General features: G+C 32.8%; 62 protein-coding genes (2 of these 62 only partly in view). 30 read left to right on the top strand and 32 right to left on the bottom strand.

The annotated features are described in order from the left end of the window. The 18 genes from ACXAFS_RS02955 to ACXAFS_RS02870 form a co-directional block, all read left to right on the top strand. Window positions 1-195: the 3' end of a ribose-phosphate pyrophosphokinase gene (locus ACXAFS_RS02955; protein WP_475305197.1), read on the top strand. It extends 747 nt beyond the left edge of the window; 195 of the gene's 942 nt are visible here — the last part of the coding sequence; the start codon falls outside the window, past its left edge; it ends in the stop codon at window positions 193-195. A gap of 177 nt (window positions 196-372) precedes the next feature. Then, window positions 373-1,002 (top strand): 50S ribosomal protein L25/general stress protein Ctc, encoded by a 630-nt coding sequence (locus tag ACXAFS_RS02950; protein ID WP_475305196.1) that lies wholly within the window; start codon window positions 373-375, stop codon window positions 1,000-1,002. A 75-nt stretch (window positions 1,003-1,077) separates the two neighbouring features. Continuing rightward, a complete protein-coding gene (gene pth, locus ACXAFS_RS02945) occupies window positions 1,078-1,710 on the top strand; it encodes an aminoacyl-tRNA hydrolase (protein WP_475305194.1) in 633 nt (210 codons plus the stop codon). A gap of 61 nt (window positions 1,711-1,771) precedes the next feature. Further along, window positions 1,772-2,674, top strand: a complete 903-nt coding sequence (locus ACXAFS_RS02940; protein ID WP_475305193.1) for a bifunctional riboflavin kinase/FAD synthetase — start codon at window positions 1,772-1,774, stop codon at window positions 2,672-2,674. Then, window positions 2,667-3,983, top strand: coding sequence for an HTTM domain-containing protein (locus ACXAFS_RS02935; protein ID WP_475305192.1), 1,317 nt, complete (start codon window positions 2,667-2,669; stop codon window positions 3,981-3,983). The genes ACXAFS_RS02940 and ACXAFS_RS02935 overlap by 8 nt, the downstream gene beginning before the upstream one ends. An 89-nt stretch (window positions 3,984-4,072) precedes the next feature. Then, window positions 4,073-5,344, top strand: coding sequence for a serine--tRNA ligase (gene serS / locus ACXAFS_RS02930; protein ID WP_475305190.1), 1,272 nt, complete (start codon window positions 4,073-4,075; stop codon window positions 5,342-5,344). Between the two features lie 379 nt (window positions 5,345-5,723). Beyond that, window positions 5,724-7,511, top strand: a complete 1,788-nt coding sequence (locus tag ACXAFS_RS02925; protein ID WP_475305188.1) for a tetratricopeptide repeat protein — start codon at window positions 5,724-5,726, stop codon at window positions 7,509-7,511. 8 nt (window positions 7,512-7,519) lie between these two features. Further along, window positions 7,520-8,335, top strand: a complete 816-nt coding sequence (locus ACXAFS_RS02920) for a hypothetical protein (RefSeq protein ID WP_475305187.1) — start codon at window positions 7,520-7,522, stop codon at window positions 8,333-8,335. A gap of 45 nt (window positions 8,336-8,380) precedes the next feature. Beyond that, window positions 8,381-8,704 (top strand): DUF4286 family protein, encoded by a 324-nt coding sequence (locus ACXAFS_RS02915; protein ID WP_475305186.1) that lies wholly within the window; start codon window positions 8,381-8,383, stop codon window positions 8,702-8,704. A 7-nt stretch (window positions 8,705-8,711) separates the two neighbouring features. Then, complete coding sequence (locus ACXAFS_RS02910) at window positions 8,712-8,912, top strand: hypothetical protein (RefSeq protein WP_475305185.1); 201 nt, start codon at window positions 8,712-8,714, stop codon at window positions 8,910-8,912. Window positions 8,913-8,915: 3 nt separating this feature from the next. Next, entirely contained in the window at window positions 8,916-9,704 is a 789-nt protein-coding gene (rsmA, locus tag ACXAFS_RS02905) for a 16S rRNA (adenine(1518)-N(6)/adenine(1519)-N(6))-dimethyltransferase RsmA (RefSeq protein WP_475305183.1), read from the top strand. Between the two features lie 69 nt (window positions 9,705-9,773). Then, on the top strand, window positions 9,774-11,144 hold the full coding sequence (mgtE, locus tag ACXAFS_RS02900) for a magnesium transporter (RefSeq protein ID WP_475305182.1): 1,371 nt from the start codon (window positions 9,774-9,776) through the stop codon (window positions 11,142-11,144). 27 nt (window positions 11,145-11,171) lie between these two features. Beyond that, window positions 11,172-11,537 carry a cupin domain-containing protein gene (locus ACXAFS_RS02895; protein ID WP_475305181.1) on the top strand — a complete coding sequence of 122 codons (366 nt, stop codon included), beginning with the start codon at window positions 11,172-11,174 and terminating at the stop codon, window positions 11,535-11,537. Between the two features lie 59 nt (window positions 11,538-11,596). Further along, window positions 11,597-12,535, top strand: a complete 939-nt coding sequence (locus ACXAFS_RS02890) for a 2-hydroxyacid dehydrogenase (RefSeq protein ID WP_475305179.1) — start codon at window positions 11,597-11,599, stop codon at window positions 12,533-12,535. Window positions 12,536-12,563: 28 nt separating this feature from the next. Further along, complete coding sequence (locus ACXAFS_RS02885) at window positions 12,564-13,022, top strand: DUF1801 domain-containing protein (protein WP_475305178.1); 459 nt, start codon at window positions 12,564-12,566, stop codon at window positions 13,020-13,022. A gap of 1 nt (window position 13,023) precedes the next feature. Beyond that, complete coding sequence (locus tag ACXAFS_RS02880) at window positions 13,024-13,410, top strand: VOC family protein (RefSeq protein ID WP_475305177.1); 387 nt, start codon at window positions 13,024-13,026, stop codon at window positions 13,408-13,410. 55 nt (window positions 13,411-13,465) lie between these two features. Then, on the top strand, window positions 13,466-14,008 hold the full coding sequence (locus ACXAFS_RS02875) for a hypothetical protein (protein ID WP_475305176.1): 543 nt from the start codon (window positions 13,466-13,468) through the stop codon (window positions 14,006-14,008). A gap of 46 nt (window positions 14,009-14,054) precedes the next feature. Further along, window positions 14,055-14,534 carry a YtxH domain-containing protein gene (locus tag ACXAFS_RS02870; RefSeq protein WP_475305174.1) on the top strand — a complete coding sequence of 160 codons (480 nt, stop codon included), beginning with the start codon at window positions 14,055-14,057 and terminating at the stop codon, window positions 14,532-14,534. 16 nt (window positions 14,535-14,550) lie between these two features. Here the strand turns inward: ACXAFS_RS02870 and ACXAFS_RS02865 are convergent, their stop codons facing one another. The 4 genes from ACXAFS_RS02865 to ACXAFS_RS02850 are packed head-to-tail and all read right to left on the bottom strand — an operon-like array spanning window position 14,551 to window position 19,140. Next, the gene (locus tag ACXAFS_RS02865) at window positions 14,551-15,576 is read right to left on the bottom strand and encodes a carboxypeptidase-like regulatory domain-containing protein (RefSeq protein ID WP_475305172.1); all 1,026 of its coding nucleotides are present in this window, start codon (window positions 15,574-15,576) and stop codon (window positions 14,551-14,553) included. Then, window positions 15,566-17,395 (bottom strand): GNAT family N-acyltransferase, encoded by a 1,830-nt coding sequence (locus ACXAFS_RS02860; protein ID WP_475305171.1) that lies wholly within the window; start codon window positions 17,393-17,395, stop codon window positions 15,566-15,568. Before ACXAFS_RS02860 ends, ACXAFS_RS02865 begins: the two co-directional genes overlap by 11 nt. 19 nt (window positions 17,396-17,414) lie before the next feature. After that, a complete protein-coding gene (locus tag ACXAFS_RS02855) occupies window positions 17,415-18,665 on the bottom strand; it encodes an aspartate kinase (protein WP_475305170.1) in 1,251 nt (416 codons plus the stop codon). After that, entirely contained in the window at window positions 18,652-19,140 is a 489-nt protein-coding gene (locus ACXAFS_RS02850) for an N-acetyltransferase family protein (protein ID WP_475305168.1), read from the bottom strand. Before ACXAFS_RS02850 ends, ACXAFS_RS02855 begins: the two co-directional genes overlap by 14 nt. Window positions 19,141-19,306: 166 nt before the next feature. On the opposite strand from ACXAFS_RS02850, the gene fbp reads away from it, so the two are divergent. Next, complete coding sequence (gene fbp / locus ACXAFS_RS02845) at window positions 19,307-20,314, top strand: class 1 fructose-bisphosphatase (RefSeq protein ID WP_475305167.1); 1,008 nt, start codon at window positions 19,307-19,309, stop codon at window positions 20,312-20,314. 47 nt (window positions 20,315-20,361) lie between these two features. On the opposite strand, the gene ACXAFS_RS02840 is transcribed toward fbp, so the two are convergent. Further along, window positions 20,362-20,793 (bottom strand): tellurite resistance TerB family protein, encoded by a 432-nt coding sequence (locus tag ACXAFS_RS02840; RefSeq protein ID WP_475305165.1) that lies wholly within the window; start codon window positions 20,791-20,793, stop codon window positions 20,362-20,364. A gap of 183 nt (window positions 20,794-20,976) precedes the next feature. Here ACXAFS_RS02840 and ACXAFS_RS02835 point away from each other — a divergent pair, with 183 nt between their 5' ends. The 3 genes from ACXAFS_RS02835 to ACXAFS_RS02825 are packed head-to-tail and all read left to right on the top strand — an operon-like array spanning window position 20,977 to window position 26,354. Further along, window positions 20,977-21,615 carry a transglutaminase-like domain-containing protein gene (locus ACXAFS_RS02835; RefSeq protein ID WP_475305163.1) on the top strand — a complete coding sequence of 213 codons (639 nt, stop codon included), beginning with the start codon at window positions 20,977-20,979 and terminating at the stop codon, window positions 21,613-21,615. A 57-nt stretch (window positions 21,616-21,672) separates the two neighbouring features. Further along, window positions 21,673-25,011: a transcription-repair coupling factor gene (gene mfd / locus ACXAFS_RS02830; RefSeq protein WP_475305161.1), complete on the top strand. Its 3,339-nt coding sequence runs from the start codon at window positions 21,673-21,675 to the stop codon at window positions 25,009-25,011. Window positions 25,012-25,052: 41 nt separating this feature from the next. Further along, window positions 25,053-26,354: a TlpA family protein disulfide reductase gene (locus ACXAFS_RS02825; RefSeq protein ID WP_475305160.1), complete on the top strand. Its 1,302-nt coding sequence runs from the start codon at window positions 25,053-25,055 to the stop codon at window positions 26,352-26,354. Window positions 26,355-26,366: 12 nt separating this feature from the next. On the opposite strand, the gene ACXAFS_RS02820 is transcribed toward ACXAFS_RS02825, so the two are convergent. After that, the gene (locus tag ACXAFS_RS02820) at window positions 26,367-26,990 is read right to left on the bottom strand and encodes a hypothetical protein (RefSeq protein ID WP_475305158.1); all 624 of its coding nucleotides are present in this window, start codon (window positions 26,988-26,990) and stop codon (window positions 26,367-26,369) included. 172 nt (window positions 26,991-27,162) lie between these two features. Beyond that, entirely contained in the window at window positions 27,163-28,107 is a 945-nt protein-coding gene (locus ACXAFS_RS02815; RefSeq protein WP_475305156.1) for a nicotinic acid mononucleotide adenyltransferase, read from the bottom strand. A 133-nt stretch (window positions 28,108-28,240) separates the two neighbouring features. Between ACXAFS_RS02815 and ACXAFS_RS02810 the strand changes: the two genes are divergently transcribed. Both ACXAFS_RS02810 and ACXAFS_RS02805 read left to right on the top strand, forming a co-directional pair. Then, the gene (locus ACXAFS_RS02810; protein WP_475305155.1) at window positions 28,241-29,242 is read left to right on the top strand and encodes an NAD(P)H-dependent glycerol-3-phosphate dehydrogenase; all 1,002 of its coding nucleotides are present in this window, start codon (window positions 28,241-28,243) and stop codon (window positions 29,240-29,242) included. Window positions 29,243-29,406: 164 nt separating this feature from the next. Continuing rightward, window positions 29,407-30,072 (top strand): hypothetical protein, encoded by a 666-nt coding sequence (locus ACXAFS_RS02805; RefSeq protein WP_475305153.1) that lies wholly within the window; start codon window positions 29,407-29,409, stop codon window positions 30,070-30,072. Between the two features lie 27 nt (window positions 30,073-30,099). Here the strand turns inward: ACXAFS_RS02805 and ACXAFS_RS02800 are convergent, their stop codons facing one another. The 5 genes from ACXAFS_RS02800 to ACXAFS_RS02780 all read right to left on the bottom strand — a co-directional run bounded on the left by ACXAFS_RS02800 (window position 30,100) and on the right by ACXAFS_RS02780 (window position 32,855). After that, window positions 30,100-30,495 (bottom strand): hypothetical protein, encoded by a 396-nt coding sequence (locus tag ACXAFS_RS02800; RefSeq protein ID WP_475305152.1) that lies wholly within the window; start codon window positions 30,493-30,495, stop codon window positions 30,100-30,102. A gap of 34 nt (window positions 30,496-30,529) precedes the next feature. After that, window positions 30,530-30,838: a GIY-YIG nuclease family protein gene (locus tag ACXAFS_RS02795; RefSeq protein ID WP_475305151.1), complete on the bottom strand. Its 309-nt coding sequence runs from the start codon at window positions 30,836-30,838 to the stop codon at window positions 30,530-30,532. A 50-nt stretch (window positions 30,839-30,888) separates the two neighbouring features. Then, window positions 30,889-31,908, bottom strand: a complete 1,020-nt coding sequence (gene pheS, locus ACXAFS_RS02790; protein WP_076618776.1) for a phenylalanine--tRNA ligase subunit alpha — start codon at window positions 31,906-31,908, stop codon at window positions 30,889-30,891. Between the two features lie 128 nt (window positions 31,909-32,036). Further along, window positions 32,037-32,438: a lipocalin-like domain-containing protein gene (locus ACXAFS_RS02785; RefSeq protein WP_475305149.1), complete on the bottom strand. Its 402-nt coding sequence runs from the start codon at window positions 32,436-32,438 to the stop codon at window positions 32,037-32,039. Window positions 32,439-32,498: 60 nt separating this feature from the next. Then, window positions 32,499-32,855, bottom strand: a complete 357-nt coding sequence (locus ACXAFS_RS02780; protein WP_475305148.1) for a hypothetical protein — start codon at window positions 32,853-32,855, stop codon at window positions 32,499-32,501. Window positions 32,856-32,965: 110 nt separating this feature from the next. On the opposite strand from ACXAFS_RS02780, the gene ACXAFS_RS02775 reads away from it, so the two are divergent. Further along, window positions 32,966-33,484, top strand: a complete 519-nt coding sequence (locus ACXAFS_RS02775; protein ID WP_475305146.1) for a CvpA family protein — start codon at window positions 32,966-32,968, stop codon at window positions 33,482-33,484. Window positions 33,485-33,535: 51 nt separating this feature from the next. On the opposite strand, the gene ACXAFS_RS02770 is transcribed toward ACXAFS_RS02775, so the two are convergent. From ACXAFS_RS02770 to ACXAFS_RS02710, 13 genes are all read right to left on the bottom strand, one after another. Next, complete coding sequence (locus ACXAFS_RS02770; RefSeq protein WP_475305145.1) at window positions 33,536-34,165, bottom strand: carbonic anhydrase family protein; 630 nt, start codon at window positions 34,163-34,165, stop codon at window positions 33,536-33,538. Window positions 34,166-34,191: 26 nt separating this feature from the next. After that, window positions 34,192-35,760 (bottom strand): SulP family inorganic anion transporter, encoded by a 1,569-nt coding sequence (locus ACXAFS_RS02765; RefSeq protein WP_475305144.1) that lies wholly within the window; start codon window positions 35,758-35,760, stop codon window positions 34,192-34,194. An 88-nt stretch (window positions 35,761-35,848) separates the two neighbouring features. Next, a complete protein-coding gene (locus tag ACXAFS_RS02760) occupies window positions 35,849-36,142 on the bottom strand; it encodes a hypothetical protein (protein ID WP_475305142.1) in 294 nt (97 codons plus the stop codon). Between the two features lie 55 nt (window positions 36,143-36,197). After that, entirely contained in the window at window positions 36,198-36,959 is a 762-nt protein-coding gene (locus tag ACXAFS_RS02755; protein WP_475305141.1) for a tetratricopeptide repeat protein, read from the bottom strand. 1 nt (window position 36,960) lies between these two features. Next, on the bottom strand, window positions 36,961-38,733 hold the full coding sequence (locus ACXAFS_RS02750; protein WP_475305140.1) for a BatD family protein: 1,773 nt from the start codon (window positions 38,731-38,733) through the stop codon (window positions 36,961-36,963). Window positions 38,734-38,768: 35 nt separating this feature from the next. After that, window positions 38,769-39,602, bottom strand: coding sequence for a tetratricopeptide repeat protein (locus ACXAFS_RS02745; RefSeq protein ID WP_475305138.1), 834 nt, complete (start codon window positions 39,600-39,602; stop codon window positions 38,769-38,771). A 66-nt stretch (window positions 39,603-39,668) separates the two neighbouring features. Then, window positions 39,669-40,706, bottom strand: a complete 1,038-nt coding sequence (locus ACXAFS_RS02740; RefSeq protein WP_475305136.1) for a VWA domain-containing protein — start codon at window positions 40,704-40,706, stop codon at window positions 39,669-39,671. After that, a complete protein-coding gene (locus tag ACXAFS_RS02735) occupies window positions 40,699-41,703 on the bottom strand; it encodes a vWA domain-containing protein (protein WP_475305135.1) in 1,005 nt (334 codons plus the stop codon). The genes ACXAFS_RS02740 and ACXAFS_RS02735 overlap by 8 nt, the downstream gene beginning before the upstream one ends. Then, window positions 41,703-43,352: a hypothetical protein gene (locus ACXAFS_RS02730; protein ID WP_475305133.1), complete on the bottom strand. Its 1,650-nt coding sequence runs from the start codon at window positions 43,350-43,352 to the stop codon at window positions 41,703-41,705. The genes ACXAFS_RS02735 and ACXAFS_RS02730 overlap by 1 nt, the downstream gene beginning before the upstream one ends. Before the next feature lie 64 nt (window positions 43,353-43,416). Beyond that, window positions 43,417-44,286, bottom strand: a complete 870-nt coding sequence (locus ACXAFS_RS02725) for a DUF58 domain-containing protein (RefSeq protein ID WP_475305132.1) — start codon at window positions 44,284-44,286, stop codon at window positions 43,417-43,419. Then, the gene (locus tag ACXAFS_RS02720; protein ID WP_475305131.1) at window positions 44,283-45,140 is read right to left on the bottom strand and encodes a hypothetical protein; all 858 of its coding nucleotides are present in this window, start codon (window positions 45,138-45,140) and stop codon (window positions 44,283-44,285) included. Before ACXAFS_RS02720 ends, ACXAFS_RS02725 begins: the two co-directional genes overlap by 4 nt. Window positions 45,141-45,249: 109 nt before the next feature. Further along, window positions 45,250-46,251, bottom strand: coding sequence for an AAA family ATPase (locus ACXAFS_RS02715; protein ID WP_475305129.1), 1,002 nt, complete (start codon window positions 46,249-46,251; stop codon window positions 45,250-45,252). 158 nt (window positions 46,252-46,409) lie between these two features. After that, on the bottom strand, window positions 46,410-46,967 hold the full coding sequence (locus ACXAFS_RS02710; protein WP_475305128.1) for a DUF4382 domain-containing protein: 558 nt from the start codon (window positions 46,965-46,967) through the stop codon (window positions 46,410-46,412). Between the two features lie 105 nt (window positions 46,968-47,072). On the opposite strand from ACXAFS_RS02710, the gene ACXAFS_RS02705 reads away from it, so the two are divergent. From ACXAFS_RS02705 to ACXAFS_RS02690, 4 genes are read left to right on the top strand one after another with little or no spacing between them, the layout of a single operon-like run. Next, window positions 47,073-47,936: an aldo/keto reductase gene (locus ACXAFS_RS02705; protein WP_475305127.1), complete on the top strand. Its 864-nt coding sequence runs from the start codon at window positions 47,073-47,075 to the stop codon at window positions 47,934-47,936. A gap of 2 nt (window positions 47,937-47,938) precedes the next feature. Then, on the top strand, window positions 47,939-48,688 hold the full coding sequence (locus ACXAFS_RS02700; RefSeq protein ID WP_475305126.1) for an SDR family NAD(P)-dependent oxidoreductase: 750 nt from the start codon (window positions 47,939-47,941) through the stop codon (window positions 48,686-48,688). Beyond that, window positions 48,688-49,317, top strand: a complete 630-nt coding sequence (locus tag ACXAFS_RS02695; RefSeq protein ID WP_475305125.1) for an HD domain-containing protein — start codon at window positions 48,688-48,690, stop codon at window positions 49,315-49,317. Before ACXAFS_RS02700 ends, ACXAFS_RS02695 begins: the two co-directional genes overlap by 1 nt. A gap of 32 nt (window positions 49,318-49,349) precedes the next feature. Further along, the gene (locus ACXAFS_RS02690; RefSeq protein WP_475305124.1) at window positions 49,350-50,483 is read left to right on the top strand and encodes a DUF5929 domain-containing protein; all 1,134 of its coding nucleotides are present in this window, start codon (window positions 49,350-49,352) and stop codon (window positions 50,481-50,483) included. Window positions 50,484-50,695: 212 nt separating this feature from the next. Here the strand turns inward: ACXAFS_RS02690 and ACXAFS_RS02685 are convergent, their stop codons facing one another. The 7 genes from ACXAFS_RS02685 to amaB form a co-directional block, all read right to left on the bottom strand. Beyond that, window positions 50,696-51,070, bottom strand: a complete 375-nt coding sequence (locus ACXAFS_RS02685) for a hypothetical protein (RefSeq protein WP_475305122.1) — start codon at window positions 51,068-51,070, stop codon at window positions 50,696-50,698. A 47-nt stretch (window positions 51,071-51,117) separates the two neighbouring features. Next, window positions 51,118-52,311, bottom strand: a complete 1,194-nt coding sequence (locus tag ACXAFS_RS02680) for a DUF1501 domain-containing protein (protein WP_475305121.1) — start codon at window positions 52,309-52,311, stop codon at window positions 51,118-51,120. Between the two features lie 20 nt (window positions 52,312-52,331). Continuing rightward, window positions 52,332-53,702, bottom strand: coding sequence for a DUF1800 domain-containing protein (locus ACXAFS_RS02675; RefSeq protein WP_475305120.1), 1,371 nt, complete (start codon window positions 53,700-53,702; stop codon window positions 52,332-52,334). A gap of 91 nt (window positions 53,703-53,793) precedes the next feature. Beyond that, complete coding sequence (locus tag ACXAFS_RS02670) at window positions 53,794-54,315, bottom strand: hypothetical protein (protein WP_475305119.1); 522 nt, start codon at window positions 54,313-54,315, stop codon at window positions 53,794-53,796. Between the two features lie 21 nt (window positions 54,316-54,336). Continuing rightward, a complete protein-coding gene (locus ACXAFS_RS02665) occupies window positions 54,337-55,263 on the bottom strand; it encodes an OmpA family protein (protein WP_475305117.1) in 927 nt (308 codons plus the stop codon). 115 nt (window positions 55,264-55,378) lie between these two features. Then, window positions 55,379-55,915, bottom strand: a complete 537-nt coding sequence (locus ACXAFS_RS02660) for a hypothetical protein (RefSeq protein ID WP_475305116.1) — start codon at window positions 55,913-55,915, stop codon at window positions 55,379-55,381. A 9-nt stretch (window positions 55,916-55,924) separates the two neighbouring features. After that, window positions 55,925-57,478, bottom strand: coding sequence for an L-piperidine-6-carboxylate dehydrogenase (gene amaB, locus ACXAFS_RS02655; protein WP_475305115.1), 1,554 nt, complete (start codon window positions 57,476-57,478; stop codon window positions 55,925-55,927). A 120-nt stretch (window positions 57,479-57,598) separates the two neighbouring features. On the opposite strand from amaB, the gene ACXAFS_RS02650 reads away from it, so the two are divergent. Continuing rightward, window positions 57,599-57,671 carry the start of an isoaspartyl peptidase/L-asparaginase family protein gene (locus ACXAFS_RS02650; RefSeq protein ID WP_475305114.1) on the top strand. The gene runs 1,016 nt beyond the window's last position, so the window shows 73 of its 1,089 coding nt (coding positions 1-73); the start codon lies at window positions 57,599-57,601; the stop codon falls past the right edge of the window.

The following is a 57,671-nucleotide window of genomic DNA, read 5'->3' as shown; positions in this document are numbered from 1 at the left end:
ACGCATCCTATTTTATCTGGTAGCGCTTACGATCGATTAGAAAACTCAAAACTCGAAGAATTAATCGTTACCAATTCTATACCTCTAAAACAAGAGAGTAAAAAATTAAGAGTATTAAGTTGTGCTAATTTGTTTGCAGAAGTGATGTACAATGTACACCACAACCAATCAATTAGTAGTAAATTTGTAATGTAGAACTTTTAATAATTCTCGGTTTTTGGCTATTTAAACCCGAATAAATAAAGAAATTACCGAAATTAGTGTTCTTCTACCTCAAAAAATAGCACAAAAGGCTAGTATTTCTCTATTATATGTTTAAATTTGCAGCCCTCAAAATGAGGAATTTAAATATTTAATAATTAAACTTTTAAAATGAAATCAATTACAATTAATGGATCTCAAAGAGAAAGCGTAGGCAAATCGTCAACAAAAGCCTTACGTAATGCTGGTCAGATTCCTTGCGTATTATACGGAGGAGACAAGCCTATTCATTTCTCTGCACCAGAGTTGGCATTCTCTAAACTTGTATACACACCAAATGCGCATACAGTTGTGATTGCCTTAGATAACGGTGAAGAATTAAATGCTATTATGCAAGACATTCAATTTCACCCAGTAACAGATAGAATTCTTCACATAGATTTCTATCAAATCTTCGAAAACAAAGAAATTACTATGGAAATTCCTGTACAAGTTGTAGGAACTTCTAAAGGTGTATTAAATGGTGGTGTTCTTAGAAGACCATACCGTAAACTTAGAGTTAAAGCTATACCTTCTAAATTACCAGATTTTATTGAGGTAGATATTACTCCTTTAAAAATTGGAAGTAAGCTTTACATTACTGAGTTAGAAAACGAAGATTATAAATTCTTACACCCAGACAATACTGTAGTATGTCAAGTAAGACGTTCTAGAGCGTCTATGTCAGTTGAAGACGAGGAAGAAGAAGATGATGATGCTGAAACTACAGCAGAAGCACCAGCAGCAGAAGCTCAAGAATAGTTTAAAAACTTTTCAGATATTTAAAAAAGCATTCTTTTACAGAATGCTTTTTTATTTTTACAGAAATTTAATAGAATGTGGAAACGCCTAAAAAAGTGGCTTGGTTTTGGCAGTGCCATTATAGAAAATGAAGAAGATCTTATGAAAAAATTCTTAATTGTTGGTTTAGGGAATATTGGAGAAAAATATCATAATACCAGGCACAACATTGGTTTTAAAGTTTTAGATTATTTAGCTGATAAAGAAGAAGCTACTTTTGAAACCGTAAAACTTGGAGATGTAACAACTATAAAAGTTAAAGGGAGAACACTAATACTCCTAAAGCCAAGCACTTATATGAATCTTAGTGGTAAAGCAGTAAAATATTGGTTAGAAAAAGAAAAAATTCCTTTTGAAAACCTCCTTATTATTACTGACGACCTTAACTTACCTTTTGGAACACTTAGACTTAAAACAAAAGGAAGTGATGGTGGACACAATGGGCTAAAAGACATTCAAGACAAACTGCAAACCACAAAGTATAACCGTTTTAGATTTGGCATTAGTGATACCTTCAGTAAAGGGAGACAAGTTGATTATGTACTTGGCGAATGGAATGATGAAGAAAACTCAAAGCTCGAAGAACGTCTTAAAATTTCAGCTGAGTTAATTAAATCCTTTGCTTTAGCTGGTGTTAGCAATACCATGAATCAATTTAACGGAAAATAGCCTACTTCATTATTAATTTTCTGTTTAAAGACCTAACTTTGATAAAATATTAGCAATCGCTTTGAAGTCTGAAAAAATCTTAACTATAGGTACCTTTGATGGAGTCCATATTGGTCACCAAAAAATATTAAAGCGCGTAGTTGCTCTAGCTCAAAAAGAGAATTTGGTACCTACTGTATTAACATTGTTTCCGCATCCACGAATGGTGCTTCAAAAAGATGATAATATAAGGCTTCTTAACACTATTGATGAGCGTATTCAGCTTCTTAAGAATTTAGGAATTGAAGAGGTTATTGTAAAAGAATTCACAAAAGAATTCGCTAATCTTTCTGCCAGAGACTATGTAGAACAAATTCTTGTAGATGAACTTAATACCAAGCAGATTGTGATTGGCTATGATCATCATTTTGGCAAAAATCGAAGTGCCAATATTGATGATTTAAAGTTTTTTGCTGAAGAATTCAATTTTAAGGTTGAAGAAATCTCAGCTCAAGAGATTAAAGATGTTACCGTAAGCTCAACAAAGATTAGAAATGCATTAAACAATGGTGACATTGAAATTGCTAATTCTTATTTAGACTATAACTATTTCATTTCTGGAAAGGTTGTAAAAGGAAAAGGCATTGGGAGAACTCTAGATTACCCTACAGCTAATATCCATATTAAAGAATCCTACAAGTTAATACCTAAAGATGGTGTCTATGTTGTTAAATCTGAAATAGAAGACACTGTTGTTTATGGCATGATGAATATAGGCACAAATCCAACTGTCAGTGGGAAAACAAGATCAATAGAGATTCATTTTTTTGATTTTGACAAAGATATTTATGGTAAAAATTTGAGAATTGAGTTTTTACATTGGTTACGAAGCGAACAGAAATTTGAAAGTCTCGAAGCTTTAAAAAAGCAATTAAGTAAAGACATGACTGACGCTATAGAGCATATAAAAACAATAAATGCATAAGTTTTTGTTTAAACATATCGATAATTCTGGTCTTATAGTCTTTAGGATTATCTTTGGTTTGCTATGCTTTTTAGAATCTGTTGGAGCCGTTTTTACAGGTTGGGTAAAACGTACCTTAATCGATCCTGAATTTACCTTCTCATTCATTGGTTTTGAATGGCTACAACCACTACCTGGAGACTGGATGTATGCCTACTATATCATAATGGGAATTTTTGGGTTATTCATCATGGTAGGCTATAAATACAGGTTCAGTATGTTAATGTTTGCTATAATGTGGACAGCAACCTACCTAATGCAAAAATCTTCCTATAACAATCACTATTATTTACTTGCCATTTTAAGTTTTTTAATGGTATTAATGCCTGCAAACAGATATGCGTCTTTAGATGCAAGATTAAATCCTTCTATAAAACGTATTTCAATGCCAGCTTGGTGTAAATGGGTTTTTGTTATACAATTGTTTATACTTTACACTTATGCCACGATTGCTAAGCTATATCCAGATTGGTTAGACACAACATTTATTAGCTTATTAATGAAAGGTAAGGCAGATTACCCTATAATTGGTGGTATATTACAACAAGAATGGCTTCATTATTTTCTCGCTTATGGAGGCATTATGTTTGATGGTTTAATTATTCCTGCCTTGCTATTTAAACCAACCCGAAAATTTGCCTTTTTTGTTTCAATATTCTTTCACCTATTCAATTCTATTGTTTTACAAATTGGTATTTTCCCTTATTTAGCTTTGGCTTTTAGCCTCTTCTTTTTTGAACCAAAGCTTATTAGAAATATATTTCTTAAGAAGAAAGACTTCTATGACGCACAAGAAGTTATAATACCAAAATACAGTTCTATATTCATTAGTGTTTTTGTTATCTATTTTATCATTCACATAGCACTTCCTCTACGTCATCATTATTTTGAAGATGATGTTCTATGGACAGAAGAAGGCCATCGTTTATCTTGGAGAATGATGCTACGTGCCAAAAGTGGTAGAGTATCGTACAGTGTTATTGATGAAGCAACAAACAATGCAATTCCCATAAAACTTAACGATTATCTTACAAAAAAACAGCAACGAGGCGCAAGCACAAAACCTGATATCATTTGGCAATTTGCACAGTATTTAAAGCAAGATTTTGCTAAAAAAGGAAAAACAGTAAAAGTATACGTTAGGGCTTACGTTAGTGTTAATGGCAAACGTTCTAAACCATTAATAGACCCAAAAGTAGACCTTGCAAATGAAGAATGGCATCATTTTAAACATCACGATTGGATATTGCCTTCCTCTTCGGCAGATTAACCTTCAAAATAGTTTTTATCTGCTCAAATTCTTATTACTTTTGTTGCCTTATTTAGTACACTTATTAGTGTAGTTTCAAATTTTTAGATATGTTACAAGTTGCTTTTATTAGAGAAAATAAAGAGGCTGTTATTAACGGTTTAGCAAAACGAAATATCGATGCTACCGAAATGATTAATGATGTCATTGCTTTTGATGAAGATCGAAGAAACCTTCAGACAAAATTAGATAATACTAAAGCAGAATCTAATGCCTTATCAAAAGAAATTGGTAACTTATTTAAATCTGGCGAAGCTCAAAAAGCCAATGTTCTAAAAGAAAAAACAACACAGTTAAAAGAGACCGTTAAAACTTTAGAGCAAGAGCTTAATGAAAAAGTAGATGCACTTAATGAGTTGTTGTATAAAATTCCTAATGTACCTAACGCAATAGTTCCAGCTGGTAATACAGATGAAGACAATGAAGAAGTGTATCGCGAAGGTAATATCCCAACATTGTATGAAGGTGCTTTACCACATTGGGAATTAGCCAAAAAGTACGATATCATTGATTTTGAACTTGGTAACAAAATCACTGGTGCTGGTTTTCCTGTTTACAAAGGAAAAGGTGCAAAATTACAACGTGCACTTATAACGTATTTTTTAGATAAAAATACTGAAGCAGGTTATACCGAAATGCAAGTCCCTCACCTAGTAAATGAAGCTTCTGGTTTTGGCACTGGTCAGTTACCAGACAAAGAAGGGCAGATGTATCATGTTACAGGTGACAATCTGTATTTAATACCAACAGCAGAAGTTCCTGCAACAAATATCTTTAGAGACACCATTCAAAACGAAGATGATTTACCTAAAGCAATAACAGGTTATACACCTTGCTTTAGACGCGAAGCAGGTAGTTATGGCGCACACGTAAGAGGATTAAATCGTCTGCATCAATTTGATAAAGTTGAAATCCTTAGAGTAGAGCATCCATCTAAATCTTACGATGCTTTAGATGGCATGGTAGATCATGTAAAAGGTATTTTGAAAGAATTAAAATTACCATACAGAATATTACGTTTATGTGGTGGAGATTTGGGCTTTACTTCTGCTCTTACTTATGATTTTGAAGTTTTCTCTACAGCACAAGATCGTTGGTTAGAAATTTCTTCAGTTTCAAATTTTGAAACCTTCCAAGCCAATCGTTTAAAATTACGTTTTAAAAACAGTGAAGGTAAGAATGAATTATGCCATACGCTTAACGGAAGTTCATTAGCATTGCCTAGAGTTTTAGCCGGAATTTTAGAAAACTACCAAACAGAAGAAGGCATTAAAATCCCTGACGTATTAGTGCCATACACTGGCTTTGACATGATTTCATAGCCACTTTCTATCGAAGATTTTGGATAGATTTGTTAAAAAAACGTGTTTTTAATCGATTTTTTATGTATTTCTTCGCTTTTTTTGTTTATTTTTATCAAGTTAGCAGTCCAAATCAAGGATTAGCCTAATTATGAAAAATGTAAAACGCATTGTACTACTCATTGCACTGGTTGTTATGGTAAGCAAAGTTTTTTTCTAATTACATAAAGTATTAAAAAAACCACGACAAAGTAATTGAATCATATTTATTACGAATAATGGTTAATAGCACATTTATTTTGCTGGTCAAAATGCCTAAACCCTACGTTTAGGCATTTTTTTATCATAACATTTACAATAACTAGAAACTGCATTTGTTATATTTACAAAAACGCTTTTTGTGAAGAACTATCTATTCTTAATATTGCTTTTTCTTACACTCTCTTTTGCGAGTTCGCAAAACAGCGAAGTGCTAGCTGATAGCTATTATAAAAAAGGGGAGTTTAAAAAAGCACTCGTCATTTATGAAAATCTAAACAAAGAAAAGCCGTATAGTTATAAGTATCTATTCAAACTTATAGACACACATCAGCAATTAGAGCAATTTGATACTGCCGAAAACATCATTATTCAGCGCCTCGAAAAACGAAGAAACCCAACTATGGTAGTAGAGCTAGGCTATAACTATCAGCTTAAAGATAGTTTAGATAGAGCAAAGCTGCTGTACAAAGAAGCTATAGATTACATAGACGAAAACCCAAACTACATTTACAGTGTCGCAAAAAAATTTGAAGATCATTCGCTTTTAGATGAAGCCATACAAGTGTATGACAAAGGTAAAATCTTAACGCCAGACAAAAACTACAGCATTCAATTAGCTAGAATTTATGGTGATCAAGGTAATATTGAAAAAATGTTTGAGAACTATATTGAATATATAGCCTACAGACCAAACTATATCAATAATATAAAACGTGCAGTAAGTGATTTCATATCTGAAAACAAGGATAACGAAAACAATGTTTTTTTAAGACGATTATTACTGAAGAAAATTCAGCAAGAACCCAATCCTTATTGGTATGAATTTTTGAGTTGGTTATATGTACAAGAGAAAGCCTATAACAAATCTTTTATTCAAGAAAAGGCATTGTATAATCGTAATCCTGAAAGTCTAGATCGTATTATTGAGTTGGCAGTAACAGCATTAGGCGATAATGATAGTGAAACCTCAAAAGACATTTTTAATTACGTTTTAGAAACCACTCAAGATGCTACTACAGCATTAACAGCGCATCAATATATTCTTGAAATTGACACCCAAAATGCAACATCAAAAAAAGAGCTGGATGTTATCGATGAAGCCTACAATAAACTGTTTGACCAATTCGGAAAATCTGAATTAACATTACCATTACAATTAGCTTATGGTGAGTTTTTAGCCTTTCATCAAAAAGACACCAAAAGTGCAACATCTTTTTTACGAAAAAGCATGAAACTGAATATTTCAGAATTTCAAGAAGCTGAAGTAAAACTGCTGTTAGCTGATATTTTGGTATTACAAGAACGTTTTAATGAGGCTTTAATCTTTTATTCTCAGATTCAGCTAAGTCTTAAGAACAGTACCATTTCGCAGGAAGCACGATTTAAAGTTGCAAAAACCAGCTATTACAAAGGTGATTTTGATTGGGCCGAATCACAACTCAAAATTTTAAAATCATCAACCTCTCAACTTATTGCCAACGACGCTCTGGATTTAAAACTACTAATCTCAGACAACAAGTGGGAAGACAGTACACAAACCGCATTAAAGTACTATGCCAAAGCAGATTTATTCGCTTTTCAGAATAAAACGGATGAAGCTATTTCACTTTTAGATAAAATTTTAGAAGAACATAAAGGAGAAAGTATCATCGACCAAGCTTTATTTCAACAAGCCAAATTGTTTGAAAAGAAAAAACAATACAACAAGGCTGAAGCCAACTATCTAAAAATTATTGCAGACTACAGAGAAGACATCTTAGCAGATGATGCACATTACTATTTGGCAGAATTATATAATACACATTTAGCCAAACCTGAAGAAGCCAAACAGCTTTACGAAAAAATCATTTTTGATTTTGAAGACAGTATTTACTTTATCGAATCTCGAAAAAAGTTTAGGATGCTAAGAGGTGATAGTATTAATTAAGTGTGAAGTTGTTAATCCAAAAACATTATTTTATTAATCTAGTGAGGAGTTTAGTTTTAATTTTTTCTGTTAGTATTTTTACTTTTTTCTCTTGTAATAACAATCAAGAAGAGTTGAAGGAAATACACTTATTTTTACAAGCTAACTTTGAATTTAACAACAGAACTTTAAATAAAAACAAAGGAGATTATTACAGAATAATTGAAGAAATGCCTTCACGAAAAATTGAAAAGCTAAATATACTTGACTCAAAGTTTGAGTTATTAATTTCAAAAATAGATAAAGCCATTTCAAACAAAGAAAGTAATCTAAAAATTATAAATTCTGAATTAAACCAAATTCTGAATCAAATCCCAAAAATTGTAAATAATAGAAAAGATTATTTATTACCTGAATTTAAACAACCAAAAACTGAATCTAATGAGTTAAGTCTAAAATATATGAAAAATAGACTTGTAATTGCGATGGCTTATGCTTTCGAATATGCAAGTCGACAAACTTATTCAGTTGATGGATTAAACAAAGTAAAAATTGATAGTATTATTTCAAGAAAAACTAAAAATGGAATTAAGCTAACTTTAACTTCTAGATTTGGACAACCCATTAGAGAAAATAGACATATCTTAATTGATAAAATCGAACTCAATGGTAAAGAAGAGAAAGTTGATTTTAAACTTAAAGATAATTACTCTATTGCTGATATTGAATTCGATTCATTGCAAACTGGAACTTATAAAATAGACGGAATCCTAAGATTTTATCATAGAGAACGTAAATTTGAAATTCCGTTTGACAAAACATTTAAAGTGAAGCAAGGCTATTAGCAAATTCATATAATTTTTAAGAAAATCTCTTACTAACAGTAAACAATGATTATATACAACGTCACAGTAAATATAGACGATTCCGTTCACGATGAATGGTTAGCCTGGATAAAAGAACATATCCCACAAGTTTTAGCTACAGGCAAGTTTGTAGACGCCAAACTCACCAAAGTATTGGTAAAAGAAGACATGGGAGGCATAACCTATTCTGTGCAATATAAGGCACATTCTAGAGAAGCTTTAGATGCGTATTATGCAGAGGATGCAGAGCGTTTAAGAGGTGATGGTTTAAAGCGGTTTGCAGACAAAATGTTGGCATTTAGAACCGAATTAGAGGTCATAGATGAGTATTCGGTAAATTTCAATTAAGTTTAAAATGGCACTCAATCAGAAAATATACAACAATAGAAAAACCTTAAGAATTATAAGTGTCTTAATGATGTTTCTAGGTGTAATTATTGCTTATTTTTGTTATAATTCTGAACCTTGGGAAACTATTGGTGGCTTTTTATGTGGTGCAGGATTCGCTTTATTTATAATTTTTGTTTCCCTTAAAGAACCCAAAAACCAATCTTAATCAGTGTCAAATCAAAATCAAGTTAGAGCCAAAAAGCACTTAGGACAACATTTTCTAAAAGATGAAAATATTGCCAAAAAAATTGCAGATACCTTAACACTGCAAGGCTATAAGGACGTATTAGAAATTGGTCCTGGAATGGGTGTGTTGACTAAATATCTTCTCAAAAAAGATATTAAAACTCACGTTATAGAGATTGACACAGAATCTGTTGAATACCTTAAAAACAACTACCTCAACCTTTCAGATAGAATCTACGAAAAGGATTTTTTAAAGTACGATTTAGCTGAAATTTTTAAAGATCAACCTTTTGCTATCATTGGTAATTTCCCATACAACATATCATCTCAAATAGTTTTTAAAACCTTGAAAATGCGTCATCAAATACCAGAATTTTCTGGTATGTTTCAAAAGGAAGTTGCCCAGCGCATTTGTTCAAAAGAAGGTTCTAAAATCTATGGCATTCTTTCTGTTTTAACACAAGCATTTTATGATGCTGAATATTTATTTACAGTACCGCCTTCAGTATTTAATCCGCCACCAAAAGTAGATTCAGGTGTACTATTGCTAAAACGAAAAGAAAATTTCACATTGCCTTGTGATGAAGCTTTGTTCTTTAAAGTGGTGAAAACAGGTTTTCAGCAACGTAGAAAAACATTGCGCAATAGTTTAAAAACTTTCAATCTTTCCGATAATTTAAAAGCAAATACTATCTTTGGGCAGCGACCAGAGCAATTAAGTGTTTCACAATTTATTGAGCTGACTTCGCTTATTGAAAACGACCAAAATTAAGTTTTACGTCATTTCGAGTGATTTCAAAATATAAATTTTGAAATTGTATCGAGAAACATAAAAAAACAAGTGGAAGAAACTCAAGACAACATACAATTTCAACTCACAGATGAGCTTATTGAAAAAGTAGAGGTCCTTGTTGAAGACAAAAACGACAAGGAACTCAAATCGCTTTTAAATGAGTTTCACTACGCTGATATTGCAGAAATTCTTGATGAATTAGATCTTGATGATGCACTTTATGTAATAAAACTACTAGATTCCGAGACCACCTCTGATGTTTTAATGGAACTCGATGAGGACAATCGTGAGAAAGTTTTAAAAAATCTTTCTGCAAAAGAAATTGCCGAAGAAATTGAGGAGTTAGATACCGATGATGCCGCAGATATTATTGCAGAACTTCCTGAAGAACGACAAGAAGCTGTAATCTCTCAGATTGAAGACGAAGAGCATAAGGCAGAGATTAAAGAACTTCTAACCTACGATGACGATACAGCTGGTGGATTAATGGCTAAAGAACTTGTAAAAGTTTATGAAACCTGGACAGTTGCTGGTTGCTTACGTCGCATAAGAGGACAAGCCAAGGAAGTTACTCGTGTGCACTCTATTTATGTGGTCAATAAAGAAGAAAAGTTAATTGGTCGCTTATCCCTTAAAGATTTAATTGTTGCAAAGAGTGACCAAAAGATTGCAGATATAGCAAAAGACAATGTAGATTATGTTAACGTAAAAGATGATGCTGAAGACGTCGCTAAGGTAATGGCAAAATACGATTTGGAAGCCATTCCTGTAGTTGATGACAACCAAACACTTTTAGGTAGAATTACCATTGACGATATCGTTGATGTCTTAAAAGAAGAAGCAGATAAGGATTACCAATTAGCAGCAGGTATTACCCAAGATGTAGATTCTGATGACAGCATTTTTGAGCTCACCAGAGCACGTTTGCCTTGGCTATTTTTAGGTTTAGTTGGTGGTGTTGGGGCTTTTTTAATAATGGAAGGATTTCAAGAAGCCTTCAGTAAGTATGCTGTTTTGTTCTTTTTTACACCACTTATTGCGGCAATGGCTGGTAATGTAGGTGTACAATCTAGTGCAATTATTGTTCAAGGTCTTGCTAATGATGATGTAAAAGGAAGCGTAAACAAACGTTTAATAAAAGAAATGCTCCTTGCTGCACTAAACGGAACTATTTTAGCTTTGTTCCTTTTCATTTTCGTTTGGATTTCTAAAGGTGAATTCAACACAGCTTTAGCCATCTCAGCATCTTTAATTGCTGTAATTATTGTGGCTGGATTGATTGGAACATTTGTCCCTTTATTTCTTGACAAAAGAGGCATAGATCCTGCTATTGCAACAGGACCATTTATTACCACTAGCAACGATATTTTTGGAATCCTGATTTATTTCTGGATTGCTAAATTGATTTTGGGTATCTAATTGTAACTGCTTTCGTAACTTTACTACATGAAAGCAATAAACATCAAAGAAAAATTTTCAAAATTCAATAAAAACTGGCATCCTCATCAGATAGCTGTAGTGGATGATATGCAAGTGATTCTGGCTAAATTAAAAGGTGAGTTTGTTTGGCATAGTCATGAAGATGAAGACGAATTATTTCAAGTCACTAAAGGAACACTTTATATGCAATTTAGAGATCGCACTGAAGTCGTTAAAGAAGGTGAATTAATTGTTGTTCCAAAAGGAGTAGAGCATAATCCTTGCACAAAAAATGATGAAGAGGTGCATGTATTGCTTTTTGAAAAACTAAGTACAGCACATACGGGAAACATAAAACACGAAAAGACACAAACGCATTATCCGAAAATATAAGTTTTGCATCTCTACACTAAAAAAAGATTCTGAAGCAAGTTCAGAATGACAAAACACCTATGAAGATTCTCCATTTAGACAAAAACCATCCTTTACTCATAAATCAGCTGAACGATTTAGGTTTTACCAATCACGAAGATTACACTTCATCAAAATCAGAAATTGAAGCTAAAATCGAAGCCTATGATGGTATTATTATAAGAAGCCGGTTTACCATTGACCAACAATTTTTAAATGCAGCTACAAATCTTAAATTCATAGGTCGTGTTGGTGCTGGTTTAGAAAATATTGACTGTGATTACGCTGAAAAAAAAGGTGTGCATTTAATTTCCGCACCAGAAGGTAATAGAAATGCTGTTGGTGAGCATGCCTTAGGAATGTTATTATCGCTTTTTAATAAATTGAACAAAGCAGATCGTGAAGTAAGGCAAGGCAAATGGCTCAGAGAAGACAACAGAGGCATAGAACTCGATGGTAAAACTGTTGGCTTAATCGGTTATGGTAATATGGGCAAAGCCTTTGCAAAAAAGCTTAGAGGTTTTGATGTGGAAGTGATTTGCTACGACATAAAAGATAATGTAGGAGACGAGAATGCTCTCCAAATATCGCTTAGCGATCTTCAGGAAAAAGCAGATGTCTTAAGTCTACATACACCACAAACTGAATTAACGATAAATATGGTAAATTCAGAATTCATCAATAAATTTAAGAAGTCGTTTTGGCTTATCAATACCGCTCGTGGTAAAAGTGTTGTAACAGCAGATTTGGTAAATGCTTTAGAAACAGGTAAAATCCTAGGTGCTGGATTAGATGTTTTAGAATACGAAAAATCGTCTTTTGAAAACCTCTTTACGTCTAGCAAAATGCCAACAGCTTTTGAATATCTCATTAATTCTGAAATTGTACTCCTAACACCTCATGTAGCAGGCTGGACGGTTGAGAGCAATATTAAACTTGCGCAAACAATCGTAGATAAAATTAAAGCAAAATTTTGCTAATTTAGAGGATTACTAAATCCATCAAATTATGCAATACGACGCATCATCACCTGAAGATTATATAAGTCAGGTACCTGAAGAACGACAAGACACACTTAAAAAACTTCGTAAGGTTATAAAAGATAACTTACCTAAAGGGTTTGAAGAAGGCATGCAATATAAAATGATTGGGTACTACGTACCGCACTCAGTCTATCCAGATGGTTACCATTGTGATCCTAAAACACCACTGCCTTTCATGAGTTTTGCGTCTCAAAAAAACTCTGTAAACTTATACCATATGGGCATTTATGCTAAGAAAGAATTACTAGATTGGTTTGTTGGCGAATATCCTAAGCACTGTAAACGCAAATTAGACATGGGTAAAAGTTGTATTAGATTTAAAAAAATGGATGAGATACCATTTGAGCTCATTGGTGAACTTACTAAAAAGATGAGCAGTGAAGAATGGATAGATATTTATGAATCAGCCTTAAAGAAAAAATAAAATGAAAAAACGAGTAACAGGAATTGGTGGGTTATTTTTTAAAACAAAAGATCCGCAAGCCTCAAAAGATTGGTATAAAAAACACTTAGGTTTTAACACTGATGCCTATGGTTGTACTTTTTGGTGGAAAGACCAAGATGGTAACGATTGTTCTACACAATGGAGTCCGTTTACAGAGGACACAAAGTACTATGAGCCTTCTAAAAAAGACTTTATGTTTAACTATAGAGTAGAAAATTTAAAAGAATTATTAGTGACTTTAAAAGAAGAAGGTGTCACAATAGTAGGAGAAATGGAAGAATACGATTACGGAAAATTTGGCTGGATTCTAGATAATGATGGAAACAAAATAGAACTTTGGGAGCCTGTAGACCAAGCATTTAAATAATCTGTAACAATTTTACACATTCTTCAACATATAATTACTACTAAAACCATTGACAATGACAGAAGAAAACAAAAATTTAGAAGACAAAGCAAATGATGCTGTAGAACAAGCTAAAGAAACCATTAATGAAACTACAGAAGCTACTTCTGAAAAAGCAAAAGACTTAAAGGAAAGTGCTTCTGAAGCTTTAGATTCTGCAAAGGAAAAAGCGGGAGAACTTGCCGACGATGCCAAAGAAATGTTTGGAAAAGCTAAAGACAAAGCTACAGAGTTTATTAATGAAGATGCTAAAGAAATCTATAGCAATGCAAAAGAAAAAGTTTCTGAGTTTACAGAGGAAGCAGGAGAGAAAATAGGTGAGTTTGCAGATACTGCTAAAGAAAAAGCAGCAGACTTAGCTGAAGATGCCAAGGAAACCTACCAAGAAGCTAAAGTTAAAGCCAAAGAATTTGCAAATGAAGCTGGTGAAAAAATCAGTGAATTTGCTGATGAAGCAGAAGAAAAATTAGAAGACTTAGCAGAAGATGCTAAAGAAACTTTTAATGAGGCTAAAGAAAAAACCAAAGGATTTTTTAGTAAACTATTCGGAAAAAAGTAAGCACATTTTTCACTAACTTTATAGTCTAACCAAAACATAAAATACTATGTCAGAAGACAATAAAGATTTAGGCGATGAACTTAACGACATGATTGGTGACGCTAAAGACAGTGCAAAAAAAGCTGGTGAAAAGATAAGCCAAAAGACAAGTGAAATGGCTGATGACGCCAAAGAATTTGCAAATGAAGCTAAAGAAAAAGCTTCTGAGTTTGCAAACGAAGCAAAAGAGGTTTTAAGTGATGGGAAAAATGTAGCCATTATAGCGCACATTACACTTATTGGATGGATTATAGCTATTGTAATGAACGGTAGCAACAAAACAGAACTAGGTTCTTTTTATATAAGACAAGTCTTAGGTATTATGCTTCTTGCATTAGTACTTGGTCTTATACCAATTATTAACTTTTTTGCTTGGATATTACCATTCGCCATGTGGATTATGAGCTTAATAGGTTCATTAAGTGGAGAAAAAAAACCTGTCTTTTTATTAGGTGAACAATTTCAAGATTGGTTTAAAGGTCTATAAAATAAAAACCCAGAAATTAGTTCTGGGTTTCTTTTTTTGTATATAAATCATAGTCTAAAGGTAATGTGTCACCCATTCGCTGGCTTCCCATAGCACCATTAAAATAAACGCCTTTTATAGCTGAATAATTACCATAAGCATCCAACAAAAAACTATCTACATACACATCAATATCACTTTGCTCTTTTCCATTGTATAGAATTGATACTTTTTGCTTAAGCGAAATCTCTTTAAGGCCTGTATTATCTTTTGCTTGTACCTTAAAATACTTATAGGCTTCTACTTTAAAACCTTTAAAATAAATCTCGTAACCTTCTTCTCTCAATTTTTTATGGAATAATGCACGCATAAAGTGCTGTACAGAACCTTTAAAAACTTTCTTACGGGTTCGCTTTGTGCTCTTCTTATTAGCTTTTTCTAGATCTTTATAAAAAGATGTACCAGCATAAGCAACTCTATCTAAAGCAAATTCTTGTTCTTTTAGGTTAGCATAACGGTATTGGGCTTCAAAATCTATCATATCAAAAGATATCTGGTATTGCAAAGCTTTATTTTTTATGATAATGGGAACTGTTGCACTTGCATACAACGTTTTTCTCTTTTTATCGTAACGTAGCACGATGTCATTCTCATTTAAAATTTTACAAGATTTACCATACTTTGAAGTTCCTAAAAACTCTTTTCTAAATAATTTAAGCTTTTGTTTTCTGGTTAAACCATCATCAAAGTCTATGAAAACTTCATCTAGACTTACATCTGTAGGCTTCAATTTTATTAAAATATTCTCTTTGGTTCTATAATCTGATATAACCTCTTTTTCGTAACCCAGATAAGAAATTACCAATGGAGATTGTATAGCATCAGAATAACTTATAGAAAATTGTCCTTCAACATCAGTTGTAGTACCAATAGTAGTATTGTCAAAATAAACGGCAACGGTTTCTAAAGGGTTATTGGTGGAAGCATCTAAAATAGTTCCTGTTAATGTTTGAGATAAACAAATTATTGGGAATAACAGAAAAAATAGAACTCTACTTATCATGATTATCCATGAATTTACGTTCTAGCTCAGCTTGAAATTCTTCCATAACAGGTCTTACTGTACTTTCTGGTAAATCGGCAATCTTAATATACATTAATCCATCAACAGCATTATTAAACAATGGATCTACATTAAAAGCAACAATCTTAGCATTTTGCTTAATGTATTTTTTTAGTAATACTGGTAGACGTAATGCACCTGGTTCTACTTCATCAATTAACTTATCGAGTTTATTTAAATCGGCTTCAGCTTCATCAAAAACAAACTCTTTATCAGCATCTTTAAGCTTTACTTTAAATTCTTTTTTAGGATGCACATATTGTGCTACGTAAGGGTCATAGTAGTGCGATTTCATAAACTCAATCATCAAACTCTTAGAAAAGTTTGAAAATTGATTACTAATACTTACACCACCTATTAAATATTTATGCTCTGGGAAACGCAATGTGGTGTGCACAATGCCTTTCCAAAGCAAGAATAAAGGCATTGGTTTTTGTTGGTATTCTTTTATGATGAAAGCACGACCCATTTCTATAGATTGACTCATCATTTTATACAGCTCTGGCTCAAAACGAAACAAATCCTGCAGGTAGAATCCATCAATACCATAACGTTCAAAAATCTGAGAACCTAATCCCATTCTGTAGGCACCAGCAACTATATTTTTTTCATTATCCCACAAAAACATATGGTGATAATACGTGTCAAACTTATCCAGATCTGTAGCTTCGTTTGTACCTTCACCAACTTCTCTAAATGTGATTTCTCTCAGCCTACCAAGCTCACTTAAAATATTAGGCATGTCATTGGCAGAAGCTAAAAACACTTCGTAATTTTTACTCGCTAACAATCTACAATCTTTATCTCTGAGATTTTCTACCTCAGCAACCATTAGCTCTGTATCAATTGGAGTTACAATTCGCTTTGGCGGTTTTGGTACTTTTACAGTAGATTTAATATTGTCTAAAATCTTAGGTTTATCCTCAAAAGTTTTAGAAAGCATATACGTTTTTCGTCTTAGGAAATCCGTAAAATCATTAAGTGTTTCGTGCTCTTTTTGATCATTAACTAAAATTGGTTTTCCTATTCTAACATTAATAGTTCGTCGTTTTTGAGTCAATAATTCTGAAGGCAATTTGGCTGTTCTTAACGTATCACTAATCTTTGAAAGTCTATAAAACAACCTACTGTTTTTAGCATGAAAATAAATCGGTACTACAGGTACTTCTGCCTTTTTTATAAGTTTCATTGCGGCTTCTTCCCAAGGTTTGTCAACCACTAACTTACCATCTCTATAAGTTGATACTTCACCTGCAGGAAAAACTCCTAATGGGTGCCCTTCTTTTAAATGTAAGATTGCATTTTTAAAACCTGTAATACTGCTTTTTGCATCCTTTCTATCTTCAAAAGGATTAACAGGCATAATGTAAGGCTTTAATGGTTCTATTCGGTGCAGTAGAAAATTGGCAATGATCTTAAAATCGCTACGCTGTTCTATCATTAACTTTAAAAGTAAAATACCATCTATACCGCCTAGAGGATGATTAGAAATCGTGATGTAAGCTCCGTCTTTGGGTAATCGCTTTAGATCTTCTTCAGGGATTTCAAACTTAATTTGAAAATCATCTAACAATGCATTCAAAAAATCTAATTCAGATAGATGCTTGTTTCTTTTGTATATTCTATTTATGGTAGAGATTTTAAGTACTTTCATTAGTAGCCATCCAAAGAAAGTACCCAGAAAACCATACTTATCTGCATTAATAGCCTTTGCAACTTCTTTTGCGGTTACTAATCCCATATCAGATGATTTCCTCATAAAACAAATGTAGTAAATGTTATTTAGTTACGATTTGAACAGTTTCTCGTGTTAATTGTTTCAATAACACAGTTTTATCTTTTTCAAGTTCTTTAATAGCTTCCTCATTATAATGCCTAATAGTGTAAAGACTAACATCATCGTGACATGTTACATTAAATTTTGCCTTTAGATGCTGTAACAACTTATCACGATTATTGTAAATATTATCTATGCAAACTGAAAAACTTATCGCTGAGTTCTGAATGACATCTACCTTCATCTTATAAAGGTGTAGCAAACTGAAAATCTCACTAATATTTTCTTCAACGATATAAGAAAAGTCTAAAGATGATAATGAAATTAAAATCTGATTCTTCTTAACTATAAAACAAGGTACTTCTGGTTCTATAGCTTTTCCTTTACTTACACAAGTGCCTTCTGCTTTTGGGTTTAAAAACGATTTTACATACATCGGAATTTCCTTTTGTTGTAGAGGTTGTAAGGTCTTTGGATGAATTACTGATGCACCATAGAATGCCAACTCAATCGCTTCTCTATAAGAAATTTGGTTGAGTAACTGAGCATTTTCAAAATAACGTGGATCTGCATTTAAAACTCCAGGAACATCTTTCCAGATAGTGACACTGTTAGCATTAAGGCAATAGGCAAAAATTGCTGCAGTATAATCACTTCCTTCTCTTCCTAAGGTTGTTGTAAAATTATTAGAGTCGCTACCCAAAAACCCTTGTGTAATATTAAGTACTGATTTATTAAATTTTGAAGAAATATATTGTTGCGTTTCGTCCCAATTTACATTGGCGCGTCTGTAATAATTATCTGTTTTAATATATTCTCTTACATCTAGCCATTTATTTTTTAATCCTATCTCATTTAGGTAGTAGCTGATTATTGTGGTAGATATTAACTCACCAAAACCAATAGTTTGGTCATATACATAATTGTAATCTGGCGATTTATTGCTTTTAAAAAACAGATTCAATTCATCAAAAAGAGCTTTTACAGCTGTGAATACCTCATGACGTTCATTATCAAATAAATCTAACAGAATTTCATTATGATATTTTATAACATCGTGGATAGAGCTTTGTAATTCCCCTTTGTTTTCAAAGTAATTTTTGATGACAACTTCCATGGCGTTGGTTGTTTTTCCCATAGCAGAAACAACCACTAACGTATTTTCATAACCAGTTTCCTTTAAAACTGAAGCAAGGTTTTTCACTCCTTCAGCATCTTTTACCGAAGCTCCACCAAATTTATAAACGCGCATCACAATTTTTTAAATAGTTCTCTATTCCTTTTTCATCCAATTGAACAACATCCCAATCTCGCATTACATTTGCTCCTTTATTTTCATAGAATTTTATTGCTGGCTCATTCCAATCTAGCACCTCCCAACTAATTCGCTTTACTCCTAAAGATTTGCCGTATTCTACAACTTTATCTAAAAGTTGGGTTCCCATATTTTTTCCTCTTTGAGATTGACTCACAATTAAATCCTCTAAGTGTAATACTTCACCCTTCCATGTGGAATATCTTTTGTAGACCAAGGCCATACCTTCTATCCTTTTATCAATTTCTATAACAAAACAGGTAAACTTCGGATTGTCTCCAAATCCATCTGACTCTAACATTTCTTGAGTTACCTCTACCGCATCTGGTTCTTTCTCAAATACAGCCAATTCGTTAATGAGTTCTAATACTCTTGGCATGTCGGTTTTTTTGGCGAGTCTTGGTTGGTTCATTTTTCTAAAATAGAGAAATCAAATATAGTTTAAAATTCATTCTTTAATTTCATGCTTATTTCTAAAAAAACACACTTTATCAAAATCTTAACGAGTTTAATCTACGAAAACGTTATAGTTTGTTAAAAAATGCGATATTTGTCGCAATTAATCAATATAACGCTTCATGTCTCAACGCAATCAAACTCTTGGTGAGTTTATTATTGAAAACCAAGCCTCCTTTAAATACACATCTGGTGAACTTTCTCGACTTATTAATTCTATTAGATTAGCTGCTAAAGTGGTAAATCACGAAGTTAACAAAGCTGGTTTAGTAGATATTATTGGTGCTGCTGGCGACACCAATATACAAGGTGAAGATCAACAGAAATTAGATGTTTACGCTAATGAGAAGTTTATACAAACCATGACCAATAGAAATATTGTTTGTGGTATTGCTAGTGAAGAAGAAGATGATTTTATAACCATTAACAGTCAAGACGAAAACCACCAGAATAAGTATGTGGTTTTAATTGATCCTTTGGACGGTTCGTCTAATATAGATGTTAATGTATCTGTTGGTACTATTTTTTCGGTTTACAGAAGAGTTACACCAGTCGGCACACCTGTTCAAATGGAAGATTTTCTGCAAAAAGGCAATCAGCAAGTAGCTGCAGGATATATTATTTATGGTACTTCTACAATGTTGGTATACACTACAGGTGATGGTGTTAATGGTTTTACCTTAAACCCAGCAATAGGTTCTTATTACTTATCGCATCCAAATATGCAATTCCCAGAAGATGGAAGAATCTATTCTGTTAATGAAGGAAACTACATTCATTTTCCGAAGGGTATAAAAGATTATATAAAATATTGCCAAATGGAAGAAGGCGACAGACCTTACACGAGTCGTTATATAGGATCTTTGGTGTCTGATTTTCATAGAAATATGATAAAAGGTGGTATATATATGTATCCTAAAAGCTCTAAAGCCAGTAATGGGAAGTTAAGATTGCTATACGAATGTAATCCTATGGCCTTTTTAGCAGAACAAGCTAACGGAAAAGCGAGTGACGGTTTCAATAGAATTTTAGATATACAACCTACAGAATTACACCAACGTGTACCATTTATATGTGGTAGTAAAAATATGGTTGAAAAGGCTGAAGAATTTATGCAAAAAGCAGAATAAAAAAAGCGAACATTACTGTTCGCTTCTATTTTTTTCTTGAATCTAAATTATTGATTCATTTTCTTCATCTTTTCTGTAAACTCGTCTAAGTCTACTTCGTAATGTACAAGTGTTAAAGCTTTGTCTGCTATGTACTTTACATTGTCTTGATTAAATCCTAATCCAATACAAAGTTTCTCGAGTAAGTTAACTTGGTTTGGCCCTTCTATATGATCTGCCCAAACCATACGCGCTAAATCGTACAAACGCTCTAAACGCATATCGTAAGACGTTGGTGGATTAATTGGATGACTCTTATAATCTTTTAAAATCTCTGCATATTCACTCTCTGTGATATCTAATCGTGTTGCTAAACGATCTAAAAAGGCTTTCTCTGCTTCATTAATAATTCCATCGCTCATTGCCACTCTAACAATTGCAGCAAAATGATCTTCATTTCGCTTTTTAAATCCGCTTTCGAACAAATCTGAAATTGACATAATCTGTGTATTTATTGACTGCAAATATAGTTTAAACCTTAAGGTTTTAAAATGAAAATTTAAAGATTTTTCAATTGTTATTCAATGAGAATTATCATTATAGATTTTTCATAAAATTTCATCTCTCTTATTTGTTTTAGATTTAAAATAATAAGTTTGTCATTCATAGATTCTCTTTCCAGTATGAACATTAAATATCTAGAAGAAACGTATTATTACGATTATAATAGTCCACAAATACAAGACTTAATAAAAGATTTAGGTCAGCTAACCTCAGATCAAGAAAAGATAAAAAATCTATATCTCAGAGTTAGAGATAGTTGGCGCTATAGTCCCTTTGAAATTGGTCTTAACCAAGCGCATTATAAAGCGAGTAACATTGCTAAAAAAGAACAAGCACATTGTATAGATAAAGCCATATTGCTAATTGCAGGACTGCGTGCATTAGACATTCCTGCAAGGTTGAGACTAGCCAAAGTTTCTAATCATATTGCAACAGAACGCTTAGAAGCCAAATTGGGTACCAACGAACTTGCGCCTCATGGTTTGGTAGATGTATTTCTCAATGGTCAATGGAAAAAATGCTCACCTGCTTTTAACAAGGAACTTTGCGTAATGTATAATGTTGATGTTTTAGATTTTGATGGCACTGAAGATTCTGTAATGCAAGAATATAACAAGGATAGTGCTAAATTTATGACATACTTAGAGGATTATGGCCACTTTGAAGATGTACCTCTAGACTACATTAAATCTATTTTTAAAGACAATTATCCTGAGCTTTACAATACCTATATGAACGCAACAGACATTAAATTTTAAATATTTTTTAGTTAAAACATATGTATATTTGCAACTCACTAAAAAATAAAGCATCTAGTGAGCAAAACCCTTATCTCGCAAACCTTTTCACAGACTTTGCAACTGCAAAATCTGCAGAATTCTATTGCCCAAACTCAAAATAAGACACACCTAAAAGGTCTTGTAGGCTCTTCTTTTTCTATTGTTGTTTCTGAAGTTTTTAAGTCCGCCGAAAAGCCATTTTTACTCATTTTTGATGACAAAGAAGAAGCTGCCTATTACCTCAACGATTTAGAACAACTCATCAATGATAAAGATGTTTTATTCTATCCTGGCAGTTATAGAAGACCATACCAAATAGAGGAAACCAACAATGCCAATGTGCTTTTAAGAGCAGAAGTGCTTAATCGCATCAATTCTCGCAAAAAGCCGTGTATTATTGTTACCTATCCAGATGCGCTTTTTGAAAAGGTGGTTACCAAAAAAGAACTAGAAAAAAATACTTTAAAAATTGCTGTAGGCAACGAACTGAGTATCGATTTTGTAAACGAAGTTCTTTTTGAATACAAGTTTAAACGCGTAGATTTTGTTACAGAACCAGGTGAATTTTCTGTAAGAGGTGGTATTATAGACGTCTTTTCTTTTTCGCACGATGAGCCTTACCGAATTGAGTTTTTTGGTGATGAGGTAGATAGTATTAGAACTTTTGATGTAGAAACACAACTCTCTACTGAGCGCATTAAAAAAGTAAGCATCATTCCAAATGTTGCTAATAAGCAGATTGCAGAGCAACGTGAAAGCTTTTTAAAATATATTTCTAGCAAGACGGTTCTATTTGCTAAAAACCCTTCATTTATTTTCTCAAGGATTGATGAGTTTTTTGGAAAGGCAGAAGAGGCCTTCAAAAACTTATCTACTGAGATAAAACATGCCTCTCCTGAAGAATTGTTTTGTAATTCAGAATTACTAAAACGACAGTTTTTAGACTATAATTTGGTTGAGTTCGGTACTTCAACTGTTTTAAGCAACGAGAATATCGTTTTCAACACCAAACCACAACCGTCTTTTAATAAGCAATTCAACTTATTAATTGAAGACTTAAATGAAAACCATGCTAATGGTATTACCAGTTACATCGCATGTGTAAGTGAGCAGCAAGCCAAACGTTTTCATGATATTTTTGATGATGCCGAACAAGAGGAAATTCATTATAAAACAGTCGTATTATCACTTTATCAAGGTTTTATAGATAGCGACAATAAAATTGCAGTTTATACAGACCATCAGATTTTTGATCGTTATCATAAGTTCCACCTAAAAAACGGTTACGCCAAAAAGCAAGCCATTACGCTTAAGGAGCTCACCAATTTAGAAGTTGGAGATTATGTTACGCACATTGACCATGGTATTGGAAGATTTGGAGGACTTCAAAAAATAGATGTAGAAGGCAAAAAACAAGAAGCCATAAAATTGGTGTATGGCGAACGCGATGTGCTGTATTTAAGTATACATTCTTTACATAAAATCACTAAGTTTAATGGTAAAGATGGCAAACCACCCAAGGTTTACAAACTAGGGAGTAAAGCTTGGAAAACACTTAAACAAAAAACCAAATCTCGTGTTAAGGAGATTGCTTTTAACCTTATTAAACTTTACGCCAAACGTAAATTAAAGAAAGGGTTTCAGTATGCTCCAGATAGTCATATGCAATTGGAGTTAGAAGCCTCATTTATTTATGAAGATACTCCAGACCAAGTTTCGTCTACTGCAGATATAAAAGCAGACATGGAAAGCGAACGTCCAATGGATCGTTTGGTTTGTGGCGATGTAGGTTTTGGTAAAACTGAAGTTGCTATAAGAGCAGCTTTTAAAGCAGTAGATAATGGTAAACAAGTTGCAGTTTTAGTACCAACAACCATATTAGCTTATCAACATTACCGAACGTTTAAAGAACGTTTAAAGGATTTTCCAGTTACGGTAGATTATGTTAACCGTTTTAGAACTGCTAAAGAAAAACGAGAAACTTTAGAAAGCCTAGAAAAGGGTGGTGTAGACATTATAATTGGTACGCACCAACTCGCCAATAAAACTGTAAAGTTTAAAGATTTAGGACTGCTCATCGTGGACGAAGAGCAAAAGTTTGGTGTCGCTGTAAAAGAAAAACTAAAGACCATAAAAGAAAATGTTGATGTACTCACACTAACAGCAACACCTATTCCACGTACGCTACAGTTTAGTTTAATGGCTGCTAGAGATTTATCGGTAATTACAACTCCACCTCCAAACCGTTATCCTATAGAAAGTCACGTTATTCGTTTTAATGAAGAAACGATTAGAGATGCTGTAAGTTATGAGATTCAACGTGGTGGACAAGTGTTTTTTATTCATAATCGTATAGAGAACATTAAGGAAGTAGCTGGTATGATTCAACGTTTGGTGCCTGATGCAAAAATTGCCATTGGTCATGGCCAGTTAGATGGTAAAAAGCTAGAACAATTAATGCTGGCCTTTATGAATGGCGAATTTGATGTTTTAGTAAGTACAACCATTGTAGAAAGTGGTTTAGATGTCCCTAATGCCAATACTATTTTTATCAATAACGCAAATAATTTTGGACTAAGTGATTTGCACCAAATGCGTGGTCGTGTAGGTCGTAGCAACAAAAAAGCATTCTGCTATTTTATAACACCAGAGTATTCTGCCATGACTACAGATGCACGTAAACGTATACAAGCACTAGAACAATTTACAGAGCTAGGTAGTGGTTTTAATATTGCCATGAAGGATTTGGAAATTCGTGGTGCTGGTGATTTACTTGGTGGTGAGCAAAGTGGTTTTATAAATGATATTGGATTTGACACTTATCAAAAAATCTTAAATGAAGCCATTGAAGAGCTTAAAGAGTCTGAATTTGCTGATTTATACAAAGATGATGGCAAGCCTAAACAATACGTTAAGGATATTACCATAGACACTGATTTTGAGTTGCTTTTCCCAGATGATTACGTTAATAGCATAACAGAACGCTTAAATCTGTACACCAAACTCAACGAGATAAAAACAGAAGAAGAGTTACAGAAATTTGAATCTGAAATCATTGACCGTTTTGGTGAATTGCCAACGCAAGTTCAAGATTTGTTTGATAGTGTTCGTTTAAAATGGATTGCTACTAAAATGGGACTTGAAAAAGTCATTATGAAAAAAGGTAAATTAATCGGTTATTTTATTCAAGATCAGCAAAGTAAATTTTATCAGAGTAACGACTTTAGTAGAGTTTTACAATTTGTACAAATGAATGCTTCAAAATGTAAAATGAAAGAAAAGCAAACCCGAAATGGTTTAAGATTATTAATTACTTTTGAAAAGATAAATAATGTTTCTGCTGCATTAAATGCGTTGCAACCCATTATGGCTTAATTATTGGAGTTGTTTTGTGCAACAAAATTTTAAATCTAATTATGAAAAAACTAGCTACGATTCTATTAATTCTTCCTCTTTTAGCTTTTGGACAAAGCGTTAAAGGTACATTTTCACCATCCGAAGATTTTACACATGCATTCTTATATGAGGCTACTCCAGAAGGAGCCAATTATGTAAGTCATGGTGAATTAAATAACGAAGGGCAATTTGAAATTAAAATAGATTCTAGTGCTGCACCTGGTATTTACAAAATCGTTTATGCAATTCCGCCAGAAGAAAATAATTTTGATTTTATCTATGATGGTAAAGAAACTGTGGCTTTTAATTTCAGCCAAGAACATGGTGTAGAATTTACAGAGTCAGAAGAAAATAAACTTTGGGCATCTTACCTAAAAAGTATGGATATGGTTAACCAAACCATTGCCAATTATTACGAAAAGGACGGCAAGGACAAAGAAGGTTTTAAGTCGGTTTTTAATGTTTTAAAAGAAACACAAACCAATTATGAAACCTCTTCTCAAGGTAAATTAGTTTCGGCTTTTATTATGGCTAACAGGCCTTATATTCCTGCTGAATATGAAGATTTTAACACCTATTCTAAAAATGTAAAAAATAACTATTTCAGTCAAATAGACTTCAGCAACTATATTTTACAAAGTTCTACATTTTTGATAGATCGTGTTGTGTCTTATGTATTTAACATGGTAGAAAACCCAACAAACGACACTTACAAAACTTTAATAGATGATGTTGCTAGTGCCATAGATAATAAAGATTTGAATATAAAAACGTATCTATTAGAACTATTATGGCAACGCTTTGTATCGCAAGAAAATCATAACGTCGCTAATTATATTACCGATAAGCATTTATTAGATTTAGCAAATCAAACAGGTAATAAAGTATTAGCCGAAACTATAAGTTCTTACAAGAACACCTCTATTGGTACTAAAGCTCCAAATTTTGAAATCGTTTCTTCTGAAACTACCACGAGCCTTCACGATCTTAAAGGATCTGAATACTACTTACTTGTATTTTGGAGTAGCGGTTGTGGTCATTGTCTTAATGAGCTTCCAAAAGTTAAAGCTTTGGTTGCTAATAAAAGTAATATTAAAGTGGTTGCTTTTGGTTTAGAAGAAGAACCATCTAAATGGACGCAAGAAATAAAAAAGTATCCAGATTTTATTCATAATATAGGACTAGGTAAATGGGACAACCCAATTGTAAAAACCTATGGAGTTGCAGCTACACCAATGTATTTCTTATTAAGCAATGATAAGATTATTATGTCTAAACCTTATTCTTTTGAGGATTTAGAGGTGGTTATAAAGGGTTTGTAAGTTTAATTAAAATTATTTCTTCTTTAAATCCTTCATAAGTTGCCTGTAGTATTTGCTCTTTTTGTATAGTTTGTTTTTCAATTCTGTATTTATAATATCTTGAAACTTTTGAATCGTTTCATCAGTTCTTTCTCTTTCATAAAAATAATAACGAGCTATTTCTTTAAATTCTTCTACATTTTCTAGCATATATTCAGTTATGTAACCAAACACATCCCAAATATTTTGATATTCTTCTTTATTATTGCTTATCTCTTTACAGACATTAGCATAAGCATTATTAATAAATTGCTTCTTAGAAGATTTATAAGCTTCATTAATCATGACTCTTTTATATGTTTTGCATTTACTGAAGAGGGAATCTTTCAAACCATAAGCTAATATAAATTGTGCAAAATGTTTTCGTATTTTTTTGTACTCTGACGTAGTATCCAAATCCTTAATTAATCCTTCTATCTTTTCTTCGTTCTTTCTAAATACTTTATTCTGACAACGATTAATTCTTCTTACATTAACTTTTGTTGTGTTTTCTATGCATTCACATACCTCATCTGCTAAAAAATTGAATTCTTCTTTAATTTGAGCATTATATATTTGTGTAAAAATTAAAAAAGCATAGATTAAATTTACTTTCATTGAAACATTATTAGGTTGAAAATAGTGTAGTTATAAAAATACTAAAAGCTATAATAAGTTTAAAGATATAGTCTACTTTAGATTTTTATTACAACTAATTTATATTTAAAAAGAAAACGCTCAGCCAACGAGTATCGACTGAGCGTTTTGAAACTAAATAACCAACCAAAATTTAGCTTCTTGTATTTTCTCTAAGGTTATCTACCTTAGGTGTTTTTTGTTTACGCTTTTTAGGCCTTTCTTCTTTCTTTGTAATGTTACCTTGCGCATCAGAACTTCTATAGTATGCTATATATCCTCTACCTTCAAACTCATATACCGTTCCAGAATTTGGATGATATAGTTCTATAGTTCCATCATTAATAACGCTCAATTCAAAGAATTCATTGTCGAAGAAATCATAATCTAACGTTAAAGTTTTTAGGTACATATTACCTGTAACATTCCCTACACCATAAACACCAGTATAATCCCAATATATGTTGTCTGGATTGTTAATATTTACATCCTGAGAACTTCTAAATGTAGAGTCGTTTCCACCAGATAAAAACTGTAGATAGTTTTCGTTATCAAACTCGTTTATAGCTCCAAAATTGCTTGTATAAACTTTCTCCCAAGCTTCATACTCCTGTAAGAAATAATGAATATTATCATAGAACACAAAATCATAATCAAAAGTAGATCTCTGATAACCATCTAAAAAGTAAGATGTATCATTAAACGGGTTATAAAGCTCAATGGTATTATGATCTATTTGGTAAACATCAAAACTATCAAAGCCATCAATCACATGGTCTACATCTAATATCATATTATAGGCATCATAATTTCCTATTTGTACACCAAAACCGTTGCCTTGGCTACCAATGCCAACTAAATTATTATTAGCAAAAAGGCGACCATTATCAAAAGTTAAGGTAAAAGCTATTTGTAAAAAAGGTGTTTCACCATAGCCTTGTGTTGCATTAACATCTACATACCACAGTTCATAGGAGTGCAATAACTGATCTAAAGAAATTGCAGGTCCATTATCATTAATATGTAACTCTTCCGTGTAACAAGACGTAAGAAGCGTAGCACTAAGTGCAAATCCGAAAAGTAATTTCAATGTCTTCATAATTCAACGGTTTTTAGGGTTACTATGGTTATAATTTCAAAACCTGTGCCAAATTCAAAATGATGCCTCAGATTGAAGCCTTATAACAGTTATATTTTATGTATTTTTGAAATACAAAATCGACATATATTCTATGAGTGAATCTAAAAAATATGCTGTATTTGGTGCAGGAAGTTGGGCAACAGCCATTGTAAAAATGCTTTGCGAAAACTTAGATGAAGTAGGTTGGTACATGCGTAGCGTTTACACCAAAGAACACATATTAAAGGAGCAGCACAATCCTAGTTATTTAAGCTCTGTTGAATTTCATACAGAGCAGTTAAATCTAAGCAATGATATAAATGAAATTGCTGAATGGGCAGATGTGCTCATTTTCGCAATTCCGTCTGCTTTTATGCATTCCGAATTAGAAAAACTCACTTCAGATATCAGTAATAAAACTGTTGTTTCTGCTGTAAAAGGTATAATCCCTGAATCTGGATTGTTGGTTGGCGAGCATTTTCATGATATTTATAATATTCCATTTGAAAAAATTGCAGTAATCGCAGGTCCATGCCATGCAGAAGAAGTAGCTTTAGAGCGCTTATCTTATCTTACTATTTCTTGCGCTGATGCCACAAGAGCACAGGAAATAGCCAATACATTATCTAGCGATTATATAAAAACCAAAATAAGTGATGATATCATCGGTGTAGAATATGCTGTAATGCTGAAGAATATTTATGCAATTGCTGCCGGAATTGCACACGGACTTGGTTATGGTGACAACTTCCAAAGTGTTTTAATGAGTAACTCTATTCGTGAAATGAAACGTTTTATAAAGAAAATGCACAAGATGAAACGTAACATCAATAACTCTGCTTATTTGGGTGATTTGTTGGTTACAGGTTATTCTGTGTTCTCTAGAAATAGAATGTTTGGTAATATGATTGGCAAAGGCTACACCGTAAAATCAGCACAAATGGAAATGAATATGGTTGCTGAAGGGTATTACGCTACCAAAAGTGCTTTTGAACTTAATAAAAAGAATAAAAAGAAGACACGCTTACCTATAATTAATGCGGTTTACGAAGTGCTTTACGAAAACAAAAATCCTAAAAAGGTTTTTCAGAAACTGACTGAGAAGTTGGATTGATAGTCGCGCTGTCATCCTGAACTTGATTCAGGATCTAATTTTCTCAGTTATTGAATAAACCTCATGGATAAAACTTTAAAATATGTCATGATATATTATAAATGAATTATCTTTTTATAGATAGATTCATTTATAAGTTACACTTACTACAAGGCTCATTTAAAATGAAAACTCAACACTATAATAATTTAAATGGAAATGGCAGTGTTGTTATTTATTATGACGGTACAATTGAATGGTTGGAGATTTTGGGAAACAAAATATGCTTAAATATAGAAGGACCTCATCAAAATTTCCCAAACTCTTATTTCATAAAAACAGGTCAAAGTTCAAATTTTATAAATAAAATACTGAAACAAATTGAATTTGATTTTTTGACTGAATCAGATTTAATCAATCAAAAAAATCCCATTATATCTAATTTTTTGAAATACTTTCAAAAAGGAAATTATTATATTGAATATGGGAACTACGAACTTGGTGAGTTTCATCTCCCATATAAATCCAAAGATTATGAACTTGTTGAACGAGATTTTTCAGATTGTCGATTACCTCTTATGTGTACTTTATTTAAATCTGATTTAAATTTTGACATTATTGAAAATTATAAAGTTGAAATAAAAAAGGGGTTGAAACCTTTGTTACTTTCATTTAGAAAGGACTTTGGAAATGAAACAGGGTGTAGTTTTTTACTGGATGGACATCATAAACTAATGGCATACAATGCTCTTTTAACTAAACCTAATGTTTTGGAAATAGTACTTAATTCTAAAGAAAGTTACGATAGCACAGACCAAGATTTAGCCAAGTATACAAAAATCATAGATTGATTTTTTAAATTTAAAATCACTGTAATTTTACTTTACCAAAACACCTTTCAACTGCATTAAAGGAATAGCTTGTAAAGCCTTTGCGTTAATGGTGTTTTTTCTGAACAAATAGGTTTTATCAAACATTTGGTTGCCTTCAAAAAAGGTGACTTTAAACGAGTTATTCAATTCTAAAACCTTCTCTTGCATAAACTCAATTTTGGCATAACTACGCGCAGGAAGTTTTGCAAGTGTATGACGCATTGGTGGTGTCATTTTGGTTTCAGATTTTCCTTGAGAAACAATAAGTACGGTCTCTAAATCTTTATCGCTATTATTTATAATGTAGGCATTCCAGTCCAACGTTTTGTACTCTAAATGTTCTTCTTGCACAACAGCAACATGTACATCTTTTACTTCTGGAATATTAATGTCTTTTTTCATGATATCTATGTCATTTCGAGCTTGCCGAGAAATCTCAAATCTTATCATTAAGAAAATCCCAATTAGGATTTTGAGAATTAATTAAATCTTCTTTTTTTGACCTGCTCCAACGCTTAAGTTGTTTTTCTCTTTTTATTGCAACTTCAATATCTAAAAAATGTTCGTAATAGATAAGATGTTTGCATTTATATTTATGAGAAAAAGATTTGGAATGCGCTTCAGGGTTATTGTGATAATGAAGTCTATCAACTAAATTATTTGTAACACCAATATATAGGACTGTTTTGCTTTTATTGGTTATTATATAGACATAATAATTATGAGCAGCAATAACTTTTGACATGGTCGATAAATTAAATTAGATTTCTCGACAAGCTCGAAATGACAAAAAAATTATAAAGCAGACTTAAACTGCTCCAAGAAACGTACATCATTCTCACTTAATAATCTGATGTCGCTAATTTGATTAAGTAACATCGCAATTCTGTCAATTCCCATACCAAATGCAAAACCAGAGTATGCTTTGGAGTCAATTCCACAATTTTCTAAAACATTAGGATCTACCATACCACAACCCATAATTTCTAACCAACCTGTTCCTTTGGTAATTTTATAATCGGTTTCGGTCTCAAGTCCCCAATACACGTCAACCTCAGCACTTGGCTCAGTAAACGGAAAATACGATGGACGTAAGCGAATTTTTGATTTCCCAAACATCTCAGTTGTAAAGTATTGCAATGTTTGTTTTAAATCGGCAAAACTCACATCCTTGTCTATATACAAGCCTTCCACTTGATGAAAGAAACAATGCGAACGTGCCGAAATAGCTTCATTACGATATACGCGACCAGGTGAAATAGTTCTGATAGGTGGTTTATTGTTTTCCATATAACGTACCTGCACAGAACTTGTGTGCGTACGTAATAAAATATCTGGATTGGTTTGAATGAAAAACGTATCCTGCATATCTCGTGCTGGATGATATTCTGGTAAGTTTAAAGCTGTAAAATTGTGCCAATCATCTTCAATTTCTGGACCTTCGCTAACATTGAAACCAATACGCGAAAAAATATCAATAATTTGATTCTTAACGATAGATATTGGATGACGAGCACCCAAAGCAATTGGCTCACCTGGACGAGATAAATCTCCATAAATGCCTTTATCCTCTTCTTGACTTTCTAGAGATTCCTTTAAAGCATTTACTTTGTCCTCAGCAGTTTTCTTAAGCTGATTAATAGTCTGACCAAACTCTTTCTTTTGCTCGTTTGCTACATTTTTAAATTCAGCAAAATACTGTTTTAGTAATCCTTTAGACCCTAAATATTTAATTCTAAATGCTTCTACTTCTTCTTTTGACTGTGCTGAAAACGCTTCCGCTTCTGCTATCAACTCTTTTAACTTATCTATCATCTCTATGCTGAATTTCTTGTACTGATTTTGTTTTCAGTATGTTTTAAAGCAAGTGGCAAATTTATGGAATAAAACAAAAAACTCCTTACTAAACATAAGGAGTTTTTATAAGACTATTTGGAATTTACTTATATTTTAATAAAAACATCTCTATAAGTAACACCACCATCAACTTCGTCAAAGTACATCTTGTTACCTTCAAAAGATACTTCCTGTACAAAAGTATCCCCATCGATAGTAGAAGAATAAATTCCTTCCCCAAGATTATCCCAAGTACCATTTAAAACTTCATCCACCTCGCAACCACTACCAAAATCATCGTGCAATGTTGTTGTAAATGTACCATTAGAAGATACATTTATGGTGTCTTGATTCTCGCAGTCATCTAGAGGAAATTCAACACCATCTTCATAAGAGGTAAAATATCTCCAATTTCCAACGAATGGATCTTGAGAACCACCATCATCATCGCTGCTACAAGATGTGAATGTTAAAGCAAAAATGCTAAAAAGAATTAGTAATTTTTTCATGATAATTGATTTAAGATTAGGAATGCAAAATAACGCTTTTTTGGTATTTTCCTACAATTATCAATCGATATACTCCATTTCAACAAAATAGTTGACAATAGCCTCTTTCATCAACACACTTTGTTCACCAGCTTTTAAAAATGGTAACTGTTCTTTTACCTTGTAATGTGGCCAACCATCGTCATCTACGTAATCAAATTCGTAAAACCCATATGGTTCCAAAAGTTTACATATGGCGATATGCATTAAATCTAATTTATGGTCTTTTTTGTACTCACGATGTATTTGCCCAAGCTCTTGTACACCAATTAGGTAAATTATAGAATCTAGGTCTAGTCTATCACCATCAGCAAATTGCTTAGATAGTTTTTCTACTACTAATTCCCATCGTTCCTTTAACTGTTCGTCTCTTGCCATAAATCGCTTTACAAATTGTGGCTTCAAAGTTAATAAACTAAAAGCTCTCAATAATCGTTATTATTTTAAAATGGTAAAAATCATGTACTTTTGCCAAAATCGCTTTATTTATGAGTTTTATTGACATTGTTTTAGCTGCCCTATTACTATTTGGATTCATAAGAGGTCTTTTTAAAGGACTCTTTGTTGAAATAGCTTCGCTAGTTGCTCTTGTTTTAGGAGTTTATGGTGCTATTCACTTTAGCTATTTTGCTGCAGATTTACTTGAATCTAAAGTAGACTGGAACGAAAAAACCATAAATATTGTTGCATTTGCAATAACGTTTGTAATTATAGTACTGGCTATAAGTCTGGCTGGGAAAGCCTTAACAAAACTAGCTGATTTTGCCGCTTTAGGTCTTTTAAACAAACTACTTGGAGGCGTGTTTGGTGCTCTTAAAATAGGTCTCATCCTTAGTGTCTTACTCATTGTTTTTAATAAACTAAACAACACACTACCTTTTATGGAAAAGGAAGATTTAGAAGAAAGTGTCTTGTATAAACCTGTAAAATCTCTTGCTCCGATGATTTTCCCTAATCTTATTAAAAGTGAAGAAGAGCAAAATACGACACCTGAAGAAGAGGCATAAAAAAAAGCCATTCTAATGAATGACTTTTTTACTTATTTAAATTTTTACCTTTTAAAGCATTTCTACTTTACCAGTATGTAGGCTGTAAACACCACCAACAATAGCAATCTCGCCATTCTCTTCCATTTCCTTTAGAATTGGACTCTTCTCACGAATTCTATCCATAGTTAGTCTTACATTATTTTCTACGGTCTTAGCTACAAATTCTTTATTAGATGAATTTGCTTCACCTTCAATCTCATCAGCAGATTTTCTAACTGCTGGCATAATGTTTTCTAACATTGCTGTTATGTTGCCTAGCTCAACACCATCACATGCGGCTTTTACTGCACCGCAACTTTCATGACCTAGTACTAATATTAATTTACTTCCTGCAACGTTACAAGAATATTCTAAGCTTCCTAGTATATCTGTGTTTTCAAAATTACCCGCTACTCTAGCCACAAAAACATCACCAATTGCTTGATCTAAAACAGTTTCTACTGGCACACGAGAATCTATACATGATAATACAACAGCTTTTGGAAATTGCCCTCCTGTTGTTTGCTGAACTAGTGCTGCATTATCTGCACCTTCTAATTTTCCGTTAACAAAGCGGTTATTTCCATCTAATAAATCTTGTAGAACACCATTAGGTGTTAGTGCACTCTGTATATCTTTTGTTATTGCTAAATTTTTCATTATCTCTTAATTATTAATATTCTTAGTTATTGTATTTTTTCTAGTTTAAAAAACTCTATAAAGCTATCTGGATTCTCAACATTTCCGCGTTGCGAAAACAATTTAATATTAATGTTTCGTTCTTTAGCTTTAAAAGCAAAATCTTCAAGAATTTCTATAATATCATTATCTAAGAATCTTGTTTTACTAACATCTAACTCTAAAGTAGAGTTTTCTGGTATACGATCTAATTCTTTTAAAATTGCCGCTTTATTAAAAAAGGTCACCTCTTCAGCTAAAGTCATTTTAATCTTACCATCATCGATATCTTCACCTTCTTTGTGTAAAAAGTGTGAGTTCTTATAGCTGTGCCATAATGTTACCATAATACCAATTGCCAAACCAATTCCTATTCCCCAAAGTAAATCTTTAAATACAATGATTAATACTGTTGCTATAAAGGGTACAAATTGTTTCCATCCAGAATTCCACATGGCTTTAAAAGTTGCTGGTTTAGCAAGTTTAAAACCTACAATAAATAAAATTGCCGCTAATACCGATAATGGTATCATATTTAAAACATTAGGTATAATTATTACAGATATTAATAAAAAGAACCCATGAATAATGGCACTTGCTTTTGTTTTGTTTCCTGATTGGATATTTGCCGAGCTACGGACTATAACTTGTGTAATTGGAATTCCACCTATTAAACCTGAAAGGATGTTGCCAGAACCTTGTGCTAATAACTCGCGATTAGTTGGAGTCACTCTCTTTTGAGGGTCTAGTTTATCTGTAGCTTCAACACATAAAAGGGTTTCTAAACTCGCAACCAAAGCAATAGTAAATGCAGTCACCCATACTTCAGTAGAGCCTATAACACTAAAATCTGGTAACGTAAATTGACCTAGAAAACTATCAATACCATCTGGTACAGGAACCTGAACTAAATGACTTTGCGCAATATTTAGTGAAGAATCCTTACCAATTATATAGAAGATAACACCGACAACAACAGCTACCAAAGGCCCTTGTATAAGTTTAAAAATGTTATGCTTTTTAGTTAATACTTGAGACCAAAGGATTAATATTCCCATCGCTAAAAGTGCAATAACTGTTGAACCCAAACCAAGGTTTTGAGGTATACTAATAATATCCGAAAACACATTACTATTACCGCCAAACAATACAAAGTTTCCTTCAGGATCTTTATCAATTCCAAAGAAATGAGGAATTTGCTTTAAGATGATAATAATACCTATTCCTGTTAACATACCTTTAATTACAGAAGATGGAAAATAGTATCCGATAATTCCTAGTTTTAAGATTCCAAAGAGAATTTGTATTACACCGCCTAAAACTACTGCTACTAAAAAGGCTTCATAACCTAAAGATGCAATTGCTGCCAACACAATCGCTGCCAAGCCTGCTGCAGGACCACTAACACCAACCTCCGAACCAGATATTAATCCTACAACAATACCACCAATAATACCGGCTATTAAGCCCGCAAAAGGTGGTGCATCACTTGCTACAGCAATACCTAAACACAAGGGTAATGCTACAAAGAATACAACAATACTTGCTGGCAAATCATTTTTTAAATATTTGAACATAATAAATACTATTTATGCTTAGAGGAACCTCTAAGTCTTTTATAAATTAAATTTTGAAACCTTTTTTAAACATTTTGATTGATGGAAACTATACAAAACGTTTCTCGGGAGGAGGTGAAATTAAATTTAAGTGTGGTTTGTGGTACTTATTGCTTGTATAGCCTATGTACTCAACTTTAGAAGTGTCTGTTGAAAAATCTTCAGTTAACTCAACTGTATAATCAAAAAGAAGTTTTATATCCTCTTGCTCTTCTTCTTCATTCATTCCGAAAAATGCAGAGATATCTGCAGAATCATCGCAGGATACAATAATGGTTGGTGCACTAATTATCAATGTGAATAATATCACAAAGCACAGTGCAATAGTTCTTTTTAAAATCATAGGTTGTGCTATAAGCAAATATAACACTCACAATATATGATTTTGTTAACAATATCTAAAAGGTCTTTAATATTTTTATGTCTTTTGAAGGAATCCAACCTGTAGATTTATCTGAAAGTTCAATTTTATACCAATCATCGTAGGTCTCTAAAACTTGTACTTTAGTACCTTCGTGAAGTCTAAAAACCTCCTCAGAAGTTTTATTGGCTTCTGACTTTACTCTAGATTCCTTAGCAAAAACAATCGCAGGATTATCTTTATGGTCTAAACTTTCCTTCTGAAATGCCATAGCAACTGAAAAACAAGCAAAAAACAAACTGATTAGACTTACAACAAAGGCTATTCGCTTTTTTGAAGTTGCATAAGAAAAGTGATAAAGTAAAAACAAGATTACAAAAATAAGAACACCTGTAATTGCCATTTTGGCCCAAACATCTGTACTGAAGGTATTAACAACATTATTAATAATTCTAGCAAAACCAACCTGTGGGACAGTTTCTATAGCATCAACAGTCATATTTTGTGCATAACCTGCCAGATTGTTTTTAATATCCTCATCATCTGGATTTAGCAGTAACGCCTTTTCGTAATAATAAATGCTTGGCGCTACATTATTAAGCTTATAGTTAGCGTTTCCTAAGTTAAAATATAGTTCAGCAGAATGTTGTTCAGACACTAAAATAGCCTCATACTTATCAATAGCCTCGGCATATTTGCCATCATTATACAAAGCATTTGCTTCTTCAAATAGCTGATTGTTTTGAGAAAAACCAAAACAAGTAACACAAACCACTAATAGAAATAAAATCTTCCTCATACTACCTTATTTGTTTATCTATTAATGAAATTGTTTTTGCCGCTTTATCGTAATCATTCTGCATGGTTACATTTGTTATTGGAGTATATCTTGCCAATTCGCAACTCTCTAAAATTGAGATAAACTCAGAAACAACATTATTATCTACATTTTTTTGGGTGAGTAATGTTTCTATTTTTTCTTTATTAAAATCACTCGTCTCAATGCGCAATTTTGCCTTTAAATAATTATGAAGAGCTCGCTCTAATGACTCATAAAATGCTTCCTTTTGTCCAAGATTCTTCTTGGCTTCACTCAAGTACTTTTTTGCTAAACGGTCTGCTTTTCTAATACGACTACCAACTACATCAGCATCGCGTTTGTCTTTTTCTCTTCGGATTACAATAGCTAATGGAATTGCTAGAAACGGTAACAATAACAGACACCAAAAACTTGTTGACTTAAAAAAGTCTTTGGTTGTCATAGACTCCCAATTAGAACTCGTTTTTATAAAAGCAAAAGCATTTGCATTAGGCTTTACGGCCTGTTTAGTTGTTGTTGATGTATTTTCTGAATTCTCAGTAGTAGCCGTTGGCCCTTCGACAACATCTATTATAATTTCGTCTGATGTAATGCGTTTGTAACTTTCGGTTTTAAGATCGAAATAAGAAAACGATATGGATGGTACTGGGTATTTCCCACGATATTGCGGTACAATGGTATAAGTATCTGAAATACTACCTTGCATACCTCCCAGGTTTGTCCTAACGCTCTCTTTATGTTCTGGCTCATATACTTCTAAAGAACTTGGAGTTGTTAACTTAGGCAGTTCAAATAATTTAAGATTTCCTCTACCAGAAACCTCAATTTTTGCTTGTAAGGATTCTGTAGCATTTAATTGATTTTTTGACGTTGTAACCTTAAAATCAAAATCACCAACTGCACCCTTAAAATCTGATGGTTTACCTTGTTCTGGTAATGGTTTTACATTTATAGTCCTACTGCCTGCTGTTACCGTTTTGGGCACTTGAGTCATTATCTGCTGACCAAAAATATTAGCTCTGCCTGTAGGTACTTCTACTGTAATATCTAAAACTAGAGGTTCTAACTTTAATTTTCCTGTTTTTTGAGGATATAAGACTGTTTTTCTTAAGACAACATAACGATAGTCTTCTCCTTTATATTCACCTCTTTGAATGTTAAGCCCTTTTATTTCGATATTCTGACTCCAAAAGTCGTTGTACCTTGGTGTTTGTTTTTCTCTCCAATTACTACTAATTCCAACTTCTGTAGAAACATAAAGCTTATAGACTACCGTTGTTGGTTCGTTTAAATAAGGATTACTATTAGATACTTCAGCCACCAAATGGATTTTGTCTGAGGCGATATCTGAAGCATCTGGCGGACCATTTGGTTTATCTACTGCAGCTGTTACTGTAACGGTTAAAGGAAAGGTTTTGTAAACCTCTCCATCAATCTCTATAGTAGCTTGTTTTATGGTAAATTTGCCTTTCTTTTTTGGTGATAAAAAATAACTATAGGTTTTTTGATACGTTCTTTTACCATTGACATACAAGTTCTTTAAAGACGTATTTGGACCACCAACAACCGTAAAATCATCAAAGTTAGGAGGTACAAAATTGTCTCCGTCTTGATTCATCTCAAAATCAATTCGTAAGCGCTCATTAACACCTAATTTTTGTTTGCTTACTTTGGCTTCAAACTTAACTTGTGCATAGGATATGCCAGACACAAGCAAAAATAAAATTATCGATATGTTTTTGATGATTTTCATTTTATGGCCACAATGATAAGTAACTTCTCTGTAAACTACCAATCTTTTTCTGTCCTTACTTTAGCTCCTTTTTGCTTTTCAGCATTTATTTTTTGCTGAACCTTTTGTTCTTGATTCTGCATGGCTTCAAGAATATTCTTTATTTGCTGAGGAGACATCTGACCTGGTTTGGGTTTAGATTTTTGATTTGGGTCTTTTTTCTCTTTATCTCCTTTACCGTCATCTTTCTTATCATCTTGAGGTTTACCTTTATCGTCTTCCTCTTTGTCTCCTTCTTTTTTCTCGTCGTCGCCTTCGTCTTTATTATCCTTGTTATCTTTATTTTCGTCTTCTTTCTTTTCTTCTTTCTCTTTGTCTTTTTCTTCTTCCTTATTTTCGTCCTTTTTATCATCTTCACCACCACCATCTTGCTGCTGCTCGGCACATTCCTTGGCTAAAGCAAAATTATACCTGGTTTCTTCATCTGAAGGATTATTTCTTAATGCATTTTTGAACGCCTCAACCGCATCTTTACAGTTTTCTTCTTGCATTAAAATATTACCTAGATTGTGAAAAGCTCTGTGCCTTTCATCTTTGGTTTTTGCATTTTCAACAGCTTCTTGTGTTCTAAATAAAGCTTCATTATAATTGCCTTTTTTATAATAAGTATTGGCAAGATTATAAGCACCTACAGCTTTACTAGGTGCATTAGAAATGGCTCTTCTGTACTCCATTTCAGCAGAAATGTAGTCTTCTTTTTGAGCCAATTCATTAGCTTCATAAACCAAATCTGTAGCTTTTCTTTCTTTCTTTAACTGTTCTTTACTCTTGTCTTGTGAATAGCCAAAACAACCTGTTAAAACAACTATAACTAATATGTAAATCTTCATCTTCATATATTCTACTTTAAAAGTAACAAACCCACTAATCATATGCCGTTAAAGAAATTTTAAAAGTTAAAAATTCTCATTAAATAAATTCAATTTCTTTAACCAAGCCGTTTTTCTCTCTAAAAAGAATATCTCAATAAATAACAATAGAATACCTAAACCTAAAAACCATTGAAACTGATCTTTAAAGTCTGCTATTTGTTTAGATTCAAACTCCTTTTTATCCATTTTATCCAAAACGTCTTTGATGGTGTCTACTACGTCTGCTGTATTACTTCCGTTTACGTAAACTCCATCTGTTTCTTCTGCAATTTCCCTTAAAGTGCTTTCGTCTAATCTGGTAATAACTGTTTCTCCATTACTATCTTTTTTGTAATTGAGAACAACACCATTTCGCTTAATAGGTATTGGACCTCCTTTGGCATTACCAACACCAACAGTTAAGATTCTAATACCTTCATCAGAAGCTTCTTCGGCAATATCTACAGCCTCACCACCATGATCTTCACCATCTGAAATGATGATTAATATACGGTTGGTTTGCTCGTCATCATCATAATAGGTTTTAGCCAACTGAATAGCTTCGTGAATTGCTGTACCTTGTGAAGACAACATGTCTGTATTCATATTTTGCAAAAACATCTTAGCAGAAGCATAGTCTGTGGTTATTGGTAACTGCGGAAAAGCTTTGCCTGCATAGGCAATAATACCGACTCTATCGCTAGCAAGACTATTGATGATTTCTCTAACCAATTGTTTTGATTTCTCTAATCGATTTGGTGCAATATCTTCAGCCAGCATACTTTTTGAAACGTCTATCGCAAACACAATATCAACCCCTTGACTACGGACTGTTTCTAATTTAGTGCCAATTTTTGGGTTTACTAAGGCTAGCGACAAACAACCAAATGCAGCACATAGCACTGCCACTTTTAAAACACTTTTGAAGAGTGACTGATTAGGACTAAGGCGATTGAGAAGGTGACTATCTGCAAATTTCTTTTGTGCAGAACGTCTCCAAATTTGTAATAACACAAATAACAATATGATTACTGGTATTACCAGTAAAGTCCAAAACCATATTTTTTCATCTAGTCTAAACAAAGCTTCTAAATATTGTGTTTCTTAATATAATTTCTACTAACAAAAGTAATCCAGCAAGAAGTACTAAAGGCCTGTATTTTTCGTCATAATTGTAATACTTCTTTTCTTGTATTTCTGTCTTTTCTAGCTTGTTAATTTCCTTGTAGATTTCTGCAAGCTTTTTATTGTTTGTCGCTCTAAAATATTGTCCACCAGTAGCATCTGCAATTTCCTCAAGTAACTTTTCATCAATCTCTACTTGCTGGCGACTGTATCTAAACGTTCCATTTGCATTTATAGAACTTGGTGATAATGCCATTCCATTAGTTCCTAAACCTATAGTATAAACTTTAATACCATATTCAACAGCTAATTCACTAGCTATTTTTGGGTCTATAAAACCTGAATTGTTGACACCATCAGTAAGGAGAATAATCACCTTACTTTTAGCTCTACTGTCCTTAAGTCTATTTACTGAAGTTGCCAAGCCCATACCAATAGCAGTACCTCCTTCTATAATAGTGTTGTACTTTATATCTCTTAATGAACGTTGCACAATAGACTTGTCTGTAGTAATTGGCGTTTTGGTATAAGCTTCACCAGCATATTCTACCAAGCCTATTCTGTCATTAGGGCGACCATCTATAAAATCTGCGGCAACTTCTTTTAACGCCTCCAAACGGTTAGGACGCAAATCTTTTGCCAACATACTTGCAGATACATCTATAGCCATTACAATATCAATACCTCTTGTTGTTTTTGTTTTGGTAGACACATCGACAGTTCTAGGTCTTGCAAGTGCTGTGATTAATAAAGCTAAAGCAAGTATTCTTAGTGTAAATAATATATGCTTGAACTTTGACCAAAACGAAGTTGTTCCTTTAAATCCTTTTATGCTTGATATTTTTAACTCTGCCGATTGCTTATTGTACTTAAACACGTACCATGCTATTGCTATTGGCAAAAGCAATAGAAACCAAAACAATTCTTTATTTAAAAACTCTATATTTTCAAACATTATTCTTCGTTTTCTTGTGCAGGTTCTTGTGTGTATATCTTAATAGAGTTAAAGACTTTTTCTTCTATTGACACAGAATAACTATCATCTGTTTTATAAAGGATATAGTAAACATAAATATTAGACTCGTTCTTAAAACTTATGATTTTATAGCTTGTATCAATCTTGTCATCACTAATATCTAGCGGTATTTTCATTGTTCCTTTGACTTGAAAACCTTTAATTCCGTTTTCAGTCTCAAATTCTCCATTTATTACAACGATGTCTTCAGCTTTTAGTTCCTTTTCAAATGCAGATACCTGAGCCATTCCTAAAGTTTTTTCATCTAATAATTGAAGTGATTCATCAGAATTTTCTGCTATAGTGACGCATATGGACAATTTGCTTTCATCATCTGTAAAATAAAACTTATCATAATCACTATCAACGAAGGTCTTTTCTTCTTTTGTCAATCGTCGTAAGACATCTGGCGTGCTTATCTCAAAAGGCGGAACACCATATTTACTTGTAACCCATTCGCCTTCTAATAGTTCTTTACTTTGTTTACGAAAAATAGTATCTAAAGTGTATGTAAAACCATATTTAAGATTAAAGCCATCTTCGTGTAAATAACTGTTTTTTATTACAAAACCCATAAAAGTGGCAATAAGCAGAAAGACTGAAACGACAGCTGTAATTATCACTTTTTTTCGTTTCCTCTTGCGTTCTTGCTCTTCTTTGTATTGTTGGTCTAATAGTTTTTCTTCTTCGCTTGGTTCTGGCAAAACGGCTTTTACACTATCAATCTCTTTTTCAATAGTAGCTCTATCCATTTCAATAAGCGCTGTGTCTGGAGCGGACTTAGCAAATTTTACTAAATCGGCACGCTTTAAAATGGTTTCGAGATTAAGAATAGTCTCTTTTGTAAACGGAAATTGATTGCCTTCTTTTAAAAGTTGAAGTCTTTGAATAAGTTCACCTGTAGTGCTCTCTAAAGAACGATCATAGACTTTCTCATCTAAATATTTTCTGATAATCATTGTTAGTTCAGAATAATATTCTTTGACTTCTGAACGCATCAAATATTGACTATTATCTAGTTTTTTTAAAGCTAATTTTGCTCTATCGTAAGGTGGTAATAAGGCTATCTCTTCTTCCTCTGTTAGAGGTTTTTCTCTCCAAACAAACCACCACAACAAAAAGCCAATTAAAGCTAAGGTTGCTAGAATTACTAATAACCAAATCCACCAATTACTACTGCTTTTTTCAACTTCAATAATGGGTTTTATGTCGTATAGTTTCTGCTTCGTAGTATCAACTTGAACTGTACCAACATCTACACGTAAAGAATCCGTAAAGAATGGCTTTTCTCCAATAATTATTTTTTGTCTTGGAATTACATACGAACCCGAATCAAACTGTGTAAGCTTGTAAATCCTAGACAATTTGAATTTTGAATCTTTCTTAGTAGTATCAATATCTAACGCTTCTACAGCCTCTAGTGGCATAAAGGTTTGTCCCTCTGGAAAAACAACCAATGCAGTAGAATCTGCTTCAACCTCTATTTTGTAGTTGATTTGTTCGCCTATTCTAATTTTAGTCGTATCAATCTCAGTTGTAACTTGGCTGAAAGAGATGAGAGATAATAGAAAAGAGATGAGAGATAACATTATTCTCTGTCTATCTACCCTAAGAACATTATGTAATTTTTTACTTTTCACGTCTAACTTAAATCTATCCTCTTCGTTTAAAATATCCTAGCAGTTTTTTTACGTAGCTTTCGTCTACTCGACAGTCTATACTGCCAGCACCTGACTTGGTAAAACTATCTTTAAAATAATCTACCTTTTCTCTGTAAAATTTACCGTAATTCAGTCTTACATTTTTAGATGCGGTGTTTACCAAAAGTAATTCGCCTGTTTCTTCATCTTCCATTTGTACCATTCCGATGTTTGGTATGGTCTCTTCGTGCTTATCATAAACTCTTATACCTGTAATATCGTGTCTGCCAGCTGCAATTTTAAGATTTTGCTTATAATCGTCTGCTATGAAATCTGAAAGCACAAAAACAATGGCTTTTTTCTTCATTACGTTAGACAAAAACTTGAATGCTTCGGCTACATTGGTTTTTTTACTTTTTGGCTGAAATTCTAACAACTCTCTGATAATTCTTAGTACGTGAGAGCGTCCTTTTTTTGGTGGAATGTAAAGTTCGATTTCATCTGAAAATAAAATCAAACCTATTTTATCATTGTTTTGTGTTGCTGAAAAAGCTAATGTTGCGGCAATTTCGGTAACAATCTCATCTTTAAATTGATTTTTTGTTCCAAAGAATTTACTACCAGAGACATCTGCCATAAGCATCATGGTTAGTTCGCGTTCTTCTTCAAAAACCTTTACATACGGTTCGTTGTAACGTGCTGTAACGTTCCAATCTATATTTCTTACATCATCACCAAATTGATACTGACGAACTTCGGAGAATGTCATACCACGACCTTTGAAGGTAGAATGATATTCGCCTCCAAAAATATGATCAGACAAACGACGTGTCTTAATCTCTATTTTTCGTACTTTTTTTAGAAGTTCTTTTGTAGTACTCATGCCTTTAAAGATTTTAGATCGAATCTATGTTTGTTTTCGTTGAGTACATTTAGGACTTTATTTGTTTTTTGCTTGAAAAAATTATCTAAAGTCCATGAGTAATTTTTATCAATAGTGTTTATATTTAGCTCTGTAGGTCTATTATAATACCCGAGAATTATATTAAAATTTTGAATATTTTTCCAATACACAATTTCCTTGTTGTCTTTGTATGAAATATATTCATCATTAATTTTGAGGATGTATGTATATCTGAAATACTTAAACAAATCCCATATAACAAACCCTAAGCCAATACCACCAAAACCGTATAACAATCTTCTATTGTCTTCATAAAACTCTTTAAAAAAGAACATCCCAACAATAAGCATTATAAAAATTATACTATTGGTTAGGCTTGGTTTAAAAAAAGTATCTCTTTCAACCTCTTTGTTAATATCTATAACAAGTTTTCTGTCTTCCTTTAATCGATTGTAATAAAACTTTTTAAGTTCTATCTTTTGAGATTGAGACTTTATTTCAATTCTTTTGAAAAATTTACTCTCGTTTATTAATTTCTTGTTTAATGCCTCCTCTTGAAACCTATGAATATCTTTTACATTTTTGCCAACCCATATTTTAAATTTAACAACATTTATCCCATACCAAACAAACGGTAGAATAATTCCCAGTAAAATAAAACTAACACCTAGTATAGATACAGCAACATTGTTTTTATCTTCCCTAAAAGCATACAGCAATATTGGCAAACAAACAAACATAAAAAAACACAGTATAAGAACAGCTGGAATGTTAATCCATCTCTGTCCTTTTTTTAAAGCTTCAGAAACTTTTATGTTTTGTTGGTAACTCACTTAGAAATTATTTTAGAAGTTCTTTAGTATCAATCTTTTCAATCTTCGATTGAAGATTGTTGATATGCGATTTCAGAAATCGTTATTCGTCATTCTTAAACCTAAAATCTTAAGGCACTTCTATCTCATTAACAATCTTGTTAATGATGTCTTCTGAAGTTACATTTTCTGCCTCAGCTTCGTAAGTAATTCCTATTCTGTGACGTAATACATCGTGTACAACGGCTCTTACGTCTTCTGGGATTACATAACCTCTTCGCTTTATAAACGCGTAACATTTAGCTGCAGTCGCCAAATTGATACTACCACGAGGAGAGGCACCAAAAGAAATTAAAGGTTTTAAATCCTCAAGTCTGTACTTTTCAGGATAACGTGTTGCGAAAATGATATCTAGAATGTACTTTTCAATCTTCTCGTCCATATAAACTTCTCTAACTGCTTCTTGGGCACTTAAGATTTGTTTGATGGAAACTACTGGGTTGACTTTATCAAATGAACCTTTAAGGTTAGCTCTTACTATAAGTTGCTCTTCGTCTAGCTTTGGATAATCAATTACTGTCTTAAGCATAAAACGGTCAACCTGAGCTTCTGGTAACGGATATGTTCCTTCTTGCTCTACGGGGTTTTGTGTTGCCATTACTAAGAACGGCTTGTCTAATACAAATGTTTCATCACCAATAGTTACCTGCTTTTCTTGCATCGCTTCTAATAGAGCAGACTGGACTTTTGCAGGCGCTCTATTGATCTCATCTGCTAAGACAAAATTTGCGAATATTGGCCCCTTTTTTATAGAGAAATCATTCTCTTTAATGTTATAAATCAACGTACCAATAACATCCGCAGGCAATAAATCTGGCGTAAACTGTATTCTACTAAAACTTGCATCAATGGCTTTAGACAATGTGTTTATAGCTAATGTTTTTGCTAAACCTGGTACACCTTCCAAAAGAATATGTCCTTGACCTAGTAGACCAATTAACAAACGTTCTACCATATGTTTTTGACCCACTATAACCTTATTCATTTCTAAGGTTAGTAAATCAACAAATGCACTTTCTTTTTCAATCTTTTCATTAATTGACTTAATGTCAACTGTACTCGTTTCTTCCATATTTGTTAAATATAAGAGCTTATCTTTTCTAGTGATTTATTCGGTGATGCAAAATGTTAAAATTATTCGGTCTTTGCTGTTAACAATTGGTTAAAAAATAAAGAGCAAAACCACTACAGTATTGCTCTTACATCTTCATTAATTAAGGATTGTTGTAATTAATATTCAATTTGTCTTATTGCTGTATATAATTTAGGGTTTAAAACCATAATATTTTCTTCTTGATTATAGGAAACTGACTTCTCTAAGTCTATATCTATAACCATATCATATCGCCTTTTAGAATTAAGTTGTGTTTCAATTAAATTTGAAGGTTTTGCATTACCCAAGTCTAAGCTATGAAGCACATGGTTGATATCCATAAAATTATTATCACCTAGCACCAATCTAATTTCATAAACATAGGTAGCTTCAACTTCAAAATCATCAACTAACAGCAAAGTGTTATCCTCTTTAAGGTCCGACACATTAAAAACTCCTTGATTGATTGTATTTAAACTCTTCCATGAGCTGTTACTATTAGGGTTTTCTCCAATTCTAATCTGAACATCTTGAATATCAAAATACACCTTACTCTGGGATTGATTAGAACTTTTAAGTTTTACCGTAATCTGTGTTGACTGGGTACTATCCTCAATATCGTCTTTAGCACAGCTCGACATTGTTATCACTAGTGTAAGTAAGAATAGAATCTTAATGAATTGAAATTTTTTCATGATTTGGGGAAATGGAATAATTACATATCAAGAATACTTTAATCTTCAGGATTTCAGTATTTTTATACACCAATTGCAAAAAAATCCATATAACCTGAAAAAAAAGTGAAATATTCTCGATTAATTGCAGGTACAATGACCTGGGGAAGTTGGGGCAAACAACTCTCAAAACGTGACATGGCAGACTTAATGCACCATTGCCTTTCTAATAACATTACAACTTTTGACCACGCTGATATTTATGGCGCTTACACAACCGAAGCTGATTTTGGCAAAGCTTTTATCCATTCTGGTATTAAGCGGGAAGACATTCAGTTAATCTCAAAGTGTGGTATTCAATATTTAGCTGACAACCGAAACAACAAGGTAAAACATTACGATTACTCTAAAGACTATATTATTTGGTCCGTTGAAGAATCCTTAAAAAATCTTGAAACAGAATATTTAGACTTACTTCTTCTGCATAGACCAAGCCCTTTAATGGTTGCTGAAGAGATAGCAGAAGCGATAACCATCTTAAAAAAAGATGGGAAAATTAGAGATTTTGGTGTTTCAAATTTTACGCCTTCCCAAATGGAAATGGTTGGATTGCGAATGGATATTGACGTTAACCAAATTGAATTTTCGCTCACGCAACATTCAGCAATGCATGATGGCACGTTAGACTACATCAAAACAAATGGAATAAAACCTATGGCTTGGTCTCCATTGGGTTCTGTTTTTAGAGAAGACAATGAACAAACAAGACGCATCCATAAACAACTTGGTGAGTTGATGGACAAATACAACGCCACAGAAGACCAACTATTATTAGCTTGGATTATGAAACATCCTTCAGGAATTCATCCTGTGGTTGGCACTACTAATAAATCAAGACTTAAGCAAGCTGTTGAAGCTTCTAAAATTGACTTAGAACTTGAAGACTGGTTTTTAATATTAGTAGCAAGTCAAGGCCATAAAGTCCCTTAATTATGAAAAAAACAGCATTAATAACAGGCGCTACAAGTGGTATTGGTAGGGCTACTGCTCATGAGTTTGCTAAACACGGCATTAACCTGATACTATGTGGACGGAGACAACAACGATTAGATAGTATCGAAAAGGCATTGTCTAAACAAACTGATGTCCATACCTTAAATTTTGACGTTCGAGATAAGGAAAAGACACTTGAAGCTATTGCTTCGTTACCTCCAGAATTTCAAAATATCGATATCCTAATTAACAACGCAGGTAATGCTCATGGATTAGACCCAATACAAGACGGAAGTCTTGATGATTGGGATGCCATGATGGATATTAACGTAAAAGGCTTGCTATATGTTAGTAAGGCTGTAATTCCCAGAATGACAGAGCGTCAATCCGGACATATCATCAATATTGGCTCATCGGCAGGAAAAGAAGTTTACCCAAAAGGCAATGTGTATTGCGGTAGTAAACATGCGGTTTTGGCAATAACAGAAGGTATGCGTATAGATCTTAACCCTTTCGGAATAAAAGTTTCTGCTGTGAATCCAGGCTTAGTAGAAACGGAATTTTCACAAGTGCGATTTAAGGGTGGAAATCAAGCTGATAATGTTTACAAAGGTTATAAAGCTTTACAACCCGAAGATGTAGCAGAGGTCATCTACTTTGCTGTATCCAGACCTGCTCACGTTAATATAGCAGATGTGCTAATGTTTTGTACTGCACAAGCGAATTCTACTATTGTGAAGAAAGACTAATGAAAGTAGATATCAAATCTCAATGGTTTAGTTTAGCCTCTGAATACACTAAAGATGATTTTTTAATAAATTCTCTTTGGTTAGAGATTTCGAAACATTACTCTGAAAAGAATAGATATTATCACACGCTTTCACATATTCAAAATATGCTTCTCCAAGCAAAAAGCTTTGAAGATAAAATTGTAGATTTTGACGCTTTACTTTTTGCCATTTGGTATCATGACATTATTTATAAATCAACAAAAAAAGACAACGAAGAAAAAAGTGCACTTTTTGCTAAAAAAAGTCTAAAATCACTAAATTTTGAAGAAAATCGACTTATAAACATTCAAAACTTAATACTTTCTACAAAAAAGCATTTTCTTATTTTAGATAAAAATATGGATAATGCTTATCTTTTAGATTTTGATTTATCTATTCTTGGATCTGATTGGGATACCTATAGAAATTATACTATTCAAATTAGAAAAGAGTATAAGATCTATCCTGATTTCATGTACAAACCAGGAAGAAAAAAAGTGCTTCAGCATTTTTTAGAAAGAGAAACGTTATATTTTACAAAAGCTTATCAGGCTACTCATGAAAATCGTGCTAGAGAAAATCTAAAAAAAGAATTAGAACTACTATAAATATTGAGATTCCTGCTTTCACAGGAAATATTATGATTAACAAACGCCTCCTCATAAAAAATCTACTGGCTCACAATGATGAGAACAGTTTTTATGATAAAAAGCGAAAAGTTGATATCAGCCACAAAGAAGGAAAAGCTAAATTTTTAAAGCACATTTGCGCGCTGTCTAACAGCAATCCTAAAAACAACTCTTACATTGTTATTGGTGTTGAGGATGAAGACAATAAAATTGTAGGCACCGATTTTTTTGACGATAGTAAAATACAAAACCTTATCAACGCCTATCTCACCAATCCACCAATAGTGCAATATGAGAACATTCCGTTTCCGCATTTACCAGACGACAAAGTTGTTGGTTTGGTAACCATTAGACCAATTGATAAAATCACTTCTTTACGCAAAAATATCTGGAAATACTATGGAGGCTCTGTTTTCTTTAGAGATGGCAGCATGAGTATGCCCAAAGTGTTTGATATTGAAATTAAAGACGTTAACTCCAAGATTGTTGCTGCTATAGAAAACCATGCACAAAACAACATTGAGCTAACATTAAATGGTGTATTCGATTTTATGAATAAGCGCCAGGATTTTAATCCACAATACAAAGTCTTCAAAGAGTATTTTGTGCTCTGTTGGTCTGGACAAAAAAAACACGTTAAAAATGAAGTCTTTTACTCACGCGTAGATATTGAAATGATAAATGAACAAGTACGCTTATTTTATTCTGCATTAGATGAAGTTGCGATTTTTTATGATGACAATTCCTTTAAAATTGTAGAATATGTTCGTCTTGGGCTTCAACAATCTTTTAAGTACTATAAACTAGAAGAACAAATCATTCATTTTGATGAAAATGCAAATTATTCTATTGAAGCCAATCTAGTTTTTGATCCTCCTCAATTTGACAGGAAAGTTTTATATCACATTTATAACACCAATAATACTTTACTCGAAAAGCTAGAAAAAGGAATTACCATTGCTAATCATGAAATTTCAGATTTAAAAAATTTAGCGGCAAGTTATTTAATTTGTTACCTCAACGGTTTTGAAGACGCATTACCAAAACTAGAATATGCAAAACCTTATATAAAAAAGTACGATTCTGACTTATATAAGTCTTATAAAGAAACTATTAGAATTTTACGTAAAGTGAAATACAATTAGTTTAGTCGGATTTTTAGATTGTTTTATCCTTGTTTTTTGCATCTTGTCGGATATGATTTTAAGTGAGTGCAGATTATACATTTTTTTCTACCATTCATCAAAAAATTAGGAGTAAGAAAGATTTAATATGCATCTTTGAAATGCTATTAATCAATTATATAACCTTGTTTCAGCACGCTTTTTAAGCTAAGCCTGAGACAAGGTTTATTGTTTTAGTTAGGTATCAACTGAAATTCTAAAACCTGAGTAATGACATGGCAATTGTCTTCAGTTTTGTCAACTAAAACGGGATTGGAAATAAAGGATTGATAGTTATCTGATGTTACTTCAATAATGTAGGTTCCTTCTCGTTCACCTGCTCCTAAAAAATAATCTGAATTTTCAATCCTTGTAAGTTGCTCTTCGTAAGAACCGTTTTTGGCAGTTACAGTAATACCATCCGTTATTATGGCTTGGGTATTTGTATCTTTAAAGGTAACGTTAAGTCCAAAAACATATACTTCTGTACAGTTTTGTGGATTGGAATCATCAGAATTACACGAAAACATTAAAATTACAGCTAATAATATAAATGGACTCTTCATCATTTTTGCCTTTTTTTAAAATTACTAAAAAAGGAACTGAATTTTAAATTCTAGATAAAATTGAGTTTTTCAAAATCCTGATTTAAAACTATTCTGTCATCAGCGTTTAACCATTTTCTTAAAACTGTAGCGTAAACAGTTCTAAAATCAATTTCATATTTTAAATCTCCATTATCATCTAGATCATTTAAACTCGATAGACTATTATATAAACCAGATTTTTTTAAACTTTCTCCAATAACAAATACATTGTTAGCTGCTCCATGATCTGTTCCGTTACTGTAGTTTTGTTTAACACGTCTTCCAAATTCTGAAAAAGTAAGAATTAGAGTATTTCTGAATTTATTATTCTTTCGTAAATCCTTCACAAAAGCTTCAACAGCTTCGGCATAATTCTTTAAAAGTTTATCTTGTCTTCCTACTTGATTAGCGTGTGTGTCAAAACCACCTAGTGAGGTATAATAAATGTTAGTGTCTAAACCAGATTTAATGAACTGACCAACCACTTTTAATTGATTAGATAACGATGATGTTTTAGGATAACTATCCGATAAATTGGAATCTAAGGCAGTCTCATACAAATACTTTGCAGAAGACTTTGCATCAATCATTGTTTGATATAAATACCCTAGGTTATGCTCATCGTGATGACTATGATCATGGTAAGATAAAATAGTATTAAAATCAGATTCTTGAAGAGATCTATAGAGTTGCTTAGCGTTTCTTGTTGCTATTCCATTTCTTCTTTCGCCTCGTAAAGCCAAATCTAAATCATCATTAATCTGAATGGCGTTGTATGGTTTTTTTCCGTATTTATCTAAATAACGTCCTATCCAACCAGAATCTAAAATATTACTATGGTCACTAGCTGTTTGCCAAATATCTGAGGACACAAAATGAGAACGGCTTGGATTAGGATAACCTACATTATTTATAATACTGAGATAACCTTGATCATATAACTTTTTTAAAGGCATTAAATTCTTATTAAAGCCTAAATCATCATTTAACCTTATTGTATCCTTCTGCTTTAATGCAATTTTTGGTCTGGCATTGTAATAGATATCATTATTTACAGGAATAATGGTATTTAATCCATCATTCCCTCCTTTTAGATGAATAACTACCAGATTGCGATGCGTGTTTAAGTTTGGCACCAAATCATCAAATGCTTTTAAAAAGTTTGGCACTAATGCCATACCAGTTGCAAGGCTTGTGTTTTTTATAAAACTTCTTCTTTTCATGTTTACCAAATTTTTATTATCTAACACATTTGATATTCTGGTAACGACATTAAGTTTACCAAATTTTTCCGACTAGGTCGTCTCCCAAATCTTTTAATATAATTTGCTGTCCCTCTATTTACTTCACATACAATTAAAGTGTCTTTTAACATTTCTAGTGAGATCTTTTTAACACTTTTTCTGTAAGCTCTCCAATCTACATATACCGTTAATTTTTCTTGGTACTTGTTTTTAACCGATACAATTCTTAGGTTTTTAAGATTGCCTTTGTATTGGTAACTATAGCTTTCCTTTTCTAGAATCATAGAAGGTAACTTTATTCTCAACATTAAGCTGTTTGTCGTTATCCATGATTTTCCTCCTTTCCATCCGGCAACATTTGGTGGATTAAACAGAAACTGATCTAATAGTGTTTGAAGTCTAAATAACTCTTCGTTTTTAGTAAAATATACAGGTACCATTCTCTGAATACCTACAATAAGATCTATTGGAGATTTAATCTTAGTTCCTATGTTTTCTTTATTATAAAACCAATCTGAATTAAACACATAACGCATTAGCTTTTCAATATCATATTCACCATAGAAAACATCAACCATTTCACTAACATGTTCTGCATTTATTGTTGTATTAACAAAGTATGAATAAATTTTTTCACAGATATATTGCGCACATTGTTTTTGCTCAAGTATAATGTCTATGATATCATCACCATCAAAATCTCCCTCTTTACCAAAAAAATGCTTAACTCCAGTATCATGTCTATTTTTTACAAACCTAAAATCTCCATTAAATTTAAAATGATAGCCTGTAAAAGCTCTTGCACATTCTTTAATATCTTTCTCTAAGTAGTTACCTTCACCTAATGTAAATAATTCCAAAAGCTCTCTCGCAAAATTCTCATTTGGACTATTTTTTCTATTCTGACTTAAGTTTAAGTACTTTATCATTGAAGCCTCTTTAGAAATAGCCTTTACAAAGTCTTTAAAATTACCTAATGCGTGTGTTCTTAGGGTTGTATTATAATTCAAGATATGTGCAGTCGTCATATCTTTACAAACAAAATGGTTTGCCCAAAATAAGGTCATGCGTTCACGTAATACCCTAGGTGTTTTTTCTAATCTTTTAAACCAAATAGTGTTTAGAATTTTTGTTTCTTCTCTATTGCGGTCGTTAAATTTTTGACGCAATTCTTTATTGTCCTTTACTTTATCTTGTGGAAAGGCTTTTAAAAATGATAAATCTTTTTGAAGTGGCACTACCTCTTTTGATTTTTCAAATAAATCACTCACCAAGGCTTCTTTACTAAATGATGCTAAGTATTGTAATTCTTTAGGTTTTAAGCCAAATCCTGCTCTCCAATATAGATGTTGAACTTCTTTGTAGGTCATATCCTTTAGACTAGAAAATAATTAGAATGTTTAATATCTTAATAAAATAAAAAACCGCTCCTATTCTAATGGAACGGTTTTTTAAAAGTATTTATTTTCCACCATCAAGTTGGTCTTGCCAATTTTTTAAATCAGCCCAACGCCCTTCATGTGCCATTTTAGCTTGCTCTGGCCAAGTATCTGGCTTGTGCATTCTAAACCTTTCACCTCCACTTTGTAATACTTGCTGACACTTGTCTACCGAGCACTGAGATAAGGCTTTCCAAGTTTTAACATCGTGATTATGGAATAACTCTTGTATTTTTGGTCCAATACCTTCTACAACGGTTAAATCATTCTCTTTTATTTTCTTACCAAAAACTGCTTTGGCAGCATCAGCATCAAAAGCAATTGCAGTAGTACTAGCTGCAAAAGATGAAGCTAAATTGGTATTAGCTGACTTTAAATCAGACTCTAGTTTTGTTTTACTCGTTCTGCACGCTTCTAAATCGGCTTCAAGTTTAGCGATTCTATCGCTATTATCATTTTCACCTCCAAATAGTCTTCCTAATAAGTAGCCTAATAACGCACTAATTAGACCAACAAGTAATGGGATTAATATACACCAGTTCATAATTTTATATTGTTTTAAGTTTTAGTTAATAGTTATTTCGGTTCGTCTGTTTTTTGTACGACCCTCTTCAGTTGCATTGTCCGCTATTGGTTGCGTTTGGCCTTTGGAAGTCGCTTCAATATTATCTTCCAAAATACCATTAGCCACAAGGTATTGTTTCGCAAAATCTGCTCTTCCTTGTCCTAAGGTCATATTCTGTTCTGCGTTTCCTGTGTTATCGGTGTGGCCAACCACTTGCACTTTAACACCTAGCTTATCTACACAACGAGATATATCTGCTATTTTTTGACGTTGTTCTGCTGTTAAATTAATCTGAGCAGCGCCTGTTTTAAAATACAAAACGATAGGATTTTTTCTTATAGAATCACAAGCTGCTGTTAAGGCTTCATCTATTGCACCTTCTTCAAATGTTAGCATTCCAAATTTTAGCGGTCCGAACAATGTTCCTGCATCATCAGGATTAATATCATCATTTAATTCACCATGAACATCTATTTGCCTAGATGAAACACCTTTAGACACCAAGTAATTTTTAACGGAATTTGCTCTTGCTAACCCCAAATTAGGAAATGCTGAATTATTAGTTTCATCACTTCTGTAATAACCCGTAATGTCAACATCCTTTAATGGATTTGCAACTAAATAATCTTTTAACCTAATAACTTCAGACGAAACGCCTTCAGAAATTGGTTCTAAAATTGAAAAGTTCGATGTTTTAAAATTAAAGTTGTCATTAATTTTAATGTTGAAGTCACCATCAGTATCCGAAATAGTTAATGCATTTCGAGTTGCTGAAATAACTTCAGGTTCTACAACAGTATTGGTTTCTTCTGTTTCAGCCTCTCTGCTCTGATTGCAATAACAATCATCGCATAAGTAGCAATACAATAAAGTACCAATAATAATAGTAAGTAAAATACCTAGAAGGTAAGTTGTTTTTTTACTCATTAGTTAGTGTTTTAAGTTATTGTTTTATAAGATATTAAAAAAAATTAACACCCATTAACAATATTTTTGAAACACTTAAACTAAAAAAGTCACTTCCTAGGAAGTGACTTTTGTTCTATTCTGGTTTAAAAGGTGGTGGTGGGCAAATGGGATAAACAAATTCTTTGGGAATTTTATTTCTTTTTGAATCATTACTCTCATGATAAAACCCAAATGTATGACTCCACCAACTTTTTAACGGCTCTATTTTTGTAAACAAATAGGTGTTTTCAATTTTATATTCACTTTCAGATATATCTATACTTACAATTGCTGCAAAATAATAATCGAAAGTTTTTTCATCGACTTGCCTATAAGCAAATAAATTAAAAGCAAATAATGATGGATCTACAGAAGGTCCAATATAACTTCCTATAAATAATCGAACATCATTATCATCTAAGGCTTTTTTATATTTAAGTAATTTAGAATATGACCAAGGGTTACTATCAGCATCAAACTCTTTTAAGTATTCAATATCACCTTGCTTAAGCCTTTTAGTAAAAGCTTTACCAATAGAATCAATTGATTTATAGTTAATACTATCTTGAGCATTTACATTAAAAGCAAATGCCAACACCATCGTTAGTACATATAAATGCAGTTGTTTCAATACGGTAAATTAAAGATCGAACTTAATCCCTTGTGCTAAAGGTAATTCATCAGAATAATTAATAGTATTGGTTTGTCTTCTCATATAAACCTTCCAAGAGTCTGAGCCAGACTCACGTCCTCCACCAGTTTCTTTTTCACCACCAAAAGCACCACCTATTTCTGCTCCAGATGTTCCGATGTTTACGTTAGCAATACCACAATCACTTCCTGCATACGATAAGAATTTTTGAGCTTCTTTCATGCTTTCAGTCATAATAGCTGATGATAAACCTTGTGCTACACCATTTTGAAGTTCAATGGCATTTTCAACATCTCCAGAATATTTCATTAAGTATAAAATTGGAGCAAATGTTTCGTGTTGCACAATGTCGTAATGGTTTTCTGCTTCAATAATTGCTGGCTTTACATAACATCCACTTTCATAGCCTTCACCATCTATTACTCCGCCTTCAACTAATACATTTCCGCCTTCAGCTTTTGCTTTTTCAATAGCAGCTAAATACGTATTAACAGCATCTTTATCAATTAATGGCCCAACATGATTGTTTTCGTCTAAAGGATTTCCGATTTTTATTTGTCCATAAGCACCAACAATAGCATCTCTTACTTTATCGTAAACAGACTCGTGAATGATTAATCGTCTAGTAGAAGTACAACGTTGTCCGCAAGTTCCAACAGCTCCAAACACCGCTCCAGGAACTACAACCTTAAGATCTGCAGAAGGTGTAATAATAATAGCATTGTTCCCACCTAATTCTAATAACGACTTACCAAAACGCTCAGCAACTGTTTTTCCAACAATACGTCCCATTCTTGTAGATCCTGTTGCAGATACTAAAGGAATACGAGTATCAGTGGTCATATATTCTCCAACTTTATAATCACCATTAACAATGCAAGAAATACCTTCTGGCAAGTTATTTTCTTTTAAAATTTCAGCAATGATATTTTGGCAAGCTACTGAACATAATGGCGCTTTTTCTGAAGCTTTCCATACACAAACATCACCACAAATCCATGCTAGAGCTGTATTCCAAGACCACACGGCAACTGGGAAGTTAAATGCCGAAATAATACCTACCACACCAATTGGATGCCATTGCTCTCTCATTACGTGACCTAGACGCTCAGAAGGAATCGTTTGTCCATTTAACTGTCTAGATAATCCAACAGCAAAATCACAGATATCAATCATTTCTTGAACCTCACCATAACCTTCTTGAAGTGATTTCCCCATTTCATAAGATACTAACTTACCTAATGGTTCCTTTAAGTCTCTTAATTTGTTACCAAATTGGCGTACAATCTCTCCACGTTGTGGAGCAGGTACATCTCTCCATGTTTTAAATGCTTTAACAGCAGTTTCCATTACACGGTCGTAATCTTCTCTTGTCGATCCTTTAACTGACCCTATTAAATTCCCATCTACTGGAGAAAACGACTCAATTAATTCACCATTAGAAAACCACTCAGAGCCTGTAGAGCTTCCATCATTTATGGCTTTTACACCTAATTGCTCTAATGCTTCTTTTATTCCGAAATCGGTAGCAATTGCTTCCATATACGTCTTTTTTTTATGAATTATTAAAATTTGCCACGAAGTTACTAATAATTTATCAGTTTAGCTTGAAGTCTGAGACTTTATAACGTAACTTTAAAGCTCTTATAAAAGCCAACCATTATGAAGAAATTCTTTCCTCTTTTCCTGTCTTTTTTTATTGTTTTTAGTTGTGGCGAATTAGTCCCAAATCCTG

It is taken from the genome of Winogradskyella sp. ABM4_392 (assembly GCF_056160445.1).
This window is presented reverse-complemented; position numbering and strand designations above follow the sequence as displayed.

Bases quoted from the DNA above. Each gene is read 5' to 3' on its own strand.
- ACXAFS_RS02950 (WP_475305196.1), top strand. From the start codon at position 373: ATGAAATCAATTACAATTAATGGATCTCAAAGAGAAAGCGTAGGCAAA.
- pth (WP_475305194.1), top strand. From the start codon at position 1,078: ATGTGGAAACGCCTAAAAAAGTGGCTTGGTTTTGGCAGTGCCATTATA.
- ACXAFS_RS02935 (WP_475305192.1), top strand. From the start codon at position 2,667: ATGCATAAGTTTTTGTTTAAACATATCGATAATTCTGGTCTTATAGTC.
- serS (WP_475305190.1), top strand. From the start codon at position 4,073: ATGTTACAAGTTGCTTTTATTAGAGAAAATAAAGAGGCTGTTATTAAC.
- ACXAFS_RS02915 (WP_475305186.1), top strand. From the start codon at position 8,381: ATGATTATATACAACGTCACAGTAAATATAGACGATTCCGTTCACGAT.
- ACXAFS_RS02910 (WP_475305185.1), top strand. From the start codon at position 8,712: ATGGCACTCAATCAGAAAATATACAACAATAGAAAAACCTTAAGAATT.
- ACXAFS_RS02895 (WP_475305181.1), top strand. From the start codon at position 11,172: ATGAAAGCAATAAACATCAAAGAAAAATTTTCAAAATTCAATAAAAAC.
- ACXAFS_RS02890 (WP_475305179.1), top strand. From the start codon at position 11,597: ATGAAGATTCTCCATTTAGACAAAAACCATCCTTTACTCATAAATCAG.
- ACXAFS_RS02885 (WP_475305178.1), top strand. From the start codon at position 12,564: ATGCAATACGACGCATCATCACCTGAAGATTATATAAGTCAGGTACCT.
- ACXAFS_RS02880 (WP_475305177.1), top strand. From the start codon at position 13,024: ATGAAAAAACGAGTAACAGGAATTGGTGGGTTATTTTTTAAAACAAAA.
- ACXAFS_RS02875 (WP_475305176.1), top strand. From the start codon at position 13,466: ATGACAGAAGAAAACAAAAATTTAGAAGACAAAGCAAATGATGCTGTA.
- ACXAFS_RS02870 (WP_475305174.1), top strand. From the start codon at position 14,055: ATGTCAGAAGACAATAAAGATTTAGGCGATGAACTTAACGACATGATT.
- ACXAFS_RS02865 (WP_475305172.1), bottom strand. From the start codon at position 15,576: ATGATAAGTAGAGTTCTATTTTTTCTGTTATTCCCAATAATTTGTTTA.
- ACXAFS_RS02860 (WP_475305171.1), bottom strand. From the start codon at position 17,395: ATGAGGAAATCATCTGATATGGGATTAGTAACCGCAAAAGAAGTTGCA.
- ACXAFS_RS02855 (WP_475305170.1), bottom strand. From the start codon at position 18,665: ATGCGCGTTTATAAATTTGGTGGAGCTTCGGTAAAAGATGCTGAAGGA.
- ACXAFS_RS02850 (WP_475305168.1), bottom strand. From the start codon at position 19,140: ATGAACCAACCAAGACTCGCCAAAAAAACCGACATGCCAAGAGTATTA.
- fbp (WP_475305167.1), top strand. From the start codon at position 19,307: ATGTCTCAACGCAATCAAACTCTTGGTGAGTTTATTATTGAAAACCAA.
- ACXAFS_RS02840 (WP_475305165.1), bottom strand. From the start codon at position 20,793: ATGTCAATTTCAGATTTGTTCGAAAGCGGATTTAAAAAGCGAAATGAA.
- ACXAFS_RS02835 (WP_475305163.1), top strand. From the start codon at position 20,977: ATGAACATTAAATATCTAGAAGAAACGTATTATTACGATTATAATAGT.
- ACXAFS_RS02825 (WP_475305160.1), top strand. From the start codon at position 25,053: ATGAAAAAACTAGCTACGATTCTATTAATTCTTCCTCTTTTAGCTTTT.
- ACXAFS_RS02820 (WP_475305158.1), bottom strand. From the start codon at position 26,990: ATGAAAGTAAATTTAATCTATGCTTTTTTAATTTTTACACAAATATAT.
- ACXAFS_RS02815 (WP_475305156.1), bottom strand. From the start codon at position 28,107: ATGAAGACATTGAAATTACTTTTCGGATTTGCACTTAGTGCTACGCTT.
- ACXAFS_RS02810 (WP_475305155.1), top strand. From the start codon at position 28,241: ATGAGTGAATCTAAAAAATATGCTGTATTTGGTGCAGGAAGTTGGGCA.
- ACXAFS_RS02805 (WP_475305153.1), top strand. From the start codon at position 29,407: ATGAAAACTCAACACTATAATAATTTAAATGGAAATGGCAGTGTTGTT.
- ACXAFS_RS02800 (WP_475305152.1), bottom strand. From the start codon at position 30,495: ATGAAAAAAGACATTAATATTCCAGAAGTAAAAGATGTACATGTTGCT.
- ACXAFS_RS02795 (WP_475305151.1), bottom strand. From the start codon at position 30,838: ATGTCAAAAGTTATTGCTGCTCATAATTATTATGTCTATATAATAACC.
- pheS (WP_076618776.1), bottom strand. From the start codon at position 31,908: ATGATAGATAAGTTAAAAGAGTTGATAGCAGAAGCGGAAGCGTTTTCA.
- ACXAFS_RS02785 (WP_475305149.1), bottom strand. From the start codon at position 32,438: ATGAAAAAATTACTAATTCTTTTTAGCATTTTTGCTTTAACATTCACA.
- ACXAFS_RS02780 (WP_475305148.1), bottom strand. From the start codon at position 32,855: ATGGCAAGAGACGAACAGTTAAAGGAACGATGGGAATTAGTAGTAGAA.
- ACXAFS_RS02775 (WP_475305146.1), top strand. From the start codon at position 32,966: ATGAGTTTTATTGACATTGTTTTAGCTGCCCTATTACTATTTGGATTC.
- ACXAFS_RS02770 (WP_475305145.1), bottom strand. From the start codon at position 34,165: ATGAAAAATTTAGCAATAACAAAAGATATACAGAGTGCACTAACACCT.
- ACXAFS_RS02765 (WP_475305144.1), bottom strand. From the start codon at position 35,760: ATGTTCAAATATTTAAAAAATGATTTGCCAGCAAGTATTGTTGTATTC.
- ACXAFS_RS02760 (WP_475305142.1), bottom strand. From the start codon at position 36,142: ATGATTTTAAAAAGAACTATTGCACTGTGCTTTGTGATATTATTCACA.
- ACXAFS_RS02755 (WP_475305141.1), bottom strand. From the start codon at position 36,959: ATGAGGAAGATTTTATTTCTATTAGTGGTTTGTGTTACTTGTTTTGGT.
- ACXAFS_RS02750 (WP_475305140.1), bottom strand. From the start codon at position 38,733: ATGAAAATCATCAAAAACATATCGATAATTTTATTTTTGCTTGTGTCT.
- ACXAFS_RS02745 (WP_475305138.1), bottom strand. From the start codon at position 39,602: ATGAAGATTTACATATTAGTTATAGTTGTTTTAACAGGTTGTTTTGGC.
- ACXAFS_RS02735 (WP_475305135.1), bottom strand. From the start codon at position 41,703: ATGTTTGAAAATATAGAGTTTTTAAATAAAGAATTGTTTTGGTTTCTA.
- ACXAFS_RS02730 (WP_475305133.1), bottom strand. From the start codon at position 43,352: ATGTTATCTCTCATCTCTTTTCTATTATCTCTCATCTCTTTCAGCCAA.
- ACXAFS_RS02725 (WP_475305132.1), bottom strand. From the start codon at position 44,286: ATGAGTACTACAAAAGAACTTCTAAAAAAAGTACGAAAAATAGAGATT.
- ACXAFS_RS02715 (WP_475305129.1), bottom strand. From the start codon at position 46,251: ATGGAAGAAACGAGTACAGTTGACATTAAGTCAATTAATGAAAAGATT.
- ACXAFS_RS02710 (WP_475305128.1), bottom strand. From the start codon at position 46,967: ATGAAAAAATTTCAATTCATTAAGATTCTATTCTTACTTACACTAGTG.
- ACXAFS_RS02700 (WP_475305126.1), top strand. From the start codon at position 47,939: ATGAAAAAAACAGCATTAATAACAGGCGCTACAAGTGGTATTGGTAGG.
- ACXAFS_RS02695 (WP_475305125.1), top strand. From the start codon at position 48,688: ATGAAAGTAGATATCAAATCTCAATGGTTTAGTTTAGCCTCTGAATAC.
- ACXAFS_RS02690 (WP_475305124.1), top strand. From the start codon at position 49,350: ATGATTAACAAACGCCTCCTCATAAAAAATCTACTGGCTCACAATGAT.
- ACXAFS_RS02685 (WP_475305122.1), bottom strand. From the start codon at position 51,070: ATGATGAAGAGTCCATTTATATTATTAGCTGTAATTTTAATGTTTTCG.
- ACXAFS_RS02680 (WP_475305121.1), bottom strand. From the start codon at position 52,311: ATGAAAAGAAGAAGTTTTATAAAAAACACAAGCCTTGCAACTGGTATG.
- ACXAFS_RS02675 (WP_475305120.1), bottom strand. From the start codon at position 53,702: ATGACCTACAAAGAAGTTCAACATCTATATTGGAGAGCAGGATTTGGC.
- ACXAFS_RS02670 (WP_475305119.1), bottom strand. From the start codon at position 54,315: ATGAACTGGTGTATATTAATCCCATTACTTGTTGGTCTAATTAGTGCG.
- ACXAFS_RS02665 (WP_475305117.1), bottom strand. From the start codon at position 55,263: ATGAGTAAAAAAACAACTTACCTTCTAGGTATTTTACTTACTATTATT.
- amaB (WP_475305115.1), bottom strand. From the start codon at position 57,478: ATGGAAGCAATTGCTACCGATTTCGGAATAAAAGAAGCATTAGAGCAA.